This is a genomic window from Chelativorans sp. ZYF759 (assembly GCF_012911015.1).
Taxonomy (GTDB): Bacteria; Pseudomonadota; Alphaproteobacteria; order Rhizobiales; family Rhizobiaceae; genus ZYF759.
Map to the genome: position 1 here is coordinate 402,992 of NZ_WVVV01000001.1, position 55,202 is coordinate 458,193.

Annotated in this window: 60 protein-coding genes (2 of these 60 running past the window's edge); 28 read left to right on the forward strand and 32 right to left on the reverse strand. The window is 64.4% G+C overall.

Going from position 1 to position 55,202, the window contains the following annotated elements; translation table 11 throughout:
* From GRZ55_RS01650 to ptsN, 5 genes are all read left to right on the forward strand, one after another.
* A protein-coding gene (locus GRZ55_RS01650; RefSeq protein ID WP_169285135.1) for a GtrA family protein crosses the window boundary here: on the forward strand, nt 1-140 show its 3' portion. 1,669 nt of this gene lie to the left of the window's left edge; the window shows 140 of its 1,809 coding nt (coding positions 1,670-1,809); its start codon lies off the left edge, out of view; it ends in the stop codon at nt 138-140.
* Nucleotides 141-263: 123 nt separating this feature from the next.
* Nucleotides 264-1,610 carry a bifunctional diguanylate cyclase/phosphodiesterase gene (locus tag GRZ55_RS01655; RefSeq protein WP_169285136.1) on the forward strand — a complete coding sequence of 449 codons (1,347 nt, stop codon included), beginning with the start codon at nt 264-266 and terminating at the stop codon, nt 1,608-1,610.
* Between the two features lie 134 nt (nt 1,611-1,744).
* Entirely contained in the window at nt 1,745-3,265 is a 1,521-nt protein-coding gene (rpoN, locus tag GRZ55_RS01660) for an RNA polymerase factor sigma-54 (protein WP_169285137.1), read from the forward strand.
* 248 nt (nt 3,266-3,513) lie between these two features.
* Nucleotides 3,514-4,119, forward strand: coding sequence for a ribosome-associated translation inhibitor RaiA (gene raiA, locus GRZ55_RS01665; RefSeq protein ID WP_169285138.1), 606 nt, complete (start codon nt 3,514-3,516; stop codon nt 4,117-4,119).
* A gap of 61 nt (nt 4,120-4,180) precedes the next feature.
* Nucleotides 4,181-4,645, forward strand: coding sequence for a PTS IIA-like nitrogen regulatory protein PtsN (gene ptsN / locus GRZ55_RS01670; protein WP_169285139.1), 465 nt, complete (start codon nt 4,181-4,183; stop codon nt 4,643-4,645).
* A gap of 25 nt (nt 4,646-4,670) precedes the next feature.
* Here ptsN and GRZ55_RS01675 read toward each other — a convergent pair whose 3' ends face one another.
* Nucleotides 4,671-4,925, reverse strand: coding sequence for a DUF1150 family protein (locus GRZ55_RS01675; protein ID WP_169285140.1), 255 nt, complete (start codon nt 4,923-4,925; stop codon nt 4,671-4,673).
* A gap of 85 nt (nt 4,926-5,010) precedes the next feature.
* Nucleotides 5,011-5,436 carry an Hsp20 family protein gene (locus tag GRZ55_RS01680; RefSeq protein WP_169285141.1) on the reverse strand — a complete coding sequence of 142 codons (426 nt, stop codon included), beginning with the start codon at nt 5,434-5,436 and terminating at the stop codon, nt 5,011-5,013.
* 114 nt (nt 5,437-5,550) lie between these two features.
* On the opposite strand from GRZ55_RS01680, the gene GRZ55_RS01685 reads away from it, so the two are divergent.
* On the forward strand, nt 5,551-6,492 hold the full coding sequence (locus GRZ55_RS01685) for a nucleoside hydrolase (protein ID WP_169285142.1): 942 nt from the start codon (nt 5,551-5,553) through the stop codon (nt 6,490-6,492).
* On the opposite strand, the gene GRZ55_RS01690 is transcribed toward GRZ55_RS01685, so the two are convergent.
* The 3 genes from GRZ55_RS01690 to GRZ55_RS01700 are packed head-to-tail and all read right to left on the reverse strand — an operon-like array spanning nt 6,489 to nt 8,719.
* Entirely contained in the window at nt 6,489-6,872 is a 384-nt protein-coding gene (locus GRZ55_RS01690) for a DUF423 domain-containing protein (RefSeq protein WP_169285143.1), read from the reverse strand. The genes GRZ55_RS01685 and GRZ55_RS01690 overlap by 4 nt on opposite strands.
* Nucleotides 6,869-7,768 (reverse strand): ribokinase, encoded by a 900-nt coding sequence (locus tag GRZ55_RS01695; RefSeq protein ID WP_169285144.1) that lies wholly within the window; start codon nt 7,766-7,768, stop codon nt 6,869-6,871. The genes GRZ55_RS01690 and GRZ55_RS01695 overlap by 4 nt, the downstream gene beginning before the upstream one ends.
* Before the next feature lie 60 nt (nt 7,769-7,828).
* The gene (locus GRZ55_RS01700) at nt 7,829-8,719 is read right to left on the reverse strand and encodes a bifunctional helix-turn-helix domain-containing protein/methylated-DNA--[protein]-cysteine S-methyltransferase (protein ID WP_169285145.1); all 891 of its coding nucleotides are present in this window, start codon (nt 8,717-8,719) and stop codon (nt 7,829-7,831) included.
* Nucleotides 8,720-8,889: 170 nt separating this feature from the next.
* On the opposite strand from GRZ55_RS01700, the gene arfB reads away from it, so the two are divergent.
* Both arfB and GRZ55_RS01710 read left to right on the forward strand, forming a co-directional pair.
* The gene (arfB, locus tag GRZ55_RS01705; RefSeq protein WP_169285146.1) at nt 8,890-9,327 is read left to right on the forward strand and encodes an alternative ribosome rescue aminoacyl-tRNA hydrolase ArfB; all 438 of its coding nucleotides are present in this window, start codon (nt 8,890-8,892) and stop codon (nt 9,325-9,327) included.
* Between the two features lie 9 nt (nt 9,328-9,336).
* Nucleotides 9,337-9,948 (forward strand): alpha-ketoglutarate-dependent dioxygenase AlkB, encoded by a 612-nt coding sequence (locus GRZ55_RS01710; RefSeq protein WP_169285147.1) that lies wholly within the window; start codon nt 9,337-9,339, stop codon nt 9,946-9,948.
* A 19-nt stretch (nt 9,949-9,967) separates the two neighbouring features.
* On the opposite strand, the gene GRZ55_RS01715 is transcribed toward GRZ55_RS01710, so the two are convergent.
* From GRZ55_RS01715 to hisB, 10 genes are all read right to left on the reverse strand, one after another.
* Nucleotides 9,968-11,488, reverse strand: a complete 1,521-nt coding sequence (locus GRZ55_RS01715) for a hypothetical protein (protein WP_169285148.1) — start codon at nt 11,486-11,488, stop codon at nt 9,968-9,970.
* 97 nt (nt 11,489-11,585) lie between these two features.
* Nucleotides 11,586-12,545: a type I pantothenate kinase gene (coaA, locus tag GRZ55_RS01720; RefSeq protein WP_169285149.1), complete on the reverse strand. Its 960-nt coding sequence runs from the start codon at nt 12,543-12,545 to the stop codon at nt 11,586-11,588.
* 32 nt (nt 12,546-12,577) lie between these two features.
* Nucleotides 12,578-12,907 (reverse strand): phosphoribosyl-ATP diphosphatase, encoded by a 330-nt coding sequence (locus GRZ55_RS01725; RefSeq protein ID WP_169285150.1) that lies wholly within the window; start codon nt 12,905-12,907, stop codon nt 12,578-12,580.
* Nucleotides 12,904-13,701 (reverse strand): imidazole glycerol phosphate synthase subunit HisF, encoded by a 798-nt coding sequence (hisF, locus tag GRZ55_RS01730; RefSeq protein ID WP_169285151.1) that lies wholly within the window; start codon nt 13,699-13,701, stop codon nt 12,904-12,906. The genes GRZ55_RS01725 and hisF overlap by 4 nt, the downstream gene beginning before the upstream one ends.
* A 99-nt stretch (nt 13,702-13,800) precedes the next feature.
* A complete protein-coding gene (locus GRZ55_RS01735; RefSeq protein ID WP_169285152.1) occupies nt 13,801-14,295 on the reverse strand; it encodes a ClbS/DfsB family four-helix bundle protein in 495 nt (164 codons plus the stop codon).
* Between the two features lie 65 nt (nt 14,296-14,360).
* Nucleotides 14,361-15,098 (reverse strand): 1-(5-phosphoribosyl)-5-[(5-phosphoribosylamino)methylideneamino]imidazole-4-carboxamide isomerase, encoded by a 738-nt coding sequence (gene hisA, locus GRZ55_RS01740; RefSeq protein ID WP_169285153.1) that lies wholly within the window; start codon nt 15,096-15,098, stop codon nt 14,361-14,363.
* Between the two features lie 4 nt (nt 15,099-15,102).
* A complete protein-coding gene (locus tag GRZ55_RS01745) occupies nt 15,103-15,393 on the reverse strand; it encodes a DUF1330 domain-containing protein (protein WP_169285154.1) in 291 nt (96 codons plus the stop codon).
* A gap of 10 nt (nt 15,394-15,403) precedes the next feature.
* Entirely contained in the window at nt 15,404-16,054 is a 651-nt protein-coding gene (hisH, locus tag GRZ55_RS01750; RefSeq protein ID WP_169285155.1) for an imidazole glycerol phosphate synthase subunit HisH, read from the reverse strand.
* 2 nt (nt 16,055-16,056) lie between these two features.
* Entirely contained in the window at nt 16,057-16,542 is a 486-nt protein-coding gene (locus GRZ55_RS01755; RefSeq protein ID WP_169285156.1) for a DUF2628 domain-containing protein, read from the reverse strand.
* A gap of 8 nt (nt 16,543-16,550) precedes the next feature.
* Entirely contained in the window at nt 16,551-17,171 is a 621-nt protein-coding gene (hisB, locus tag GRZ55_RS01760; RefSeq protein ID WP_169285157.1) for an imidazoleglycerol-phosphate dehydratase HisB, read from the reverse strand.
* 182 nt (nt 17,172-17,353) lie between these two features.
* Here hisB and hslV point away from each other — a divergent pair, with 182 nt between their 5' ends.
* The 4 genes from hslV to hslU are packed head-to-tail and all read left to right on the forward strand — an operon-like array spanning nt 17,354 to nt 20,960.
* The gene (gene hslV, locus GRZ55_RS01765; protein ID WP_169285158.1) at nt 17,354-17,902 is read left to right on the forward strand and encodes an ATP-dependent protease subunit HslV; all 549 of its coding nucleotides are present in this window, start codon (nt 17,354-17,356) and stop codon (nt 17,900-17,902) included.
* On the forward strand, nt 17,892-18,443 hold the full coding sequence (locus GRZ55_RS01770) for a GNAT family N-acetyltransferase (RefSeq protein WP_169285159.1): 552 nt from the start codon (nt 17,892-17,894) through the stop codon (nt 18,441-18,443). The genes hslV and GRZ55_RS01770 overlap by 11 nt, the downstream gene beginning before the upstream one ends.
* A gap of 43 nt (nt 18,444-18,486) precedes the next feature.
* Nucleotides 18,487-19,653: a hypothetical protein gene (locus tag GRZ55_RS01775; protein WP_169285160.1), complete on the forward strand. Its 1,167-nt coding sequence runs from the start codon at nt 18,487-18,489 to the stop codon at nt 19,651-19,653.
* Entirely contained in the window at nt 19,650-20,960 is a 1,311-nt protein-coding gene (hslU, locus tag GRZ55_RS01780; RefSeq protein ID WP_169285161.1) for an ATP-dependent protease ATPase subunit HslU, read from the forward strand. The genes GRZ55_RS01775 and hslU overlap by 4 nt, the downstream gene beginning before the upstream one ends.
* A 159-nt stretch (nt 20,961-21,119) precedes the next feature.
* Here hslU and GRZ55_RS01785 read toward each other — a convergent pair whose 3' ends face one another.
* Genes GRZ55_RS01785 through GRZ55_RS01800 form a run of 4 tightly spaced genes read right to left on the reverse strand, consistent with a single transcriptional unit; the run spans nt 21,120 to nt 23,865 of the window.
* Entirely contained in the window at nt 21,120-21,488 is a 369-nt protein-coding gene (locus GRZ55_RS01785) for a helix-turn-helix domain-containing protein (protein WP_169285162.1), read from the reverse strand.
* Nucleotides 21,485-22,033 (reverse strand): Smr/MutS family protein, encoded by a 549-nt coding sequence (locus GRZ55_RS01790; protein ID WP_169285163.1) that lies wholly within the window; start codon nt 22,031-22,033, stop codon nt 21,485-21,487. The genes GRZ55_RS01785 and GRZ55_RS01790 overlap by 4 nt, the downstream gene beginning before the upstream one ends.
* Nucleotides 22,033-23,124 carry a murein transglycosylase A gene (locus GRZ55_RS01795; protein ID WP_169285164.1) on the reverse strand — a complete coding sequence of 364 codons (1,092 nt, stop codon included), beginning with the start codon at nt 23,122-23,124 and terminating at the stop codon, nt 22,033-22,035. Before GRZ55_RS01795 ends, GRZ55_RS01790 begins: the two co-directional genes overlap by 1 nt.
* Nucleotides 23,125-23,154: 30 nt before the next feature.
* A complete protein-coding gene (locus GRZ55_RS01800) occupies nt 23,155-23,865 on the reverse strand; it encodes a Tim44/TimA family putative adaptor protein (RefSeq protein WP_169285556.1) in 711 nt (236 codons plus the stop codon).
* Between the two features lie 198 nt (nt 23,866-24,063).
* Between GRZ55_RS01800 and GRZ55_RS01805 the strand changes: the two genes are divergently transcribed.
* A complete protein-coding gene (locus GRZ55_RS01805; RefSeq protein WP_169285165.1) occupies nt 24,064-24,552 on the forward strand; it encodes an FxsA family protein in 489 nt (162 codons plus the stop codon).
* Between the two features lie 102 nt (nt 24,553-24,654).
* The gene (secB, locus tag GRZ55_RS01810) at nt 24,655-25,182 is read left to right on the forward strand and encodes a protein-export chaperone SecB (protein WP_169285166.1); all 528 of its coding nucleotides are present in this window, start codon (nt 24,655-24,657) and stop codon (nt 25,180-25,182) included.
* 13 nt (nt 25,183-25,195) lie between these two features.
* On the opposite strand, the gene dnaQ is transcribed toward secB, so the two are convergent.
* Genes dnaQ through GRZ55_RS01835 form a run of 5 tightly spaced genes read right to left on the reverse strand, consistent with a single transcriptional unit; the run spans nt 25,196 to nt 28,841 of the window.
* Nucleotides 25,196-25,921: a DNA polymerase III subunit epsilon gene (gene dnaQ / locus GRZ55_RS01815; RefSeq protein ID WP_169285167.1), complete on the reverse strand. Its 726-nt coding sequence runs from the start codon at nt 25,919-25,921 to the stop codon at nt 25,196-25,198.
* Nucleotides 25,922-25,977: 56 nt separating this feature from the next.
* Nucleotides 25,978-26,571, reverse strand: coding sequence for a dephospho-CoA kinase (coaE, locus tag GRZ55_RS01820; protein WP_169285168.1), 594 nt, complete (start codon nt 26,569-26,571; stop codon nt 25,978-25,980).
* Nucleotides 26,568-27,410: a shikimate dehydrogenase gene (locus GRZ55_RS01825; protein ID WP_169285169.1), complete on the reverse strand. Its 843-nt coding sequence runs from the start codon at nt 27,408-27,410 to the stop codon at nt 26,568-26,570. The genes coaE and GRZ55_RS01825 overlap by 4 nt, the downstream gene beginning before the upstream one ends.
* Complete coding sequence (locus tag GRZ55_RS01830; protein WP_169285170.1) at nt 27,403-28,002, reverse strand: Maf-like protein; 600 nt, start codon at nt 28,000-28,002, stop codon at nt 27,403-27,405. Before GRZ55_RS01830 ends, GRZ55_RS01825 begins: the two co-directional genes overlap by 8 nt.
* A gap of 26 nt (nt 28,003-28,028) precedes the next feature.
* Nucleotides 28,029-28,841, reverse strand: a complete 813-nt coding sequence (locus tag GRZ55_RS01835) for a pyruvate, water dikinase regulatory protein (protein ID WP_169285171.1) — start codon at nt 28,839-28,841, stop codon at nt 28,029-28,031.
* Between the two features lie 401 nt (nt 28,842-29,242).
* Between GRZ55_RS01835 and hemE the strand changes: the two genes are divergently transcribed.
* The 9 genes from hemE to glmM all read left to right on the forward strand — a co-directional run bounded on the left by hemE (nt 29,243) and on the right by glmM (nt 39,483).
* Entirely contained in the window at nt 29,243-30,280 is a 1,038-nt protein-coding gene (gene hemE, locus GRZ55_RS01840; protein ID WP_169285172.1) for a uroporphyrinogen decarboxylase, read from the forward strand.
* 38 nt (nt 30,281-30,318) lie between these two features.
* Nucleotides 30,319-30,810, forward strand: coding sequence for a protoporphyrinogen oxidase HemJ (gene hemJ / locus GRZ55_RS01845; RefSeq protein ID WP_169285173.1), 492 nt, complete (start codon nt 30,319-30,321; stop codon nt 30,808-30,810).
* 157 nt (nt 30,811-30,967) lie between these two features.
* Nucleotides 30,968-32,233 (forward strand): transcription termination factor Rho, encoded by a 1,266-nt coding sequence (rho, locus tag GRZ55_RS01850; RefSeq protein WP_210257176.1) that lies wholly within the window; start codon nt 30,968-30,970, stop codon nt 32,231-32,233.
* A gap of 86 nt (nt 32,234-32,319) precedes the next feature.
* On the forward strand, nt 32,320-33,633 hold the full coding sequence (gene mnmE, locus GRZ55_RS01855) for a tRNA uridine-5-carboxymethylaminomethyl(34) synthesis GTPase MnmE (protein WP_169285174.1): 1,314 nt from the start codon (nt 32,320-32,322) through the stop codon (nt 33,631-33,633).
* Between the two features lie 73 nt (nt 33,634-33,706).
* Nucleotides 33,707-35,581 carry a tRNA uridine-5-carboxymethylaminomethyl(34) synthesis enzyme MnmG gene (mnmG, locus tag GRZ55_RS01860; protein ID WP_169285175.1) on the forward strand — a complete coding sequence of 625 codons (1,875 nt, stop codon included), beginning with the start codon at nt 33,707-33,709 and terminating at the stop codon, nt 35,579-35,581.
* Nucleotides 35,582-35,589: 8 nt separating this feature from the next.
* Entirely contained in the window at nt 35,590-36,207 is a 618-nt protein-coding gene (gene rsmG, locus GRZ55_RS01865) for a 16S rRNA (guanine(527)-N(7))-methyltransferase RsmG (RefSeq protein WP_169285176.1), read from the forward strand.
* A gap of 47 nt (nt 36,208-36,254) precedes the next feature.
* Nucleotides 36,255-37,046, forward strand: a complete 792-nt coding sequence (locus GRZ55_RS01870) for a ParA family protein (RefSeq protein WP_210257177.1) — start codon at nt 36,255-36,257, stop codon at nt 37,044-37,046.
* 32 nt (nt 37,047-37,078) lie between these two features.
* Nucleotides 37,079-37,963, forward strand: coding sequence for a ParB/RepB/Spo0J family partition protein (locus tag GRZ55_RS01875; protein ID WP_169285178.1), 885 nt, complete (start codon nt 37,079-37,081; stop codon nt 37,961-37,963).
* Between the two features lie 167 nt (nt 37,964-38,130).
* On the forward strand, nt 38,131-39,483 hold the full coding sequence (gene glmM, locus GRZ55_RS01880) for a phosphoglucosamine mutase (RefSeq protein WP_169285179.1): 1,353 nt from the start codon (nt 38,131-38,133) through the stop codon (nt 39,481-39,483).
* Nucleotides 39,484-39,569: 86 nt separating this feature from the next.
* On the opposite strand, the gene serA is transcribed toward glmM, so the two are convergent.
* From serA to GRZ55_RS01905, 5 genes are all read right to left on the reverse strand, one after another.
* Entirely contained in the window at nt 39,570-41,165 is a 1,596-nt protein-coding gene (serA, locus tag GRZ55_RS01885; protein WP_169285180.1) for a phosphoglycerate dehydrogenase, read from the reverse strand.
* A 92-nt stretch (nt 41,166-41,257) separates the two neighbouring features.
* On the reverse strand, nt 41,258-42,433 hold the full coding sequence (locus GRZ55_RS01890; RefSeq protein WP_169285181.1) for a phosphoserine transaminase: 1,176 nt from the start codon (nt 42,431-42,433) through the stop codon (nt 41,258-41,260).
* Between the two features lie 171 nt (nt 42,434-42,604).
* On the reverse strand, nt 42,605-43,273 hold the full coding sequence (locus GRZ55_RS01895; protein WP_169285182.1) for an outer membrane protein: 669 nt from the start codon (nt 43,271-43,273) through the stop codon (nt 42,605-42,607).
* A gap of 178 nt (nt 43,274-43,451) precedes the next feature.
* Nucleotides 43,452-44,261 (reverse strand): outer membrane protein, encoded by an 810-nt coding sequence (locus GRZ55_RS01900; RefSeq protein ID WP_169285183.1) that lies wholly within the window; start codon nt 44,259-44,261, stop codon nt 43,452-43,454.
* Between the two features lie 194 nt (nt 44,262-44,455).
* A complete protein-coding gene (locus GRZ55_RS01905) occupies nt 44,456-44,644 on the reverse strand; it encodes a DUF1674 domain-containing protein (protein ID WP_169285184.1) in 189 nt (62 codons plus the stop codon).
* Nucleotides 44,645-44,769: 125 nt separating this feature from the next.
* Here GRZ55_RS01905 and htpX point away from each other — a divergent pair, with 125 nt between their 5' ends.
* The 4 genes from htpX to purH all read left to right on the forward strand — a co-directional run bounded on the left by htpX (nt 44,770) and on the right by purH (nt 50,586).
* Nucleotides 44,770-45,678, forward strand: coding sequence for a zinc metalloprotease HtpX (htpX, locus tag GRZ55_RS01910; RefSeq protein ID WP_169285185.1), 909 nt, complete (start codon nt 44,770-44,772; stop codon nt 45,676-45,678).
* Complete coding sequence (locus tag GRZ55_RS01915) at nt 45,669-47,069, forward strand: RsmB/NOP family class I SAM-dependent RNA methyltransferase (protein WP_246734491.1); 1,401 nt, start codon at nt 45,669-45,671, stop codon at nt 47,067-47,069. Before htpX ends, GRZ55_RS01915 begins: the two co-directional genes overlap by 10 nt.
* Nucleotides 47,070-47,227: 158 nt before the next feature.
* Nucleotides 47,228-48,865: a heparinase II/III family protein gene (locus GRZ55_RS01920; protein WP_169285559.1), complete on the forward strand. Its 1,638-nt coding sequence runs from the start codon at nt 47,228-47,230 to the stop codon at nt 48,863-48,865.
* Between the two features lie 104 nt (nt 48,866-48,969).
* Nucleotides 48,970-50,586 (forward strand): bifunctional phosphoribosylaminoimidazolecarboxamide formyltransferase/IMP cyclohydrolase, encoded by a 1,617-nt coding sequence (purH, locus tag GRZ55_RS01925; RefSeq protein WP_169285186.1) that lies wholly within the window; start codon nt 48,970-48,972, stop codon nt 50,584-50,586.
* Nucleotides 50,587-50,592: 6 nt separating this feature from the next.
* Here the strand turns inward: purH and GRZ55_RS01930 are convergent, their stop codons facing one another.
* Nucleotides 50,593-51,861: a multidrug effflux MFS transporter gene (locus GRZ55_RS01930; RefSeq protein ID WP_169285187.1), complete on the reverse strand. Its 1,269-nt coding sequence runs from the start codon at nt 51,859-51,861 to the stop codon at nt 50,593-50,595.
* Complete coding sequence (locus tag GRZ55_RS01935) at nt 51,858-52,331, reverse strand: MarR family winged helix-turn-helix transcriptional regulator (RefSeq protein ID WP_169285188.1); 474 nt, start codon at nt 52,329-52,331, stop codon at nt 51,858-51,860. Before GRZ55_RS01935 ends, GRZ55_RS01930 begins: the two co-directional genes overlap by 4 nt.
* A gap of 141 nt (nt 52,332-52,472) precedes the next feature.
* Here GRZ55_RS01935 and GRZ55_RS01940 point away from each other — a divergent pair, with 141 nt between their 5' ends.
* The gene (locus GRZ55_RS01940) at nt 52,473-54,527 is read left to right on the forward strand and encodes a M3 family metallopeptidase (RefSeq protein ID WP_169285189.1); all 2,055 of its coding nucleotides are present in this window, start codon (nt 52,473-52,475) and stop codon (nt 54,525-54,527) included.
* Between the two features lie 18 nt (nt 54,528-54,545).
* On the opposite strand, the gene lpdA is transcribed toward GRZ55_RS01940, so the two are convergent.
* Nucleotides 54,546-55,202, reverse strand: the 3' portion of a protein-coding gene (gene lpdA, locus GRZ55_RS01945; RefSeq protein WP_169285190.1) for a dihydrolipoyl dehydrogenase. It continues 750 nt past the right edge of the window; only the last 657 of its 1,407 coding nucleotides appear in the window; its start codon lies beyond the right edge, outside the window; it ends in the stop codon at nt 54,546-54,548.

Consider the following 55,202-nt stretch of genomic DNA (forward strand, 5'->3'; position numbering starts at 1 on the left):
ACACCGAGACGGCGTTCCTCGCAGACCGTTCGCCCGACGGCCTCCTCGCCGGGCTCGCGGCCGGCCGGGTTCCCGACTGGCTCGCCCCCCTGTCCGGCGCGGCGGATGAATCCGCCCTCCTCGTCTTCGCCGTGAAGTAGCCGCGCCTCCTGGCGCCAAGGGCATTTTTGCCGGTGGGGTCACCAATCCTTAAACCGTTGAGCCCTATGGTCGCAGCCATTCTTTTTAGATTTTGAGATTGCCTTTCCATATCCGAGGGCTTCATGCCGGGACAATTCGCTCACATCGCCAGCCAGGACGGAACCGATCTTTCCTATACGGATGCGCTGACCGGGCTGGGCAACATCAAGCGCTTCTTCGACAAGGTCGACCGCCTCATCCAGGATCGGGCCGAGGACCCGGCGCCATTCACCGTCTGCATCGTCGACCTGGACGGTTTCAAACCCATCAACGATCTTTTCGGCCGCAAGGCGGGGGACGACATCCTCCAGCAGGTGGCGAGCCGCCTGAAGGCGGCCGTCGACAACAATGCGACCGTCGCCCGCATCGGGGCCGACGAGTTCGCGGTGCTGCTGCCCTTGACGTTCAGCGAGGACAGCGCTTTCGAGCGGGCGCGCATGCTGATCGAGGTCCTGTCGGCGCCCTATGACGTGGGCGAGCGCATGGCGCGCCTGTCGGCCTCGGTCGGCTGCTCGCTCTATGGCGCCGGCGACGATACGACCGAAGTCCTCCTCTCCAAGGCGGAATCGGCCCTCTACCACGCCAAGCATTCCGGACGTGGCGTCGTCATCGTCTACACGAGCGAGATGGAGGAGGCCGCCAAACGCGTCACCCGCATCGAACAGGCGCTGCGGCGTGCCGTGGCCGCCAGCGAAGTCGAGCCCTTCTTTCAGCCCATCGTCGATCTCGAAACGCGCAGGCTGATCGGTTTCGAGGCCCTGGCGCGCTGGACGGATCCCGATCTCGGCGCCATCTCGCCGGCGGTGTTCATCCCGATCGCCGAGGATCGCGGCATCATAGGCCAGCTCTCGCAGCTCCTGCTGCGCAAGGCCGCGGAGGCGGCACGCACCTGGCCCGACGAGCTGTTTCTTTCGTTCAACCTCTCGCCTTCGCAGCTTGTCGATCAGAACACCGGCTCGCAGATCCTCTCGACATTGGAAATGACCGGTCTCGACCCGCGTCGGCTGGAAGTCGAGATCACCGAAACCGGCCTGATGAGCGACCCCGCCTCGGCCGAAAAGATCATGAACCACCTGCGCGCCAACGGCATCCGGGTCGCCCTGGACGATTTCGGCACCGGCCAGTCTTCCCTCGGTCGGCTGCGCGAGTTTCATTTCGACAAGCTGAAGATCGACCGCGCCTTCGTGTCGTGCATTCTTACCGACCGGCCCTCCGAACACATCATCCGGGCCATTCTCGCCATGTGCGAGGGGCTCGGCATGGACGTGGTGGCCGAGGGGATCGAGGAAGAGGAACAGGCCAGCAAGCTGGTGCGTTTCGGCTGCCAGTCCGGACAGGGCTACCTGTTCGGCCGCCCGGCCGACGCGGAGCAAACGCTCGCTTTCGTGCGCCATTCCTATCAGATGTGGCATGCGGCGCGCATCGCCTGACGGTTTTCAGGCGGGTTTGGGCCGGCGCGAACCGCAATTGGCTTGACAAGCAATTCCCGGGCCAGTTTCATCCCTGTGGGAAGACTGACGGCACGACCTTTGCTGCCGTGTAACGAGTCCGCGTGGGGAGCATCATGGCGATTGGGCCGAAGCTGCAATTGCGACAGACGCAGTCGCTCGTCATGACGCCGCAATTGCTGCAATCGATCAGGCTCCTGCAGCTGCCGCATATGGAGCTGGAGCGTTTTGTCGAAAGCGAGATCGAGCGCAACCCGTTTCTCGAGCGGGCCGAGGAAGGCGACAGCCCTGCCGCCGATCCTCCACCGCCTGCGGCGACGGCTGCGCCGGGCGCGGAGGCCGACTGGTTCTCGCCGTCGCTCGATGGCAGCAAGGAAATGTCGGAGAAACTCGATTCCTCGCTCGAGAACCTGTACCCCGACGATCCCGGCCGGACCGACGGCATCGGCGGCGATCTGGCGCAACAATGGCGTTCCGGGCCAGCCCAGAATTCAGGCGGTTCAAGCGAAGGCTACAATCTCGAGGAATTTGTTGCCGTACGGCCGACATTGCGCGATCACATCGGCGAACAGATCGCCATGACCTTGAGAGACCCCGCCGACCGCCTCGTGGCGGCCGAACTCGCCGACGCGGTCGACGAATCGGGCTACATGCGGGCAGACCTTTGCGAAATCGCCCGGCGCCTGAGTGTCGGGGAACCCGACGTCGCCCTCGTGCTCTCGGCGTGCCAGGCATTCGACCCGCCCGGCCTCTTCGCGCGCGATCTCGCCGAATGCCTGGCCCTGCAATTGAAGGCGCGCGACCGGCTCGATCCCGCCATGGCGGCCATGGTCGACAATCTCGAATTGCTGGCGCGGCGCGATTTCGTCCAGCTCAGGCAAATCTGCGGCGTCGACCAGGACGATCTCGTCGCCATGCTGGCGGAAATCCGCGCGCTCGATCCGCGGCCGGGCCTTCTCTTCTCCGTCGGCGCGGCTGAGCCGATCGTCCCCGACATCATCGTCACCGCGGCGTCGGACGGGGGTTGGGCCGTCGAACTCAACCCCGCCACGCTGCCCAAAGTCCTTGTCGACCAGACCTACCATGCCCGCATCGTGCGCCAGGCACGCAATCCGTCCGACCGGGAATTCCTGACCGAATGCCTGCAGAGCGCCAACTGGCTGACCCGCAGCCTCGACCAGCGCGCGCGGTCCATCATCAAGGTAGCCGTCGAGATCGTGCGCCGGCAGGACGCCTTCCTGTGCCACGGCGCCCGGCATCTGAAGCCGCTCAACCTGCGCATGGTCGCCGAGGCCGTGGGCATGCACGAATCCACCGTCAGCCGTGTCTCGGCCAACAAATACATGATGACCCCGCGCGGCGTGTTCGAGCTGCGCTATTTCTTCTCCGGCTCCATCCCCGCGGCCGCGGGCGGCGAGGCCCATTCCTCGGAATCGGTCAGGCTCCAGATCCGCGACATGATCAAGGCCGAGAATCCCGATGGCGTGCTGTCGGACGACACGATCGTCGACCTCCTGAAGGAGCGCGGCGTGGAGATCGCCAGGCGCACGGTCGCAAAGTATCGCGAGGCGATGCACATCCCGTCCTCGGTGCAGAGACGGCGCGAAAAGAGGGCCATGGCCGAGGCCGCAGGCTGATGGCGGCCCTGGGCGCGCGGCGGCCCGCGTTGACATTCGCCATGGGACGGACTAGAAGCCCGCCCGCAACAGACCGAATACGGAACCAAGCCATTCCGGGCGTGTTTCCTCCTCGGTCTGCCTGGCGGCCATTCCGGCGGTCCACCGCTTGATCCACAGCCTGGCCAGGAGTCCTTGTGCCCGATGGCGACAGGTATAAACTCACCACATCAAAACTCAGTCCAAGTCAGATCGAGGCGTTTTTCGTCATGACCCTGCGCATATCCGGCAAGCAGATGGAAATCGGAGAGGCGTTCCGTGAACGCATCGATGACCGAATCAAAGGAGCCGTCGATAAATATTTCGATGGCGGGTTCTCGGGCCACGTCACCGTGGAGAAGTCCGGATCGCGGTTTTCGGCAGATTGTCTCGTGCGGCTCGATACGGGCATCGTGCTGCAGGCGACCGGCCAGGCGCAGGAACCCCAGGCGTCCTTCGAGGCGGCCGCGGAGCGGATCGAGAAACGCCTGCGCCGCTACAAGCGCCGGCTGAAGTCGCACGACAACGGCCCCGATCCGATGGAAAATCTCGGCGGCGCTTCGGAAACGCTGGATTATCGCGTCATGGCCGCCCTGGCCGATGACGAGGAAGACGTTCCGGAGGACTACGCGCCGGCCGTGGTGGCGGAGACGACCATGTCGTTGCGCACCATGTCGGTGGCAAATGCCGTGATCGAACTCGACATGCGGGACAATCCGGTGTTGGTCTTCCGCAATGCGGGCAATGCCCACGTCAACATCGTTTATCGCCGCGCGGACGGAAATATCGGATGGATCGATCCGTCCTCGATCGGCGGCGATCGTCAGGCATCCTGATCCCGGCAGCGGAGCCGCAAGGCGCCATGTCAGGCAGACAAGGTTTGGAAGGGATTCCGCTATGGATTTGAGCGACCTGATCGAGGTGCAGGCGATCATGCCGGCCTTGAAGGCAAACTCGAAGAAGCAGCTCCTGCAACTGCTCGCCGAGAAGGCGGCTTCCGTCACCGGTCTGCCCGAACGCGAGATCTTCGATACGATTCTCCAGCGCGAGCGGCTGGGATCGACCGGCGTCGGCAACGGCATCGCGATCCCCCACGGCAAGCTGTCGGGCGTCGACCGCATTCGTGGTGTCTTCGCGCGCCTCGACCATCCCGTCGATTTCGAGGCGCTGGATGACCAGCCAGTCGATCTGGTGTTTCTGCTGTTGGCACCCGAAGGCGCGGGGGCCGACCATCTCAAGGCCCTGTCGCGCATTGCGAGAGTGCTGCGTGACGGCGAGGCCGTCTCCAAGATTCGCGGCACGAGCGACGCCGCCGCGATTCATTCCTTCCTTTCGGAAACGCCGGCCTCTCACGCCGCCTGAGGGGCGGCGTGACGGCCTGTGACGCCTAGTGCAGGCTGACGGGGGTCAGCTGTTGCTCAAGAGCGCCCGCGATCGCGCTGGAGCGCTCGTCGGTCAGAAGGATGGGGCGTCCATCGGCGGCAAAAACCGCCCAGAGCCGCGTGCCTGTCGCAATCTCCGGCATGCCGGGGAACTTGACCAGCAATTCGTCACTGTCGATCTCGCGCAGATAGGCAACGACGCCTTCCCCGATATGGGCAAGGTCTGCCTGGGTCACGCTTTGCTTTTCGTGTTCGTTCATTTCAGCCTCCTGAGATGGCGGGCCGTCCTTGGACCAACCCCCATCGGTGCCATTTAGTTGCGTCGGCTTGCGAATCGGTCCTGACTCAGTCTCGCGCGGAAATGTTGATTTTCTTTACCAACCGTTCCGGCTTGGGCCGATCCAGGTCAATGGAAAGCAGGCCGTTCTTCAGATCCGCCGCCGTCACGCGCATGCCGTCGGCCAGCACGAAGATGCGCTGGAACTGCCTGGCGGCGATGCCACGATGCAGGAAATGGCGTTCGCTTTCCTCGGCTTGGCGGCCGCGCACGACAAGCTGGTTCTCTTCGACCGAAACGTCGAGATCGGCCTCGGTGAATCCGGCCACCGCCAGGGTGATGCGCAGCCGGTCGGAGGTTTCTCCGGCGCCGGCCAGCCTCTCGATATTGTAGGGCGGGTAGCTGTCTCCAGCCTTCGCGACGCGCTCAAGCGTCTTTTCCATGGTGTCGAACCCAAGCAGCAGCGGGTTCGAAAACGGCGTCATGCGCGTCATTCATGTCCTCCTGGGAGCGACGTGGATAGGCGAGAACCCGTGTGGCGTTCACGCCCGTGGCCCTGATATGGTCTGCCCAAACGGTTAAATCAAGAATTGGGAATCCGCAGCCGCATGAGCCAACCCCGCAAGATCATCATCGACACCGATCCGGGCCAGGACGACGCGCTGGCCATCCTGCTGGCGCTTGCCAGCCCCGAGCTCGATGTGGTCGGGATCACGGCGGTTGCCGGCAACGTCCCACTGGCGCTGACGCAGAAGAACGCCCGTATCGTCTGCGAACTGGCCGGTCGGCCGGAGGTGAAGGTCTTTGCCGGTGCGTCCCGCCCGCTGGTCAGGCCCCTCGTCACCGCCGAGCATGTGCATGGCAAGACCGGTCTCGACGGTCCGGTGCTGCCAGATCCCGTGATGCCGCTTCAGGACATGAACGCGGTCGATTTCATCGTCGAAACGGTGATGAACGAACCGGAAGGCGCTGTCACGCTCTGCCCGATCGGCCCGCTCACCAACATCGCGCTGGCGCTGGTGCGCGAGCCGCGCATCGGCGGTCGCATCCGAGAGATCGTGCTGATGGGCGGCGGCTATTTCGAACAGGGCAACGTGACCCCCTCGGCCGAGTTCAACATCTATGTCGATCCGCACGCGGCCGCGACGGTGTTTTCCGCCGGCATCCCGATCGTCATGATGCCGCTCGACGTGACCCACAAGGCGTTGACGACGCGGGCGCGCGTCGAGACTTTCCGTGCCATGGGAACCCGCGTCGGGACGGCGGCGGCCGAACTGCTCGACTTCTTCGAGCGGTTCGACGAGGAAAAATACGGTTCCGATGGCGGCCCGCTGCACGACCCTTGCGTCATCGCCTGGCTCCTGAAGCCGGAGCTTTTTTCGGGACGCCACTGCAACGTCGAGATCGAAACGGCTTCGGAACTGACGCTCGGTTCAACCGTGGTCGACTGGTGGGGTGTCACCGAACGTCCGAAAAATGCGCTCGTGATGCGCGACATCGATGCCGACGGTTTCTTCGCGCTTTTGACCGAAAGGCTCGCGCGGCTCTAGTCGTTCAGGGCCGGTGGCGCATTTGCGCGCGCGAGAAGCAGCATGACGGCAAGGCCAACCCAGCCTGCGATCATCAGGAAGCCGCCAATCGGCGCCGCCATGGGAAAGAGACGGTCGCCCATATAGTGGCGGGCCAGCAGGTCGCCCGAGAAGAGGACCAGCCCGACCAGCAGGCCCCAGCCCGCCAGATTGACGCCGCCCGGCGATCGGGTCAGCGACAGCGCCACGAAAAGCGGCGCGTGAAACAGCAGGAACTGCGCGGCCGTTGCCAGCCCATCGCCGCCCGCATGGGCGGCGACCGCCGAGAAGGCAACGCCGGCGGCACCGCACAGCGCGCCGATCGCCCCCAGCCAGATCCGGGAAAGCGACAGGCTCCTCATCCGGCCATCGCCTCGTCGACCTCGGTCGCGTGGGGGATGGAAGGCTGGGCACCGGATTTGAGGCAGGCAAGCGACCCCGCCACCGTCGCCCGGCACATCGCCTCCTCCAGTTCGAGCCCCGAATCCAGTGCGGCGGCGAGATATCCGCAAAATGTGTCGCCGGCGCCGACGGTGTCGACCGGTGTGATCTCCGGTGCCGACACGCGCAGTAACTCGCCATCGACGGTGGCGATCGCGCCATCCTTGCCCAGCGTCACGATCAGCGTGCTGGTGAAGCGCTTCGCGAAGGCCAGCATCTTGTCGCCGCGGCTGGCCCCTTCAAGCGCAAGCGCCTCGGCATAGAGGTCGAATTCGGTCTCGTTGGCGATCACGTAATCGGCCAGACCGAGCGTGTCCGCGCTCTCGGGCAGGAAGGGCGCCGTGTTGAGCAGGCTGACCGCCCCACGCTCACGGGCGGCGGCAAGCGCGGCGCGCACGGTCTTGGCGGGTATCTCGTGCTGGAGAAGCACATGTTCGCCGGGCTGGAGGTCGGCAGCGGCGACGTCGCCGGGCAGGACGGTGGCATTCGCGCCCGGGATCACCGCGATGACATTCTCGCCGCTGGCGGCGACGAGAATGAGCGCCGTCCCTGTCGTGGCGTGCGAATCGCGCACGCTCGCGAGGTCGATGCCCGCCTGGCGCAGCAGGTTCAGGGCCTGGTCGGCGAAACTGTCCTGGCCGACGGCGCCGATCATGCGCACATCGCCGCCGGCGCGGGAAGCGGCCAGCGCCTGGTTGGCGCCCTTGCCGCCGGGCGCACTGGAAAAGGTCGAGCCGGCCACGGTTTCGCCGGGCTCCGGCAGCCTGGCGACATTCGCGATCAGGTCGAGATTGATGGAACCGATGACGGTGATCACGATGGTCTCCCGGGAAATTTCCCGGAAGCTAGCGGATTTGGGGGCCGGCTCCAAGCGGCATCAGGCCGCATCTCCGGCGCCAAGCTGGCCAGCCTCCCAGCCGAGCATCGCGCGCTTGCGCGTCAGACCCCAATGATAGCCCGTGAGCGCGCCCGATTTGCCGAGCGCGCGATGGCAGGGCACCACGAAGGAGAGCGGATTGGCGCCGATGGCGGCACCCACCGCGCGGCTCGCCTGGGGCCGACCGATTTCGGCGGCAAGCCTGGAATAGCTGCGCGCCCGCCCGAGCGGGATTTTCAGCAAGGCCTCCCACACGCGGATCTGGAAATCGGAGCCGATCATGACGACGCGCAAGGGCTCTTCCGGACGCCAACGCGCGGGATCGAAGATCCGCTGCGCGTAAGGATGGGTGGCGATCGGGTCCTCGACGTAATGCGCGTTCGGCCAGCGTCCCGCCATATCGGCCAGGGCCACGGCTTCCTCGCCCGTATCGGCGAAGGCGAGCCCTGCCAGGCCCCGGTCGGTGGCCATGATCAGCGCCTGTCCGAAAGGCGACCTGTGCCAGCCGTAGCGGATCGTCAGGCCCTTGCCGCGGCTCTTGTAGTCTCCCGGCGACATCGCCTCGTGGGTGACGAAGAGGTCGTGCAGCCGACCGGGACCCGACATGCCGAGCTCGAAGGCGGCATCGAGAAGCGGCATGCCGTCATCGAGGAGGCGGCGCGCATTGTCGAGCGTGATCGCCTGCAGGAAAGCCTTGGGCGACAGCCCCGCCCAGCGGGTGAACGTCTTCTGCAGAAGCGTCGGCGAGGTGCCGACCTCCTGCGCCAGTTCCTCCAGGGTCGGCTGGTCGCGATAGTCGAGGCTGATGCGCTCGATGACGCTGCGCACGATCTCGTAATCCGCGCCGAGCGGCGTCACGTCCTTCTGCAGGATGGCTGTGGGAGCATTCATGGGACTGCCTCGCACCTTTCGATCATCCCCCACTATCGCCCGCCACCCGCCCCGCGACCACCCGATTCTTGACGCACGTCTCGAGGCCGGCATTTGCTCTTGTCCGCGGCCAGTCTCGACATAGCTGTGACGGACAGGCACAACTGGCCGATTCCTAACAGGAGCGATCTGTGAGCGACGGCGCGAAGCTGGACATCAGGGGCAATGAATTCATCCTCGAATCCGAGCTCGAGGAGCAGTTTATCCGTTCGTCGGGGCCCGGCGGGCAGAACGTCAACAAGGTGGCCACCGCCGTCCAGCTGCGTATCGACGTGCTCAATGCGGCCGGTCTCAGCGCGCGCACCCGCGAACGGGCGCTGAAGCTGGCCGGGCAGAGGGCCACCAAGGAGGGCGAGATCCTCATCGAAGCGGGCCGCTTCCGCACCCAGGAGATGAACCGTGCCGATGCGCGCGAACGCCTCGTCGAGCTGCTCGTGCGGGCAGCAGAGCCACCGCCCAAACCCCGCAAGAAGACGCGGCCCTCGAAAGGCGCCGTGGAACGGCGGCTGAAGGCGAAATCCGGCCGGTCGCAGATCAAGAAGATGCGCGGCAAGGTCGGCTCGGAGTAGGAAGGCGGCATGAAGGAACTCCCCGAAGGCGTGCGGCATCTGCCGGGCCATTTCGACCCCGCGGCCCAGGAGGCGCTGCTCGCCGAAATCCGCGGCATCGTGGCCGAAGCCCCGCTCTATGTGCCCGCCATGCCCCGCACCGGCAAGGAGATGAGCGTGCGTATGACCAATTGCGGCGCGCTCGGCTGGGTCACCGACAAGGAACGCGGCTATCGCTACCAGGACACCCACCCCGTGACCGGAAGGCCCTGGCCGCCGATCCCCGCTCCTCTGCTGTCCCTTTGGGAAGAGCTTTCCGGCTGGCCGCAGCCACCCGAGGCATGCCTGGTCAATTTCTACGAGATTTCGGCCCGCATGGGGCTGCATCAGGACCGCGACGAGGCCAATCTGGTAGCCCCCGTGCTGTCGGTCTCGCTGGGCGACGCGTGCCTCTTCCGCGTCGGCGGGACCTCGCGTGGCGGCCCGACCATGTCGTTCCGGCTGGAAAGCGGCGACGTGATGCTGCTCGAAGGTCCCGGCCGCCTGCGCTTCCACGGCGTCGACCGCATCCATGCGGGTACGTCGGGTCTCCTGAAGAATGGCGGGCGCATCAATCTGACGCTCAGGCGGGTGACGGTCTAGCGACCGGCGCATGATCGGGTTACGGCCTTCTTCTGTAGACCTCCACGGTGTCGTCTTCCGCCAGGAGCTGGTAGTTGCCGAATATGGACTCGAAATCGAACGCGCTTCGAAGGTAATCCGTCCAAACGGGATTGGACTTCTGGACCAGGATTATGTCGGGCACCTCGCGGTCGATCTCCTCGGCTTTTGCCGCCATGAAGTCGTGCAGCATCATGTCGTAATGCTCGAAACGGGCAGCGTCCTCAGCCGCCCGTGCACGCTCGCGCAGCAACAATGCGTAACCGCCGAGCCAGTCACCATGATGCGGCGAAATCCAGCGCCCGTTCACCATGGGGGTGAAGGGGTGACCGATGGCGATGTCGCTGGCCACCACGGCCACCGAGGGCGCGTCGTAGGTGGCCCGCACGGAAGCCAGCGTTGCCGAATCTGGTTTCTGCGACGTGGTGAAGGGCAGGAAACAGGCCAGCATCACGGCCCCGGCCAGCACCGCCCACGCGCGTTCCTTTCGATCACCGAGCCCCGGCCCGCGCGCCAGCCGTTCGGCGAGCGCCACGCCAGCAGCCATGAAGGCGAAGAACAGGCTCGCGAAGAAATGATATGGCCAGCCCTTCGCCTGGATGGCGGCCACCGCGAGGCTGGCCAAGGATGCCGACAACGCAGCCACCACCAAAGGGGATGGCGGGCGCCCTGCGCCCATGCGCCAGACGAGCACCAGCGGCAGGAGGCAGATAGGCAGGAACCGCAGCACACGGTCGTGGCTGCTGACCTGGAGATAGGTATCGACCAGCAGCGGATAGAGGTCGAGGACGAATTCGGGGTGAAAGGCCACGATGGCGGCCAGATAGCCGACAAAAATCACCCCGAGGACCCAGAACTCGACCAGCCTCAACAGCTGCCGAACACCGATACGGGCCCACAGAAGCACCGCCAGCGCGGCCACGACCAGGCCGTAATGGGGCTTCACCAACACCAGAACGCTGCCCGCCACGCCCACCGCCGCCGACAGGGCAAGTCCGGGGCGGCCTCTGGCCCCCTCCTCGGCACGCCAGGCCGTCAAGACGAGAAACGGCAGGAAGAGCGCGACGGCAATGTGGTCACGCTCGCTGAAGGCATTGCCAGGAAAGAGAACGAGCAGCGCCAGCATCAGGGGCGAAAGCCTGACCAGCCAGGGGTTCGCCAGGTAGCCTCCGCGCCGCGCGACGAGGCCGGCGCCGAACAAACCTGCAAGGACCGCCGCGAGAGTAAGGCCGTGGACGGCGCTCTCAGGCGAAAAGCCCACCTGTCTCGCCAACCACACGAACGGAAGATAGAGCCAGACGCTGAAGGGCGGGTTGGTCTCGATCACGTCAACATAGAGCCGCTCGCCCTCGAGCATGCGCACGCCCACATGGATGAGCCAGCTCGTATCGGGGATCGTGCCCCAACGCTGCTGCCACCAGAGGGAAATGGCGAGCACCGCCAGCCAGGCCGCGCCGACCAGCCGAATCTCTGCGGCGGCTGGTCGTGGCCCAGCCGCGCTAACGGGTACAGAAATGCTCATCTCGTCATCGGTCCGACCTAGGTCGGAGGACGATATAGACGGAACGTAAAGCTGCCGTAAAAGCGGAATGGCCGGGTAGGCCGACGCAGCGCCGCTCCTAGAGCTTCCTCAGCGCCACCGTCTCCACCAGATGGTCCGCGCCCTTGCGCAGGATCAGGTCGGCACGGGGACGGGTCGGCAGGATGTTTTCGCGCAGGTTCTTGAGGTTGATGTTGTGCCACAGGCCTTCGGCGATCGCGCGCGCGGAATCCTCCGACAGCTCCGAGTAGCGATGAAAGAAGGATTTCGGGTCCTTGAAGGCCGTTTCGCGCAGCCGCATGAACCGGTCGATGTACCAGGCCCGGATCAGCTCTTCCTGGGCATCGATATAGACCGAGAAGTCGAAGAAATCCGAGACGACCGGCACCGCCTTGCCATCCTTGGGCAATTCGCGCGTCTGAAGCACGTTGATGCCCTCGAAGATGAGGATGTCCGGCCGGTCGATGGTCACATATTCGCCCGGGCGCACGTCATAGGTCATGTGCGAATAGAGCGGCGCGGGCACGTTGGGCTGGCCCGATTTGATGGCCGAGAGGAAACGCAGCAACTGGCCGACGTCGTAGCTTTCGGGAAAACCCTTGCGATCCATCAGGTTTTCGCGCCGCAGCACCTCGTTGGGCAGGAGGAACCCGTCGGTCGTTACCAGATCGACCTTCGGGCTGGAGGGCCAGCGCGCGAGCAGTTCCTGCAGGACGCGGGCCGTTGTCGACTTGCCGACCGCAACCGAGCCCGCCACGCCGATCACGAAGGGGCTCTTTACGGCATCGTCCGAATTGAAGAAGACCTTTCGCTGCTCGAAGAGCAGCTGCGTGGCCTCGACATGGGCCGAAAGCAGACGCGAGACCGACAGATAGATGCGCCGCACCTCGTCGAGATCGATGGGGTCGTTCAGCGAACGCAGCCGCCGCACCTCGTCTTCGGTCAGGGTCAGCGGCGTGTCGGCGCGGAACTTGGCCCACTGCTCCGCGGAAAAGATGCGATAGGGTGAATATTTCTCGGTGGGGACGAGCTGATCCATCGACCATTCCTCCGCGGGCTGCCGCGATACGCTCAATCCTTGCCCTCCCCGCGAGACGCCTTCTCGGCCACGCCCGACTGAGCCGTGCGCCGCTCGAGTTCGGCCAGCACCTCGTCCAATGGCACCTTGGCCAGCGCCAGCACGACCAGCCAATGATAGATCAGATCGGCGCTTTCGGAAACGAGCGCCTTGCGATCCTTTCCGACCGCCGCGATCACCGTCTCAACGGCCTCCTCGCCCAGCTTCTTGGCGGCCTTTTCCGGGCCGGCCGCGAACAGCTTCGCCGTCCAGGAACTTGCGTCTCCCGACGCAGCCCTGCCGGCCACGATGCGCTCCAGATCGTGTAGGGAGAACTGGGTCATGCTTCTGCCCCGTCAATGCCGTCGAGTCGCATCGAAAGGCCAGCCTGCGCCATGTGGCGCTTGGCTTCGCCAATCGAATAGGTGCCGAAATGGAAGATCGATGCCGCCAGCACGGCCGTTGCATGGCCATCGCGGATGCCCTCGACCAAATGGTCCAGATTGCCGACGCCGCCGGACGCGATCACCGGCGCGCGCACCGCGTCGGCCACCGCCCGGGTCAGCGCGATGTCATAGCCGACCTTGGTCCCGTCGCGGTCCATGGACGTGAGCAGAATCTCGCCCGCCCCCAAATCCACCACCTTCCGTGCGAACGCCACCGCCTCGATGCCGGTCGGCATGCGACCGCCATGGGTGAAGATCTCCCAGCGATCGGCCTCGCCCGGCTGCGAGACGCGCTTGGCGTCGATGGCGACCACGATGCACTGGTTGCCGAACTTGTCGGCGGCCTCGGCCACGAAATCGGGATTGGCGACGGCCGCCGTGTTGATCGACACCTTGTCGGCGCCCGCCAGAAGCAGTTTGCGGATATCAGCCACCTGCCGTACGCCGCCGCCGACCGTCAGCGGCATGAAGCACTGTTCCGCCGTGCGGGCAACGACGTCGAAGATCGTCTCGCGATTGTCCGAGCTTGCCGTGATGTCCAGGAAGCAGAGCTCGTCGGCGCCGGCGGCGTCATAGGCCTTGGCCGCCTCGACCGGATCGCCGGCGTCCACCAGATCGACGAAATTGACGCCCTTGACGACGCGGCCGTCCTTGACGTCCAGGCAGGGAATGACACGGGCTTTGAGGGTCATCCGTTCTTGTCCATCTGATCGCGCCTTCCCATCAGTATCGCGGCGCGTCCATAGCAGGAAGCGGGAGAACGGCAAAGCTTCCCGTATTGCGCGCGGTCCTCACTCCCGTGCCTTCAGACGCGAACGGACATATTTGCTCGCCGACCGATAGTGGCTCGGGCCGGCGGCCTCTGCCCAGCGTCCCGGCGTCCAGTCATTTTTGGCGCCTTTCATCGGACCGCCATAAAGCTCTTCCTGGCTGCGGTCGCTCATCCAATCGACCAGTCGGAGGTGCTGGTCCCGCAGCATCGCCAATGCCGCTGGCCAGTCCAGATCCGCCTGGCGTTTCCCAAGATCGGTATTGTAGCGCTTGAGCTCGTTCCATTTGTAGCCCGGCGCGGGAAATGCGACTTCCTTGCCTGCCATGCCGTCCGCATACCAGCCCAGGAAAAGCTCGATCCAGTGGGCGCGGTGACCGACGACGTCCTTGATCGACGTATGGTCTACATCCTTCTCCATCGCGGCATTGGCATCGATCGGCTGAAGCAGCATGTAAAGTCTCTCGAACTCTTTAGCCGTCAGCGCTTCCAGCTGTGCCTTCTGGGTGGCGGCCATTGCTGCAGTCCCCCCTTTTCTGCCTATCTGCCGTGTGAAAGAAGTACCGTCTCAGCCGCGCGGCGTCACTGGCCTTCTGCTGCCCGCAAAACCGCAAGCGCCTCGTCCGGGTCGATCCGCCCGTCATAGAGCGCGCGGCCCGAGATGGCGCCCTCAAGCTTGGCGGCGTCGGGCATGGTCATGCGCAGGATGTCGGCCATCGACGCCAGGCCGCCCGACGCAATGACGGGGATCGAGACCCCGTCCGCCAGGTCGATGGTGGCTTCCCAGTTGATGCCCGTCAGCACACCGTCGCGGTCAATGTCGGTGTAGATGATGGCGGCAACGCCAGCGCCCTCGAAACGCTGTGCCAGTTCGATCGCGCCGAGTTCGGAGGCCTCGGCCCAGCCCTCGACCGCCACCTTGCCGCCCCGCGCGTCGATGCCGACGGCGATCTTGCCGGGAAACCGCTTGCAGGCTTCCTTCACCAGTTCCGGATCGCGCACGGCAACCGTGCCGAGGATGACGCGGGCCAATCCCTTGTCGAGCCAGTCCTCGATATGCTCCAGCGAGCGGATGCCGCCGCCGAGCTGGACCGGGTTCTTCGTCGCCTTCAGGATCGCCTCGACCGCTTCGCCGTTGACCGAATGGCCGGCAAAGGCGCCGTTCAGATCCACCACATGCAGCCACTCGAAGCCCTGGTCCTCAAAACTCTTGGCCTGCGCGGCCGGGTCGGCATTATAGACGGTGGCGCTGTCCATCTCGCCCAGCTTGAGGCGAACGCACTGGCCGTCCTTGAGGTCGATGGCAGGAAAAAGGATCACGGGTTCACACGCCTTCCACGATGGCGAAATGGGCATTCGAATATTGCTGCCGCAGCTTAAGCGCCGCCTGATATTCGGGCGAGTGGTAGCAGTCGAGCGCGGTCTGATAGCTGTCGAACTCGATGACCACGAGGCGAGAGGCCGCCGGGCCCTCGAAGATCTCGCGCTGCCCGCCGCGCACAAGGAACTTGGCGCCGTATTTCTCGAAGGCCGCCGCATTGGCCGCGATGTATTTCGGGTAGTTGTCTGGATCGGTCACCTCGACCATGCCCATCCAGTAGCCCTTCTTGCTCACGACGCTCTCCTCACGGCTTCCACTTGAGAAAATTCGCGATCAGGGCCAGGCCGAGCGCCTGGCTCTTTTCGGGATGGAACTGGGTTCCCGCCACATTGTCCCGGGCAACGATGGCCGTGACCGGCCCGCCATAATCGGTGACCGCGATCACCTCCGCGTCCTGCTCGGCATCCAGCTGGTAGGAGTGGACGAAATAGGCGTGCAACCCGCCCTCTCCCGTCTCGATCCCTTCAAGCAGTTTGTGCGAGTGTTTCACGTGAATCGTGTTCCAGCCGATCTGCGGGATCTTGAGGGTGGGGTCGGACGGTGTCATCTCGCGCACGTCGCCGGGGATCCAGCCCAGACCCTCGGTCACGACCTTTTCGAGCCCGCGGCTGGCCAGCAGCTGCATGCCGACGCAGATGCCCAGAAACGGCCGGCCCTTGCTCCGCACCGTGTCCTCAAGCGCTTCGACCATGCCCGGTACGACATTCAATCCCGCACGGCAGTCGGCAAAAGCCCCCACACCCGGCAGCACGATGCGGTCGGCGCCGGCCACCTCCTCCGCCCTGTCGGTCAGGAGAATTTCGGCTGCGATGGCGTGGTCGCGCGCGGCGCGCTCGAAAGCCTTGACCGCCGAGCGCAGATTGCCCGATCCGTAATCGATGATGGCGACCCGCATCGTCAGCGCCCTCCCGAATAGCCCAGCATGCCGAGCGCGGTCGTGTCCGACCCGCTTTCGGGACGCGGTGACGGCGATCCGCCCCATGGCTTGAGTGGTGGCGGCGGAGTGTCGTTCTCAGCTTCCGCAACAGCCGCCATGTAGCGCAGTTCAGCGTCGGCCGGATTGTCGGCTTCAAGCACGCCCCATTCGCGCCAGCCGCGACGGCGCATGGCGGCCAGCCGCATGGCGCTGCCCTCCAGCCCCACATAGATCGAAACGAGAATCGACAGGAATGCCCCCGCATTGCTGGCAAACAGCGTCGAGGAGGCGATGCCGATCAGCATCGCCAGCAGGAGAACCGCCAGGCCTTCCAGCCACAGGCGGTGGAAAAACAGCCAGATGAACGGAAACACGAAGGCGAGGAAGTGGAAGCCGTCGCGCACCAGCACGGCATCCCTGCCTCTGGCATCGCCCGCCGGCGGTTCCATCACGACATAGCTGGCCATCGCCCGCCCTATCCCTTCAACGAACCCTTGGTCGAGGGCACGGCGCCCTCCTGGCGCGGATCGAGTGCGATCGCCGCGCCCAGAACCCGGGCCACGGCCTTGAAGCAGGTCTCCGCGATGTGGTGTGAATTGGCGCCATAGAGATTGCTCACATGGAGCGTGATGCCGGCATTCTGGGCCAGCGCCTGGAAAAATTCGCGCACCAGCTCCGTGTCGAAGCCGCCGATCCGGGAAGACGGGAATTCCACCTGCCAGACCAGGAAAGGCCGGCCCGAGACGTCGATCGCGGCGCGTGTCAGCGCCTCGTCCATGGCAAGGTCCAGCGAGGCGTAGCGCACGATGCCGGCGCGATCGCCCAGGGCCTCGCCCAGCGCCCTACCGAGCGCGATGCCGACATCCTCCACCGTGTGGTGGTCGTCGATGTGCAGGTCGCCCTTGGCCTTGATCTTCATGTCGATCAGCGAATGGCGCGCCAGCTGGTCGAGCATGTGGTCGAAGAAGCCGATCCCGGTCGACATCTCGGCCTTGCCCTTGCCGTCGAGATCGACGGCGAGGCTGATCTCGGTCTCGTTCGTCTTGCGCGCGACGCTCGCCTTGCGCCCGGAAGCCCCGGAACCCTTGCCGGCCATGACCGCATTCCTTCGCCTGAATTCGTGACCGCGCCTCATAACAGCATGATGCGGCGAATGCCAGCGAAGGGGATACGCCTTGGTGAACCGGTTTGCATTCATGGCGGTCGCGCATACATATGCCCTCACGCGTCGGGCGCCTCGGTTCTCGCGGGTCCGCCGCAGACAGTATCGGAGTTGATATGTCTGATGAATTGATCATGCACGGCACGACCATCGTCACCGTGCGCAAGGGTGGCAAGGTGGTGATGGCCGGCGATGGCCAGGTGAGCCTGGGCCAGACCGTCATGAAGGGTAATGCCCGCAAGGTGCGGCTCATCGGCAAGGACAACGTCATCGCCGGTTTCGCGGGCGCCACGGCCGATGCCTTCACTCTTCTGGAGCGGCTGGAAGCACGGCTCGAACAATATCCCGACCAGCTGATGCGGGCCTGCGTGGAACTCGCCAAGGACTGGCGCACCGACCGCTACCTGCGCCGCCTGGAAGCGATGATGCTGGTCGCCGACAAACGGGTGACGCTGGCACTCACCGGCACCGGCGACGTGCTTGAGCCCGAGCATGGCGTGATGGCCATCGGTTCCGGCGGCAATTACGCGCTCGCCGCCGCGCGCGCGCTGGCCGAGACGGACATGGATGCCGAGGAGGTGGCGCGCCGCGCCATGAAGATCGCCGCCGAGATCTGCGTCTACACCAATCCCAACGTCACGCTCGAATCACTCGATGCCGAGTAAGGCACCCGCCATCTCCTTCCGGCCGGTCGAGGCTTCCGATCTCGACCTGCTGGGGCGGTGGATGGAAAGGCCCCACTGGCGCGAATGGTGGGGCGAGCCCCAGACCGAGCTCGGCCACATCCGCGACATGGTGGAAGGCCGCGACACCACGCGTCCCTTCCTCTTCCTCGTCGACGGAAAGCCCGCCGGCTACATCCAGTACTGGTTCATCGGCCATCACCAGAACGAGATCTGGGTGAAGGACAATCCCTGGCTGATGGAACTGCCATCCGATGCGATCGGCGTCGATCTTTCCATCGGCGACGCCGGGGACCTGTCGAAGGGTCTCGGTTCGGCTGCGCTGAAATCCTTCGTCTCCATGCTGCGCGAAGAGGGTTTTCAAACCATCATCATCGACCCCGACCCGGCCAATGGCCGCGCCGTCCGGGCCTATCAAAAGGCCGGCTTTCGGCCGATACGCGAACTCGAAGGCAAGACAGGCGACGTGCTGTTGATGCGCTTTGCCCCGGACGCGGCTTCTCATGGGAGCGCGGACGCCTGATGGTGCCTTTGCCCCCGGGGAGACAGGAGAGGACGGCGATCGGATGATCAGTCCCGAAACGATCGACAGGGCCGTCGCCGCGGGCATCATCTCGACGGAGCAGCGCGACCGGCTGGTTTCGCTGGAAACCGGCGCTGCCATCACCAACACCGACACAGACACGCCCGACGAGAATTTGCGGCTGATCGGCGGCGGCAACGACCTTTTCGTGACCGTGGGCGTGGTTCTCCTGACGGCCGGCTTCACCTTCGCGCTCTCGACGCTGATCGCGGGCGAGACAATGTGGATCGCCGTCCTGGTCGCCGCCTTCGCCTGGCTGGTGGCCGAATTCGTGACCCGCCAGCACCGCATGAAACTGGCGTCGACGGTGCTTGCGCTGATCTTCGCGGCGGCGGCGCTGGGGGCGCTGGCCCAACTGTCGGACCGCTACTACACGATCCGACCGCCCGACTCGTTCTGGCAGCTTCTGGCGTTGCGCGGCATCGTGGCGCCGGCGGGCTATCTCGTCCTGGGGGGAACGGTCGTGGCGGCGGCGATCCATCTCTGGCGCTTCAGGGTGCCGGTCCTGGCCGGGGTCATCGCCGTTGCGCTCACCCTGCTCGCCTTTCTCCAGACGGCGATTTTCCTCTACGACGGCGTGACCGCCGGCACAGTGACGCCGCCGGCGGTGGAAGACATGCCGGAACTGCTGCGCGCCGCGCTCTACATGCCGCTGATCTGCGGCCTCATCGTCTTCGCCACCGCCGTCGCGCTCGATCTTCACGACCGCGAGCGGCGCACGGTGTGGTCCGACTGCGCTTTCTGGCTGCACGTCGTTTCCGCGCCGATGCTGGTGCATCCGCTGTTCATCATGGCGACCGGCCAGGATGCCTTCTTCGGCAGCGTCGAGCCAGGCAGCGACGCGATCGTGATGCTGACGCTGCTGATCCTGGGTTTTGTCTATGTGGCGCTTGCGATCGACAGGCGCTCGCTCCTGGTGCCGACGCTTGCCTATTTCGGGTCGCTCGGCATCTATTTCCTGTTCGACACCGCCACCGAGACGACCGGCGTCCCGCCCTTCGCCCTGCTTCTGGTGGTGGTCGGCGTGCTGATCATCCTGTTCGGCGCCGGCTGGCAACGCATCCGAAGCTTGATCGTCGGGCACACCCTTCCCACATCGGTTCTCAACCGCCTCCCTCCCCTCAAGGCACGAGTTTTATCCCGACCATGACCACCTTCTTTCCCCGCGAGATCGTTTCCGAGCTCGACCGCTACATCATCGGCCAGAAGGACGCCAAGCGCGCCGTGGCCATCGCGCTGCGCAACCGCTGGCGCCGCCAGCAGCTCACCGGCCAGATGCGCGAGGAGGTGATGCCGAAGAACATCCTGATGATCGGACCCACCGGCGTCGGCAAGACCGAGATCTCGCGCCGCCTGGCCAGGCTCGCCGGCGCGCCCTTCATCAAGGTCGAGGCCACCAAATTCACCGAAGTCGGCTATGTGGGCCGCGACGTCGAGCAGATCATCCGCGATCTGGTCGAGGTCGCCATCGGGCTGACCCGCGAGGCCATGCGCGAGGACGTGAAGGCCCGCGCCCACATCAATGCCGAGGAGCGCGTGCTTGAAGCCCTTGTCGGCAAGACGGCCAGCCCCGCCACGCGCGATTCCTTCCGCAAGAAGCTGCGCAGCGGGGAGATGGACGACAAGGAGATCGAGGTCGAGATCACCGATTCGGGGTCCGGCATGCCGGGCTTCGAGATTCCGGGCATGCCAGGCGCCAATATCGGCGTGCTCAACATCAACGAGATGCTGTCCAAGGCGATGGGTGGCCAGAAGTCGAAGACCATCAAGACGACGGTCAAGGAGTCCTACAAGCACCTGATCGACGACGAATCCGACAAGCTGCTCGACCAGGACGAGGTCACGCGGCGCGCGCTGTCCTCGACCGAGAATGACGGCATCGTCTTCCTCGACGAGATCGACAAGATCGCGGCGCGCGACGGGGGCATGGGCGCCGGGGTCAGCCGCGAGGGCGTGCAGCGCGACCTCCTGCCGCTGGTGGAGGGCACCACGGTCGCGACCAAATACGGGCCGATCAAGACCGATCACATCCTCTTCATCGCGTCCGGCGCCTTCCACGTCTCGAAGCCGTCGGATCTCCTGCCCGAACTCCAGGGCCGCCTGCCGATACGGGTCGAGCTTCGGGCGCTCGACAAGGAGGATTTCCGCCGCATCCTGACGGAGACCGAGGCCAGCCTCATCAAGCAATATATCGCTCTGATGGAGACCGAGGGCGTGACGCTGGAATTCACCGACGACGCCATCGACCGGCTGGCCGGCATCGCGGTGGACCTCAATTCCACCGTCGAGAATATCGGTGCCAGGCGCCTGCAGACCGTCATGGAGCGCGTGCTGGACGACATCTCCTTCAACGCTCCCGACAAGGGCGGAGAGACACTCAAGATCGACGCCGAATTCGTCGACCGCAATGTCGGCGACCTGGCCAAGAACACGGATCTGTCGCGGTTTATTCTGTAGGGGAAGCCATTGGCTGCTTCGGAGGCGGCAACCCCTCACCTGTCTCGGCGCCACGCGAAGTTGGCGCCCCCTCCACCGTGCGTCGCATGGTGGAGGGGGCGCCTGGAAAGCCCGAAGGAAGCCGACAAGCAGCTCGGTGCTGCGGGCAACAAAACGCCCTCAGGCGGCCGTGTCGCTCATCTCCCGCAACCGTCCCAGAAGCACCGTGATCTCGTCCTGGCCCAGACGACCAATGTGGACGGCGAGCAGATTGGCGAGTTCGGTAGCGTGTGGCGACAATCCCGCCGTATCGATGACGACGCGGGGATGGGACGCGGCCGCCATCCTCTGCAGCTCTTCCGCCTCGTCCCAGATGACGTTGAAATAGCCGATGACCGCCTGCACCGTTGCCCAGCTTGGCGCGCCGCGGCGGCCGTGCTCGAGAGCCGACAGATAGGCCGCGCTGACCCCGATCGCCTCGGCCATCTCCTTCTGCGAGACGCCCCGTGCCCGCCGCATCTCGCGCAGCCTTGCGCCGAAGGGTGTCATTCGGCCTCCCGAATGCGCCGCAGGCGAACGTAGAGTGCGCCGCTGCCGCCATGGCCCCGGCTCGCATCCTCGTAGCCGGACACCAGTCCGCGAAAGGCAGCGGTTGCGAACCATTGTGGAACCGCGCGCCGCAAGATGCCCTCGCTGCCCATCGAGGCGCCCTTGCCAGTGACGATCAGGACATGCCGCCTGCCGGCGGCGCGCGCCTGGCTGAGGAAGGAAAGCAGAAGCCCGTGCGCCTCGCGCTGGGTCAGGCCGTGCAGATCGACCTTGCCGTCGATCGGAACCCTGCCCTTGGCAAGCTTGCGCCGCGTGACGCGATCGAGCCCGGCGGGGTGGGGGGTGGCGGCCGGCTTGGGCGGTGCCGGCACAGTGGCGGGCGCGGTCTGGCGTTTCGGGGCCTGTTCGGCTGCTTCCTCCTCCTGGGAAAAATGGGCCGACATGGTCGGCAGCGTCCGGCCGGGCAGCGGCTTGACGGAGCCCGCCACCTTGCTCCACAGGATGCGGTCGTCGAGATTGAGGGCGCGGCCGCGATCCTTGCTCATCACCCGCTCCCCGCCATCAGCGTCTTCGGGACCAGGAGAAAGAAATCGGCCGGGTGCTTCACCTTGCCGGCCACGTCTCCGGCCGCATCGCCCGAGCCGAAGAAGATGTCGCCGCGGGCCGGCCCGACGATCGCCGATCCGGTGTCCTGAGCGATCATCAGCCGCTCGAAGGGCCGGTCCTCATGGTCCAAGCCTGAGGCCGCGACGAAAATCGGGCTGCCGAATGTGTGCAGCAGCCGGTCGACGGCCAGCGAGCGCCCCGGTTGCAGGGGTACCTTGGCAGCGGCGATCGGTCCAAGATCCGGATCCGCTACCGGCGCCTCTCGGAAGAAGATGAAGGAGCGGTTCCGGTGAAGAATCTCGTCGACGCGACCGGGGTTTTGCCTGAACCAGGCGCGGATCGACTGCATGGTCACCGCCTCGCGGGGAATCTCGCCGAGATCGGCCAGCACCCGGCCCGGCCCCGTGAAGGGATGCCCGGACTTCGCGGCGTAGGTGACGCGCATCTCGGTGCCATCCTCGAAGAGGAGGCGGGCGCATCCCTGGACATGAATGAAGAACGCATCCACCGGGTCAGCCAGCCAGGCCAGTTCCAGACCCCGGCCTTCGAGAAGCCCACCTTCAATCGCCCCACGATCGGCATATTCCCGGAGACCACCGGGGCCGGCCAGCGCGAACGCCAGGTTCACATCCATTCCAGCGGGCCGATTCTCGTCGCCGACCTTCACCAGATCGTGAGGCTGACGATAAAGCGGCACGCGGAAACGGGCCGTCGGCCTGCGCGTGGCTTCGACTACAGGTTCGTAATAGCCGGTCACGAATCCGCGGGCGCCGGTCTCCGGCCTGATGCGGTGGGGCACGAAACATGTCTCGAAGAAGCGGCGGGCTTCAGTTTCGTGGAATTGCGAGGCTGCCTTGAGCGTGCCTGCCAGTGCCGGAAAATCGACCCCGAGGGCGCCTGATCTGTATATCCGGTGCCGCGCCTCTTCGGCCGACCGCCGCAAAGCGACAAGCGCGGATCCATGGTCGTCCTGCGCCCAACCCGGCAGGGAGGCAAAAGTGGAGGGCTCGAGAAGTGGGGAAAGCGCCATCGGTCCGGCATCCCGCCGGCGGCGGCCGGCTCAGTCCTCGGCTTCGGTCGCCACCAGCTTCCAGTTCGGATCGCTGGAGCGGGTGTCGCGCGCGAAAGTCCACACGTCCTTGACCTCGGCCACGGTCTCGGGATCGCCGTCGATCACCTCGCCGGCCGAATTGCGCGTGGCGGAAATGAGCTCGCTGACGATGCGCAGCGTCAGATGTGCCTCGGAACCCTTCATCTCCGCGCCGATGAGGTCGATCTTGTCGATGCCGATGAAGGAAGATTCGATCTTCTCATGCTGCTTCTCGCGATCATCGATCGCGGCGACGAACCCCTCATAAACGTCCTTGGAGAGCAGGTTGCGCAAGGTCTCGCGATCGCCATCGGCATAGGCCATGACGATCATCTCGTAAGCCATCTTCGCGCCCTCGACGAAACCACGCGGTTCGAAGGACGGGTCGGCGTCCTGAATCGCGCGAAGTCCGGCATTCAACTCGCCACCGGCCGGCGCAAAGGAATCGATTGCCGAATAGTCCTGGGGCAGGGGTCCGGCATCGCGGCGCTTGGGCAGCGGCACGACATTGTCACTGGCGGCTTCGCTCGCCGCTTCCTTCTCGCCGGTGCGCCCGGCCGTATAGGGATCGAACGGCGGACGTTCGTGACCCGTGCGGCGGCCCAGCACGTTGCGCAGCTGGTAAAAGATCACCACCGCCGCTACCAGAAAGAAGATTGTGCCAAGATCGAAAAATTCCATATCGTCCGCCAACAGGTCATTCATCGCGCCCGCCGACAAAGACATTCGGAGGCTGCGGAACGGGAGATGCGCCATTTACGCTCGGGACGCATATAGAACGCATCCACTCATCATTCAAATCAAGCCGGATAATTCCTATGTCAAGGATCAACCGGCCGAACTTTGGTCCCACTCCCCTTTCCATATGGTCAATCCAGCGTGAGATTCACTTTCATTCCCTTCCTGCTCCTGGCCGTACCCATGGCCGAGATCGCCGTCTTCGTCATGGTGGGCAGCCAGATCGGCGTGCTTGCCACGTTGGGTCTGGTGGTGGTCACTGCCGTGGCCGGGGCAATTCTCCTGCGTGTCCAGGGCTTCGGCGTGCTGGAGCGTATCCGCCGGACGCTCGAGGCGGACCAGATCCCGGGCCGCGAACTGGTGCATGGCGTGATGATCATGATCGCCGGCATTTTGCTGCTTACGCCGGGTTTCGTGACCGACACCTGCGGTTTCCTGCTCTTCGTCCCCGCGATCCGCGACATCGGCTGGCGTTTCGTGCGCGAGCGCATCGTCGTCCAGACGGTGGGCGCGCGTCATCCCGGTCAGGGGCCGGGACCCAAAACAGGGCCGACGATCGATCTTGACGAGGACGACTATTCCACCAGCCGCAAGGATCCCAACTCCCCCTGGATCGGCAGGAACGACTGAGCCCAGCACGCGTGGCCAAGCTTGTCATGCCCGGCCCACCATGATAGCCAACGCCCCGATCGAACAGGGCCGAACGGCCACACGGAACGAGGAAATCGCCTGATGGCCAAGGAACCAACCGACAGCAACGCCCCCAATGCAGCAGCACCCAATGGCGGTCAGCCCAACCAGGCCCAGCCGACGCTCAACGTGCTCGCGCAGTATGTCAAGGATCTCTCCTTCGAGAATCCCGGCGCACCGAATTCACTCAAGACCCGGGACAAGTCGCCAAACATCAACATCAACGTGAACGTCAACGCCAACCCCATGGTGGACAAGGAATACGACGTCACGCTGGCGCTTAACGCCAAGGCGGAAGTCGACGGCACGGTGCTGTTCAATGTCGAGCTCGTCTATGGCGGTGTGTTCCGGATCGACGGCTTCCCGCAGGAGCACATGCTCCCGATCCTCTTCATCGAGTGCCCGCGCCTGCTCTTCCCCTTCGCGCGCCAGATCGTCGGAGAGGCCACACGCCAGGGCGGCTTCCCGCCGCTGATGATCGATCCGATCGATTTTGCCCAGATGTTCCAGCAGCGCATGGCGCAGGAACAGGCCAAGGCGAAGAGCGGCCCGCAGGTCCAGACCAGCTGATTCGGGCTTCGGCCTACAGGCCCGGTTCGACGACGGACCGGGCCTCTATTTCGCGCCAGAGCGCCTTTTCCCCGAGCTTTGCCACAAGGGCGGCATGCGCCGCCAGTTCCGCCTCGCTCACGCGTGGCTGCAGCGGACGCGTGCGCCTGTAGTCCGCGTGGACCATGACGACCTCGTGGTCGCGATCTCCCGCATCCATGTCCTGCACGTCGAGAACCAGCGCGGCCTGCTTCCCGCCGATCAGCTCGATATAGACTTCCGCGAGCAGTTCGGAATCCAGCAATGCGCCGTGCTTGGTGCGCCGCGAATTGTCGATGCCATAGCGCCGGCACAGCGCGTCGAGGGAATTGGGGCCCATGGGATGCTTGCGTTTGGCGATGGCCAGCGTGTCCACAACGCGATCCGCCGCGATCAAGGGCAGGCCGATGCGCTTCAACTCGGCATTCATGAAGCCCATGTCGAAGGTGGCGTTGTGGGCGACGAGCACCGCGTCGTCGAGAAAAGCCATAAGCTGCGCCACCGTGTCGGCGAAGGCGGGTTTGTCGGCCAGGAACGCGTCGCTCAGTCCGTGAACCGCCAGAGCTTCGGGATGAACAGGGTAGCCCTGCGGATTGAAATAGGCGTGGAAGGTGCGCCCGGTGGGAAACCGGTTCACCAGTTCCACGCCGCCGAACTCGATGATCCGATCGCGGCCGTTATCCAGGCCCGTGGTCTCGGTATCGAAAATGATCTCGCGCATCGAATCGCCTCCTGCGGCGGCCATCCTGTCCCTTTCGGCCTGGTCGGCTCAAGGGGTCAGTGGGCCGATCCCCCGCGCAATTCGGCCAGGATCTCCCGGACACGCTTTCGCGCGGCCTCGATTCCGAGACTCGTGTCGACGAGAAAATCCGCCCGTGCGCGCTTTTGCGCATCCGGAACCTGGCGCGCCAGGATCGCCTCGAACTTTTCCGCCGTCATGCCCGGCCGCGCCAGCACGCGTTCGCGCTGAACATCGGCCGGCGCCGTCACGACGACGATGCGGTCGACGCGGTCGGTGCCGCCCGTCTCGAACAGAAGCGGGATGTCGAGGAGCACGATCTGCTCGCCCCTTTTGCGCGCCGCGTCCAGGAATGCGTCGGCATCCTCGCGCACCAGCGGATGGATGATGGCTTCGAGCCGCCGCAGTTTCTCGGGATGGCCGAGAACCTTCTGAGCGAGGAGAGGCCGGTCCACCGCGCCATCGACAAGGGTGCCGGGAAAGGCGGCCTCGATCAGCGGCGCTGCCGGCCCTGCATAGATCCGGTGCACCGCCTCATCGGAATCGTGAACCGGAACACCCTCCTCGCTGAACATGGCCGCGGTGGTGCTCTTGCCCATGCCGATCGACCCGGTCAGACCCAGAATGATCATGCCGCCGCTCCGAGATCGTCGACGATGATCCGGCGAAGTTCGGCGGTGACGCTCGGCCGGACGCCGAACAGGCGTTCAAACGTGGGAACGGCCTGGTGCAGCAGCATCCCCAGCCCGTCCACGGTGGCAAAGCCCCGTTGCGCGGCGGCGCGCAGAAGCGGTGTCCTGAGCGGGGCGTAGACGATGTCGGCAACCACGGCATTCCGGTCAAGCAGGTCGAATTGGATCTCCGGAAACGCGCTTGCCCCCATGCCGAGAGAGGTGGTGTTTACCAGGAGATCGGTGCCTTCCAGGCATTCTTCCAGACGGTCCCACGTCGCGGGCTGGATGGCGGAACCGAAGCGCTGGGCCAGAGTTTCAGCCCGCGCAAGCGTTCGGTTGACCAGCGCTATCCGGCCGTAGCCGGCGTCGATCAAGGCATGCAGGATCGCGCGGGCGCCGCCGCCGGCTCCCAGCACGCAGGCCTGTTTTCCCGCACGCCAGCCGGCGGCCTGGTCATCGAGATTGGCAGCAAATCCATAGGCGTCTGTATTCGTGGCAAGGAGTTCGCCATTTGCGATCCAGACCATGTTGACGGCCCCGATCGCCTCGGCGGCCGCGTCGCGGTTCCGGATCGCCGCGAAAGCCGCCTCCTTGTGAGGCAGCGTGACATTGCCGCCCGCAAATCCGTTGTCGGCGAGACTGGCCAGGAAGCTTGAGAAGGCGTCGGGCGCCACATCGATGCGCTCATAGCTGCCAGCGATACCGTATTGCTTCAGCCAGTGGCCGTGGATCAGCGGCGAGCGGGAATGGGCGATAGGATGGCCCACGACGAAGGCTCTCGGTCCCGAATCAGCCATCAATCACGCCTTCCTGGCGCAGGAAGGCCAGCAGCGGCAGCAGCGGCAAACCCACGATGGTGAAATGACTGCCTTCGATGCGGTCGAACAGCTGAACGCCTTCTCCCTCCACCTGATAGGCGCCGACCGATGAAAGCGCCCTCGCGCCCACTTTCGCAAGATGCCGGCCCACGAAGGCGGGATCGAGCTTTCTCACCGTCATGCGGGCGGTCGAAACATGGCGCCAGACAGCTGCGCCGTCGCGCGCCGCGACCACGGCGCTGTGAAGTTCGTGCGTCTTGCCAGATAGCGCCAGAAGTCGCCTGCGCGCCGCTTCCATGTCCTCAGGCTTGTGAAGTACCTCGCCATCCAGCGAAAGCGTCTGGTCGCAGCCAATGACGAGCCGGCCCGGATGACGTTCGGACACCTCGATCGCCTTCGCCTCCGCCAGGATCGTCGCAATATCCTCCAGCGCCAGACCGCTGCCCTCGATACCAGCCTCGACTGCGCGTTCATCGATCTCGGGTTTCGCTGTCGCGAACTGGAGTCCGGCACTTTCGAGCATGTCGCGTCGAAACGGACTGGTCGAAGCGAGTATGAACGTTTCCGGCATCTGGCTGTCTCTGTCTTGGTCTCTTGTCAGAATTTCTTGCCGCGCAGGGCGAGGATCGCTGCCGCCGTCTCTTCGATCGAGCGGCGACTCACATCGATGGTGGGCCAGCCGTGCCGCTTGCACAAGGTTCGCGCATAGGTGAGCTCCTGAAGGATCGTCGCGCGATCGACATAGGAACCCCCGTCATAGCCCGCGCCGAGTACCCTGTTCTCACGCACCTGGGAGATGCGCTCCGCCGAAGCGACCAGGCACACGATCAGCGGCTTCTTCGCCGAAAGCAGTGCTTCGGGCAAGGGCACGTCCAGCACGAGCGGGATGTTGGCGGTCTTTATGCCGCGATTGGCCAGATAGATGCTCGTCGGCGTCTTCGAGGTTCTGGAGATGCCGATAAGCACGATGTCGGCCTGGTCGGCGTCGTCGGCGAGTTGCCCGTCATCGTGCTCCATCGTGAAATTCAGCGCCTCGATGCGCCGGAAATACTCCGCGTCGAGTGCGTGCTGGGCCCCGACACGGCGGCCCGCCGGTGTGCCCAGATAGGACTGGAAGACGGCAAGCACCGGCTCGATCACCGACACATAGGGCAGGCCAAGGGCGGCGCAGCGTTCATCGATCTTCTGGGCAAGGTCCTGGTCCACGATCGTGTAGAGAACGATGCCCGGAGCCTCCTCGATATCCTCGAATACCTTCATCAATTGCCGTTCGGTACGGATGAGCGGGTAGATGTGTTCGATGGCCCGTGCGTCCTTGTACTGGGCCGCGGCCGCACGCCCGGCCGCCAATAGGGTCTCGCCCGTCGCGTCCGAAATAAGATGCAGATGGAAGAAGCTTGGGCTGTTCACACGATAATCCCGGGGGGTGTGGGTGACGGTGGATAACTCGGCCTTCGGGTAAGCGCCATTCGCAAGCCAATGTATCAGATGGCGATTCGTCCACAATTCGCGCTGCGGGGAGATGGATTGTGCCCTGTGAAGAATTGTGGGGTCTGGGGTGGTTGACGCCACCGCCCGGGTTTGCGGCGGGAAATGATGTGTTCTCCAGAACTCTGATTCATAAATGTTTTTTGGCTTAATCCCCGCAATTCAGCTTTTCCTTTGCACAGCAGGTCTCAAGCAATATGTTGGCCCGAATGTCAGGCGCTGTTGGGGAGAAAGGGCAACCATCGATTCCAACAGACTCATAGAATCAGAATAAGATTCAATAGGCTCTCTTTTAGTATTTAAGAACGGGATAGAGGTGAGGGATGGCCCCGGAACGGATCATGCTCGATGTGCTCAGGGGCGCCAAGCGAACCCCTCCTCCGATATGGCTGATGCGCCAGGCGGGGCGTTATCTTCCCGAGTATCGCGAGATGCGGAAGACGGCAGGGAGCTTTCTCGACCTTTGCTACAATCCCGATTTTGCGGTGGAGGTGACGCTACAGCCCATCCGACGTTTCGGCTTTGACGCGTCGATTCTCTTTTCCGACATACTGGTCGTACCCCATGCGCTGGGGCGCAAGCTGGAATTCCACGAGGGGCGGGGCCCGATCATGGAGCCAATCGACCTTTCGCAGGTCGACCGGCTCGACGGTGAAGGTTTCCACGAACATCTGGAGCCCGTTTACGAGACCGTCAGGCGGCTGCGTGCCGAACTGCCGGCGGAAACCACGCTACTCGGCTTCTGCGGTGCTCCGTGGACCGTCGCAACCTACATGATAGCGGGTCACGGAACGCCCGATCAGGCACCGGCGCGGCTTGCGACCTTTCGCCAGCCCGCGGAGATGACCCGGCTCCTCGATCTGGTGGCCGAACAATCTGCCGAGTATCTGATCCGCCAGATCGATGCCGGCGCGGATGCGGTCCAGATTTTCGACTCTTGGTCCGGCGTGCTCGATGAAGCGGCTTTTGAAACTTGCTGCATCGAGCCGGTGCGCAAAATTGTCGAACGCGTGCGAGCGGTGCATCCCGACACGCCGATCATCGGCTTTCCCAAGGGGGCGGGAAGCCTCTACGACAGCTATCGCGCGAAGACCGGGGTTACCGCCCTCGGGCTCGACTGGTCGGTTCCGCTGAGCCAGGCGCGCAAGCTCCAGGCCCAGGGTGCGGTGCAGGGCAATCTCGATCCATTGCGGCTGGTTGCCGGCGGCAGGGCGCTTGAGGAAGGTATCGACCGGATTCTGGAAGGTCTCGGCGATGGTCCCTTGATCTTCAATCTCGGTCACGGCATTACGCCTCAGGCGCCGATCGCCCATGTGGAGGCGATGATCGCGCGCGTCCGCAACGCCTCGGGACGCGGCTAGCGCGTCAGGCCGTTATCCGCGAGAAGGTGAGACCGACAATGCGCATCGCGATCCTGGCCGCTTTCGCTGTTTTGGCTGCCGTGGTGTTCGCCATCCTGCCCGATGGCTTCTACCTGTGGGCCAAGGTGATGCACATCGTCTCGGTGATCGCATGGATGGCCGCGATGCTCTATCTGCCGCGGCTCTTCGTCTATCATTCGGAGGCCGGTCCGGGATCACCCCAGGGCGAGACGTTCAAGATCATGGAAAGGCGGCTTTTGCGGGCCATCATGACACCGGCCATGCTCTCGACCTGGTATTTCGGGCTCTGGCTGGCCTGGTCGGGTTTCGGCTTCATGGGCGGCTGGCTGCATGCCAAGATCGCCGCAGTCCTTGTGCTGTCGGGCATGCATGGCTATTTCGCAGGGGCGGTTCGACGGTTCGCCGAGGATCGCGAGACGCGGTCGTCACGGCACTGGCGCGTGCTCAACGAGCTTCCGGCGGTTCTCATGGTCGTCATCGTGATCCTGGTGGTGATCAAACCCTGGTGAGCAGCTGGCGCGCCAAATCATCTTGCGCTGCGCCGAACCTGACGCTAAAAGGCGTCTTTCCCTTCCCGACCGGTGACGCTTTCCTTCCTGGCCGCAGCCGACAGCGCCCGCCACCGCCGATCCTTCACATACCAATCACGCGCCCCGAGGGCAGACCATGCAGGAAATGAAACTCCAGGACCTCAAGAGCAAGAGTCCGACCGACTTGATCGGATTCGCCGAATCGCTCGAGGTCGAGAATGCGAGCATCATGCGCAAGCAGGAGCTCATGTTCGCCATCCTCAAGAAACTCTCGATGCAGGACATCGAGATCATCGGGGAAGGCGTGGTCGAAGTCTTGCAGGACGGGTTCGGCTTCCTTCGCTCGGCGAGCGCCAATTATCTGCCGGGGCCGGACGACATCTACATCTCGCCCTCGCAGATACGCCGATTCTCGCTGAAGACCGGCGATACCGTCGAAGGGCCGATCCGCAGCCCCAAGGATGGCGAGCGCTATTTTGCCCTTCTGAAGGTCAACACGATCAATTTCGACGATCCGGACAAGATCCGGCACAAGATCCATTTCGACAATCTGACGCCGCTCTATCCAGACTCGCGGCTCAAGATGGAGACGGAAAACCCGACCGGCAAGGACCTTTCGGCACGTGTCATCGACCTCGTCGCGCCCCTGGGCAAGGGACAGCGCGGGTTGATCGTGGCGCCGCCCCGCACCGGTAAGACCGTTCTACTGCAGAACATCGCTCATTCTGTCGCGACGAATCACCCGGAAGCCTATCTGATCGTGCTCCTTATCGACGAGCGGCCGGAAGAGGTCACCGACATGCAGCGCTCGGTGAAGGGCGAGGTTGTGTCCTCGACCTTCGACGAACCGGCCGTGCGCCACGTGCAGGTTGCCGAGATGGTTATCGAGAAGGCCAAGCGCCTGGTCGAGCATGGACGCGACGTGGTGATACTGCTCGATTCCATCACCCGTCTCGGGCGCGCCTACAACACGGTCGTGCCGTCCTCGGGCAAGGTGCTCACCGGTGGTGTCGACGCCAACGCGCTGCAGCGGCCCAAGCGCTTCTTCGGTGCGGCCCGCAACATCGAGGAAGGCGGTTCGCTGACCATCATCGCAACCGCGCTGATCGACACAGGCAGCCGCATGGACGAGGTCATCTTCGAGGAGTTCAAGGGTACGGGCAATTCCGAGATCGTGCTCGACCGCAAGGTGGCCGACAAGCGCATCTTCCCTTCGATGGACATCCTGAAATCGGGCACCCGCAAGGAAGACCTGCTGGTTCAGCGCCAGGATCTCCAGAAGATTTTCGTTCTGCGGCGCATCCTGGCCCCCATGGGCACCACGGACGCGATCGAATTCCTCATCGACAAGCTGCGTCAGACGAAGACCAATTCAGACTTCTTCGATTCGATGAACACATAGGCCTGAGCCTTCCGATTCGCAGGCGTAATGAATTCGCCTCGATTCGGATGTGAAACGATGTCGGGCTCACCGAGGGCCCAACAGCCATGACGTCTCGCGACACCATCTTTGCGCTTTCCAGCGGCAGCCTCCCTTCGGGCGTGGCGGTAATCCGCCTGTCGGGTCCGGGGACCGAGGCCGCCTTGAAAGCGCTGGCGGGATCGCTGCCGCCCCCGCGGCAGCTCGCCCTGAGAACCCTGACCGCTCCCGACGGTGATTTTCTGGACCGTGGCCTCGTTGTCTGCTTCCCCGGCCCGTTGAGCTTTACCGGTGAGGATTGTGGCGAAGTTCACGTCCACGGCGGACGCGCCGTCGTCGCCGCTATTCTCAAAACCCTGGTTGACATGCACGGCCTGAGGCCGGCGGAGGCGGGCGAGTTCACCCGACGCGCGTTCCTCCACGGGAAGCTCGATCTCACGCGTGCGGAAGGCCTTGCCGATCTTATCGAGGCGGAAACGGAAACCGAAAGACGGCTTGCCGCGGCCACCAGCGGCGGCGTGCTCGAGGGCCTCTACTCGCAATGGCGCCGCCAATTGATCGAAGCCCGCGCCATGCTCGAGGCCGACCTCGACTTCTCGGACGAATCGGATGTTCCGGGCAGCGTCGCTGACCAGGCTGGGCCACGGATTTCGGCGATGCTGCAGGATATTCGCCGGCATATCTCCGGCTTTCGGGCGGCGGAAATGATCCGTGACGGGTATCGCGTCGTGATTCTTGGGGCGCCGAACGCGGGCAAGTCTTCTCTGCTCAACAAGCTGGCAGGACGGGAGGCGGCGATCGTCACCGACATACCGGGCACGACCCGCGATGTCATTCAGGTTACGCTGGATCTGGGCGGCTATCGTGTCCATCTGAGCGACACGGCCGGTATCCGGCACAGCGAAGACGCAGTCGAACAACTCGGTGTGGCCAAGGCAAGAGAGCGCGCGGGCCAGGCCGATCTGCTCCTTCTGCTCAGCGACGGGCTGACACCGATGCCCGAGGTGACCTCCGCGGCGCCTGCCATCTCGGTACGCACAAAGATCGATGCCCGCCCGCAGATAGGCGGCAGCGCGTTCGACCACGCGATTTCCGTGGTTAACGGGCGAGGTATTGAAGCCCTGGTGGAGGAGATCAGCAAAAGGGCTGCCCTGACGATGGATGTCGGCGACCGTGCCGTTCCTACCCGCCAGAGACATGTCGATCTGCTCAACCGCTGTGCCGGCGCACTGGAACGCGCGTTGAGACTCGAATCAGATCAGACGGAACTGGTCGCCGAGGAACTGCGGCACGCTGCGGACGCGCTGGGGCGGATCACGGGCGCGATCGATGTGGAGGACGTCCTGAGCTCGATCTTCTCGAGCTTCTGCATCGGAAAATGATTCACGTGAAACATGGATCAGTGTAGGAGAAGTCGCCAGACCGGTTTCACGTGAAACCATGAGACAAAGAGAAATGCCTTACAGCTACGACGTCATAGTCATCGGAGGCGGACATGCGGGTTGCGAAGCCGCCTCCGCTGCTGCGCGCATGGGCGCCCGCACCGCCCTGATCACGCTTTCCGTCGAGACCATCGGGGCCATGTCGTGTAATCCCGCCATTGGCGGGCTCGGCAAGGGCCATCTCGTTCGCGAGATCGACGCCCTCGACGGCCTGATGGGCCGCGTGGCGGACGCCGCTGGCATCCAGTTCCGGCTCCTCAATCGCCGGAAAGGACCGGCAGTGCGCGGTCCCCGTACGCAGGCCGATCGAAAGCTCTACAAGAAGGCCATGCAGGATGCACTTTCCGCCCAAAAGGGGCTGGCTATCCTCGAAGGCGAGGTGTCAGATCTGCGGGTGGTTGGGGGATCGATCGCGGGCGTTCTTCTTGCCGATGGACGAGAACTTTCGTGCGGGGCCGTCGTGCTGACCACCGGTACGTTTCTCCGGGGTCTCATTCACATCGGCGATCGCACGATCGTCGCGGGCCGGATGAACGAACCCGCGAGTACAGGTCTGTCGAGGACGCTCGCCAGCCTCGGACTCGAAATGGGGCGACTGAAGACCGGCACGCCGCCACGGCTGGACGGCAGGTCCATCAATTGGGCGTCGCTCGAGATGCAGTCCGCCGACGAGGACCCGAGCCCCTTCTCCCTCCTGACGGATCGCATCACCAACCCGCAGATCCAGTGCGGTATTACCCGCACCACCGCGGCCACACATGCGGTGATCGAAGAAAATCTCGGCCGCTCCGCCATGTATTCCGGCGCCATAGAGGGCATAGGCCCACGTTACTGTCCGTCGATCGAGGACAAGATCGTCAGGTTCAAGGATCGTGACAGCCATCAGATCTTTCTCGAACCGGAGGGGCTGGATGACGATACTGTTTATCCCAATGGCATATCCACGTCGCTTCCTGAAGATGTCCAGGCCGCATTCATCGCCACCATGCCCGGGCTGGAGCGGGCGCGCATCCTCCAGCCGGGCTATGCGATCGAATATGATCATGTCGATCCGCGCGAGCTGACGCAGGGACTGGAGGTCAAGCGGCTGCAGGGCCTGTTCCTGGCCGGCCAGATCAACGGGACCACGGGCTATGAGGAGGCTGCTGCGCAGGGCCTGATGGCGGGATTGAATGCCGGCCGCCGTGCCGCCGGTATGGATGCGGTCGTGCTCGGGCGCGCCGATGCCTATATCGGCGTGATGATCGACGACCTCACCACCCGTGGCGTTGCCGAGCCTTATCGGATGTTCACATCAAGGGCCGAGTTCCGGCTGTCGTTGCGCGCGGATAATGCGGACCTTCGGCTAACCCCGAAAGCTGCGGAGTGGGGCCTTGCGTCCGCCGTAAGATGCGCGGCATTCACCCGACTGGCCGATCAACTCCAGGAAGCCCGCGTTCTGGCCGAAGAATACTCGTTGACACCCAGCCAGGCCGCGCGTCACGGCATCATGCTCGCGATGGACGGCAATCGCCGCACGGCGTTCCAGCTTTTGTCTGACCCGGCAATGGATGTGGCACGACTTGCGGGAATCTGGCCCGAGTTTTCACGAATCGGCGGACGGACCGCCGAATTGCTCGAGACGGAGGCACGCTACGCGGTCTATATGGATCGGCAAGCTTCGGATATTGCAGTGCTGCGAAAGGAAGCACAGCTCTCAATCCCGTCAGATTTCGAATATGAGGGTATTCCCGGGCTCTCGCGCGAGTTGACGGATAAGCTCCGGCGGGTTCGGCCCGCGTCGATCGCGGTGGCGCAGCGCATAGACGGGATGACCCCGGCGGCGTTGGCGATCATTATCGCGCGCATTCAGAACGCTGGCTCGCTTTCTCAGCGAGGTGCCGTGTGAAATCGGACATGACGGGGCTTCACGCGCTGGTCGGCCCCGTTTCACGTGAAACAGAATCCAGACTCATCCGCTACGGCGAGTTGCTGGAGCGATGGACGCGCTCGTCGAACCTGATCGCACCCTCCACGATCGAGGATCTCTGGAACCGGCATATACTCGACAGTGCACAGCTCGTCGCCATCAAGCCGGACGCGAGGCGCTGGCTTGATTTGGGCTCAGGGGGCGGACTGCCAGGACTCGTAATTGCCATCCTTCTGGCCGACCAAGCCCATGCCCATGTCGACCTCGTCGAAAGCAACTCGAAAAAGGCGGCTTTTCTCACCACTACTGCCGCGGAACTCGATCTGCCGGTCGCGGTCCACCGTATGCGCATCGAGGAGGCGCCAGCCCACGTCCATGGGCCCGAAATCGTCACCGCCCGCGCCCTGACCGCCCTGACCGCGCTTCTCGGGCTCTCCCGGCCCTGGCTTGATCAAGGCGCTGTCGGTCTCTTTCACAAAGGCAGAGACTTCGTTGGAGAACTTGCCAAAAGCCGTGACGCGTGGGCATTTCAGCTGATAGAACATCAAAGTGCAGTCGATCGGGATTCGCGGATTCTGGAAATTTTCGAGCTGCGACCCAGGTGAACAACCAGGCTGATGCGATGCAGGAAACACTCCGAAGAGTACCCGACATGACAGGCGCGCCCCGGATCATCACCGTTGCCAACCAGAAGGGCGGCGTCGGCAAGACCACCACCGCCATCAATCTTGCGACCGCGCTCGCGGCGATCGGCGAAAAAGTCCTGATCATCGATCTTGACCCGCAGGGCAATGCGAGCACCGGCCTGGGTATCGACCGTCACGCGCGCGAGACATCCTCCTACGACCTTCTGACCGGCGCGGCCGGCCTGGAGGCTGCAGCCGTCAAGACTGCCGTTCCGGGCCTGTCCATCGTCCCTTCCACGCTCGATCTCCTCGGTCTCGAGATGGAGATTGCCTCCGCGCCGGATCGCGTGCTGCGGCTGCGCAAGTCGCTGGGCGGTGACGAGGGCGCCCAATATGGATATGTTCTGATCGATTGCCCGCCATCGCTCAACCTGCTCACCCTCAATGCCATGGCCGCGGCGGATTCGGTCCTGGTGCCGCTTCAGTGCGAGTTCTTCGCGCTCGAAGGTCTCAGCCAGCTTCTCCAGACGGTCGAGCAGATACGGGCAACGATCAATCCCGAGCTGACCATCCAGGGTATCGTGCTGACGATGTTCGACGGCCGCAACAATCTGGCCAACCAGGTCGTGGAGGATGTTCGCGCCCATATGGGCGAGGCGGTCTACGAGACCGTCATCCCCCGCAACGTCCGTGTTTCGGAGGCGCCTTCCTACGGCAAGCCGGCGATTCTCTATGATCTAAAATGCAGCGGCAGCCAGGCCTACCTCCAGCTTGCCTCTGAAGTGATTCGGCGCGAGCGTCGGCTGCGCGCGGCCTGATTCGCCAGATCGGCGCCGTACAAGGAGTGAGTATGAACCAGGATCCATCCCGCAAGCGTCTGGGGCGCGGTTTGGCCGCGTTGATCGGTGAAATGGACAAGCCCGTCGAGCAGGCCAAAGAGCCGGCAGTCGGTGCCGACGGTCGTCTTCCCGTGGAGCTGATCGATCCCAATCCGCGCAATCCCCGCCGCGCCTTCGCCGAAGAAGATCTGACCGATCTCACCCAATCGATCCGAGAGCACGGTATCGTCCAACCCGTGGTGGTTCGCCCGTCCAGCAAGGGCGATGGCCGGCATGAGATCATCGCCGGTGAGCGGCGCTGGCGTGCGGCCCAACGCGCCGGTCTGGCGGAAGTCCCGGTCATCATCCGCGACGTCAGCGATCGGGTCGCTCTTGAGCTTGCAATCGTGGAGAATGTCCAGCGCGCGGACCTCAATCCGATCGAGGAAGCCGCTGGCTATCAGCAGCTCATCGACGAGCACAGCTATACGCAATCCGATCTCGGCCAAGTTATCGGCAAGAGCCGTAGCCATGTGGCCAATACGCTTCGGCTGTTGAAGCTTCCGGACGGCATCAAGGACATGCTTGTCGACGGCGCGCTCTCGGCCGGCCATGCCCGCGCGCTGGTCACCGCCAAGGATCCCACGTCGCTTGCCCAGCGGATCGTTGACGGCAGTCTTTCGGTGCGACAGGCCGAGGCCCTGGCTCAGCAGCCGGATACCGGTGAGCGAAGCGGCGGCGCTGCCTCGCCGCGACCCGACAAGGATGCCGATACGCTGGCGCTCGAGAAGATGCTGTCCGATGCGACCGGCGTCCACGTGGCAATCAACCACAAGAGCCGCGGCGGCGAGATCAGGATTGCCTATAAATCGCTGGAGCAGCTCGATGAGCTCTGTCGCCGGCTACAACGCGGCTGACGCTGCGCTGGCAAGCGGGAAGAAGCTTCTGTAAACCATAATCCAAACCGTGAGCCCGCCGGAGACCGGCTGTAACGGCTTTTTGCCGGTATTTGAGTCTAATACTCGGGTTCATGAGCGACAGAGGATGCGGACAGACACCGCCCGCCCGCCTTGGGGATGATGACATGACACGACGCTATTTCGGCACCGATGGCATTCGGGGCCAAGCCAACGCTTTCCCGATGACCGCCGACATCGCCATGAAGGTCGGCATGGCCGCCGGCATGTCCTTTCAGCGTGGCAGCCACCGCCACCGGGTCGTTCTCGGCAAGGATACGCGGCTTTCGGGCTATATGATCGAAAATGCGATGGTGGCCGGGTTCTGCGCCTCGGGCATGGACGTGTTCCTGCTGGGGCCGATCCCCACGCCGGCCGTGGCCATGCTCGTGCGCTCGTTGCGGGCCGATATCGGCGTCATGATCTCGGCCTCGCATAACCCGTTTTACGATAATGGAATCAAGCTCTTCGGTCCTGATGGCTACAAGCTTTCGGATCAGATCGAGCGGCGCATCGAGGCCATCATCGATGGCGGGGTGGACATCAAGCTGGCGGATTCGTCCTCGCTCGGGCGCGCCAAGCGTGTTGATGGCGTGCATGACCGCTACATCGAATTCGCCAAGCGCACCTTGCCGCGCGCCCTGTCATTCTCCGGCCTGCGCATTGTGATCGATTGCGCCAATGGCGCCGCCTACAAGGTCGCGCCGGCCGCCCTATGGGAGCTTGGCGCCGAGGTCATCACCATCGGCGACGAACCCAACGGCCTCAACATCAACGATGGCTGCGGATCGACCAATGTCGACGCCCTCAAGCGCAAGGTGCTGGAGGTGCGCGCCGACATCGGCATCGCGCTCGATGGCGACGCCGATCGCGTGGTGCTGGTCGATGAAAAGGGCCGTACGATCGACGGCGACCAGGTGATGGCGGTGATCGGCGAAGCCTGGCATCGCGCCGGCCGCCTTGCCGGAGACGGCATCGTGGCCACCGTGATGTCCAATCTCGGGCTGGAACGCTTCATCAAGGGGCTGGGCCTGGAGCTTCATCGCACCAAGGTCGGCGACCGATACGTGGTGGAGCACATGCGCGCCCACGGGCTCAATGTCGGCGGCGAGCAGTCGGGCCATGTCGTCCTGTCGGACTACTCGACCACGGGCGACGGCCTGGTCTCGGCGCTGCAGGTACTCGCCTGCATCAAGCGCGCCAACCGCCCGGCAAGCGAGGTCTTGAGCTGCTTCGAAGCCGTGCCCCAGCTGCTGCGCAACGTGAAGTTCACGGGCCCCTCCCCGCTGGAAGACCAGCACGTCAAGCAGGCGATAGAGGATGCCAAATCCATGCTTGGCCACTCGGGACGACTGGTCATCCGTCCGTCCGGCACGGAGCCGCTGATCCGTGTGATGGCCGAAGCCGACGATGAGGCGACCGTGAAGAAGGTGGTCGACGGCATCGTGACGGTGATCTCGAACGCGCGCACGGCTGCCTGATCGCGGCTTTACCTGGATACGAACGAAAACGGCCGGTCAGCGAACTGACCGGCCGCATCGTGTTCTGCAGCTAGCGAAATCGGTCCTCAGTTCCCGATGTCGAAACGCAGCGGCTTGGCCGAGTCGATCTTCGGATTGGCACGCAGCTCCTCGAGCACATCGGGGGGGAACGGCGCATCGAGATACAGCAAGGCAATCGCATCGCCGCCGGGCCGATTGCGGCCAAGCTGGAAATTCGCGATGTTGACGTCGTTCTTGCCGCAGATGCTGCCGAGCAGGCCGATGATGCCGGGCGCATCGGGATTGGTGGTGTAAAGCATGTGCTCACCCACTTCCGCATCCAGATTGATGCCCTTGATCTGGATGAAGCGCGGTTTGCCGTCCGAAAAGCAGGTGCCTGCAATCGTCCGGGTGCGGTTGGCAGTCTTCACCGTCAGCCGGATATACCCGTCGAAGACGCCGGACTTGTCCCGCTTGACCTCCGAGAGGATGATGCCGCGTTCCTTGGCCATGATCGGGGCCGACACCATGTTGACATCCGCCACCTGAGGCCGGATCAGCCCGGCAAGCGTGGCGCTAACCAGCGCGCGCGTATTCATGGCCGCCGTCGCGCCGTCGAAGAGGATCTCGACCTCCTGCATGGCTTCTTCGGTGACCTGGCCCACAAAGGTGCCGAGAACTTCGGCCAGCTTGATGAAGGGCTTGAGACGGGGCGCTTCTTCCGCCGTGATGGACGGCATGTTGATGGCGTTGCTGACCGCGCCTTTCACCAGATAATCCGACATCTGTTCGGCGATCTGAATGGCGACGTTCTCCTGCGCCTCGGAGGTCGAAGCGCCCAGATGCGGCGTGCAAACCACGTTGGGCATGTCGAAGAGTTCGTTCTCGGTCGCCGGCTCCACCTCGAAGACGTCGATGCCAGCACCGGCCACCTTGCCGGACTTCAGCCCCGCAACCAGTGCCTTCTCGTCAATCAGCCCGCCCCGCGCGCAATTGATGATGCGCACGCCGTCCTTCATGGTGGCGATCGCTTCGGCACTGATGATGTTGCGCGTGCGGTCGGTCAGCGGCGTGTGGAGAGAGATGAAATCCGCGCGGGCGAAGAGTTCCTCCAGCTCGACTTTCTCGACGCCCAACTCAGAGGCGCGCGCTTCCGAGAGGAAAGGATCGAAGGCCACGACATGCATCTTGAGGCCGACGCCGCGCATGGCAACGATCGATCCGATATTGCCGCAACCGATCACCCCGAGCGTCTTGCCGGTGATCTCGACGCCCATGAAGCGGTTCTTCTCCCATTTTCCGGCATGGGTAGAGGCGTTGGCCTCCGGGATCTGGCGCGCAACCGCAAACATCAGAGCCACCGCATGTTCGGCGGTCGTGATCGAATTGCCGAAGGGCGTGTTCATCACGATGATACCGCGGCGCGAGGCGGCCGGAATGTCGACATTGTCGACGCCGATACCGGCGCGACCGACGACCTTGAGATTGTCGGCGGCGGCAATCAGCTTCTCGGTGACCTTGGTCGCCGAGCGGATGGCAAGACCGTCATACTGGCCGATGGCGGCCAGGAGAGCCTCCTTGTCCTTGCCGAGTTCGGGCAGATAATCGACCTCGACGCCACGATCCTTGAAAATCTGGACGGCGGTGGGCGAAAGCTTGTCGGAAACGAGTACGCGGGGCATGGTGATCCCTCGATTGAATGTGAGATTGGATGGTTCGATTCGGGTCCGGACCGAACCCGACCGGAAGTGGCCGGCCGGGGTCGCGGAAATCGTCAGGCGGCTTGCTGCAGCGCCGCCTTACGGGTGGCGAAAGCCCAATCCAGCCAGGGCATCAGCGCTGCCAGATCGGACGTATCGACCGTCCCGCCTGTCCAGATGCGAAGACCGGGGGGCGCGTCGCGATAGGCCCCGATGTCGAGCGCGACGCCCTCCTTGTCGAGCAGCGAGACCAGCCCCTTTGCAAAGGCGGCCTGGGCCTCGGCATCGAGAGCCGCAATATCCGGATCGACGAAGGAAAGGCACACCGACGTGTTCGAACGGGTCTCCGGCGCCCTGGCGAGATGCCCCAGCCAGGGGCTGTTGGCGACGAATTCGTCAATCACCGCGAAATTGGCGTCCGCGCGTGCGATCAACGCGTCCAGGCCGCCAATGGAGTCGGCCCAGCGAAGCGCATCGAGATAGTCCTCGACCGCGAGCATGGACGGCGTGTTGATCGTTTCGCCGGAAAAGATGCCCTCGATCAGCTTGCCGCCCTTGGTCATCCGAAAGATTTTCGGCAGGGGCCAACCAGGCACATGGTTTTCGAGCCGTTCCACGGCGCGCGGCGACAGGATGATCATGCCGTGTGCGGCCTCGCCACCCAGCACTTTCTGCCAGGAAAAGGTCACGACATCCAGCTTGTCGAAATCGAGACGCTGGGCAAAGGCGGCCGAGGTGGCGTCGCAGATGGTCAGGCCGGCCCGGTCGGCGGCGATGAAATCGGCATTCGGCACGCGCACGCCCGAAGTGGTGCCATTCCAGGTGAACACCACGTCGCGGTCGCAGTCGACCTGGGCCAGATCCGGCAATTCGCCGTAGTCAGCCTCGATGCGCCGCACGTCGGTCAGCTTCAGCTGCTTGAGAACGTCGGTCACCCAGCCGGCACCGAACGATTCCCAGGCCAGCATGTCGACGCCGCGCGCGCCAAGCATGGACCACATGGCCATTTCGACCGCGCCGGTGTCGGAGGCCGGGACGATACCAATTCGGTGGGTGTCGGGTACTTGGAGGACCTTGCGTGTAAGCTCGATCGCCTCGGCAAGTTTCGCCTTGCCGGGCTTGGCCCGGTGCGAGCGACCGAGAGAGGCATCGCCGAGCGCTTCGAGCGACCAGCCGGGGCGCTTGACGCAAGGTCCAGATGAAAAGCGGGGATCGGCCGGGCGCATTGCCGGCATGGGGAGAGTCGTCATCGTGGTCTATCCTTCCAGATAGTAAGCCCCTCGTTGGGGAGGGGTGTCCCACGGACGGCGATATCCCAACTTGTCGCGGCGCGCAAGCGGGCACGTTGGGCGAGCAGCTGGGGTGATACAAAAAGGGCGAGGCCGAAGCCCCGCCCTTAAAAGCGATGCTCGAAGGGATGCCTACCAGAGTTCGTAACGCAGGCCCGCGCGGATCTGGTGATGCGCGATACCGCGGCGTTCCTGGCCTGCCGCGTAGTCGAAGCGGCGCAGATTGGGCGCGCTCAGATATTGGTAGCCAAGGTCAAGCGAGGCGTTATCCGTCATGCGGTAGGCGACGCCGGCATTCAGCGTGTAGGCAAGACCGGTCTGGTTGTAGCCGAAGCCCGGCTCGCCGTTGATGCCTGCGTCAAAGCGGGTGCGCGCGTGCGCCACGCCCACGCCGGCACCCACATAGGGCGTGATTCCCACCACGGTGCCGAGATCGACATAGGCATTTGCCATGCCGGTCCATAGCGCGTGATCGCCCGAGAGGCCGGCATTTCTGTAGCGGTCATATCCGGCATAATTGATGGTGGTATCGAGACGCAGGAAGTCGGTGAACTGATAACCGAAGCCCAGACCGCCGCCGAAACGATTGTGACCCGTTCCGGGAGCAACCTGATAGGTTGGGCGGCTCAGATTGTAGGTTACGTCGCCGCGCAGGTACCAGCCGGTGCCGACCTCGACGGGAACGTAGTCCGGCATCTTCTCCACGAAGATGGGGGGATCGTAGTTGAAGTCAGCCGACAGGGCGGGGAAAGCCGTGGCCAGAAAGGCGGCCGTCGCCGCGATTGCGATGTTGGATTTCATGTTTCGAGCTCCGCAGCAGGCAACGACACTCTCGCCGCCCTTTCGAAGCCATTGTTAACCATAGTGGTTAAGTGCTCGTTAAGCCTAACGGTTTCTCTCCCATCAAGGTCTGGAGGGCCAAGAAAAAAGCCCGGCCTGGGGCCGGGCTTCCTGCTCGCGCGTCAATCTCGAAAGAAGATCAGTTGAACCGGTAGCGCAGGCCGACCTTGATGTCGTGCGAGTAGAGGTTCCGGAAGACGAAGGGATCGTTCGGGAAGTCCGGATCCGCCGGCGTGACCGCGCCGGTTCTGCCATTGCCCAGATGGGTGAAGCTGTAGCCGATGTCGAGCGTGGCCTGGTCGGTCAGGTCCACGCCAAGGCCTGCATGCAACGCCCAGGCGAGCTGCCACTGAGAATGGTTGGCCGCCGTATTCACGATGTCGTCGTTCGGGGCATAGTCGCGAAAGCCCGAGATCGTGTTGCGGCTGGTACCGATACCGGCGCCGACATAGGGCGTCATGCCATAATAGGTGCCGAGATCGGCATAGGCATTCGCCAGGAACAGCAGCTCCGACTTGCGGGCCGTGTAGTGATTGGTCACCGGATCGGCCGGATCGCCACCCCGGTTCCAGCGGTCGAGCGCCGAAAAGCGCGAATCGTGCCGGTACTCGACCGTCACGTCGCCGCGCAACCACTGGTTGATCTCGTAACCGACACCACCGCCGATAAGACCCGAAGAACCGAACCGGCCACGATCGACCCAGGTGAAGTCGGAGCCAGGAAAATTGACGACGTCCTGTATGGAGTTCGAATCGAGCCCGCGATAGCGCTGGTTCGTCAGTCCGACATAGCCGCGCAGGTACCAACCACCATGGCTGACCGGCACCGGTACCGGGGGCTCGTATTTGTAGACCGGCGGATCGTAGATGATATCGGCCGCGTTGGCCGGCATCGCGGCCACCGAGAGAAGTACGGCACCCGCAAGTGCCGGTATGAAATTGCTGTGCATGACCCATTCCTTCGAGACAGGCGTGTGGCCTTTCATGTCCGAACCGCCGGACAACCCTCGTGCAGAATGGATCAAAAAAGTTAAGTCCTGCTTAACCTTGAATCTTAACCACGGCGACTTCGCTTTGCTTAAGACAAAGTAACCACACGCCGTACCGGGCGCGGGCGATCACCTTGGCGGCGTCACGGCGAGCTTCAGAAGTCGGTCGCGATGCCTTTGACTTCCCAATCCCCGAATCGCGCCGGATCGGGCCCGTTCCTGCCCCCGATTTCCGGCGGTTTCTGCTCCCCCGTGCTTTCGGCTTGCGCGCGTCGCGCCTCGGCTTCGGCAAGCGCTCTGCGGGCAGCGGGGGCAAGTTCCTTCTTCGCTGTGGGTTCGTTCATCTTTCCTCACTTATCCATGGCCGCCGGGAGCCGCCTGGAGATATTGAAACCGCAAGGGCTGGTGCCCATCATATAGAACGATCAAGCAGGGTGCGAACCCCTGAGCCGAACCGGAAAGAACCACCATGAACCTCGTCCGCACCGCAATGCTGCTTGCCTTCATGACCGCGCTCTTCATGGGCGTGGGCTACCTCATCGGCGGCGAGAGCGGCATGCTTATCGCGCTGGTGATCGCGGCCGGCATGAACCTGTTCAGCTATTGGAATTCCGACAAGATGGTGCTGCGCATGCACAACGCGCGTGAAGTCGATGAACGTTCCGCGCCCGAATTCTACCGCATGGTGCGCGATCTGGCGGCCCGCGCACAACTGCCCATGCCCAAGGTCTACATCATTGAAGAGGCGCAGCCCAACGCCTTCGCGACCGGGCGCAACCCGCAGAACGCCGCGGTGGCGGCGACCACGGGCCTGTTGCGCAGCCTGACCCCGGAAGAAGTCGCCGCCGTCATGGCCCATGAACTGGCCCATGTGCAGAACCGCGATACGCTGATCATGACCATTACCGCGACGCTCGCGGGCGCCATCGCCATGCTCGGCAATTTCGCGCTGTTCTTCCGCGGCGGCAACAACAACAATCCCCTGGGCATGATCGGCGTGCTGGTCGCGATGATTGTCGCCCCCTTCGCCGCGATGCTCGTGCAGATGGCAATCAGCCGCACCCGCGAATATTCGGCCGACCGGCGCGGCGCCGAGATCTGCGGCAATCCGCTGTGGCTTGCTTCGGCCCTGCGCAAGATCGCCAGCTCCGCAGGTCGTATCCGCAACGCCCGTGCCGAGGACAACCCGGCCACGGCGCACATGTTCATCATCAACCCTCTGTCGGGCGAGCGCATGGACGGTCTGTTCTCGACCCACCCGAACACCGAGAACCGGATCGCCGCGCTCGAGGGCATGGCGGGTGCCACCGCGCGCGGGGCCGGGTCTTCCGCCGGTCCCTGGGGTAGCGCGTCAAGCTCGAGGGGACCCTGGTCGTGAGGCCCGCCCGCCAGGGCAAGCCCGCACGATCGCGTCCGCCTGCCGATCGCCACGGGGCGGCCCTCGGCGAGGAGAAGGCTGGACTTCCCGCCCGGATGGCGGCAGCGAAGCTTCTTGCCGCCGTCGTCGACAAACATGCGCCGCTCGATGGCCTGACCGACGCGCAGGGCGGCAACCCCAGCTATCTCGCTCTCGATGATCGCGATCGGCTTCTGGTGCGGGCGATCCTCAATTCCGCCCTGCGTCACCGTCGCACGATCGAGGCCCTGATCTCTGCCCGGCTCCAGCGGCCGCTGCCGGCCGGGGCGCAGTCGCTCGGCCATCTCCTCCATGTCGGGGCGGCGCAGATACTCTTTCTCGACGTGCCCGACAGCGCGGCGGTGGATCTTGCCGTGAGCCACGCCCATGCGGATCCCCGCACGGCGCGCTTCGCGGGTCTCGTGAATGGCGTGCTGCGTGAAATCGTGCGGCGCAAGGAACGCGCCCTGCCGGCGGCGTTGGCGGCGAGCCGGGACGCACCCGACTGGCTGATCGCGCGGCTGGAAGAGACCTATGGCGAAGCCGAGACCATAGCCATCCTGGCGGCGCACCGCCACGAGCCAGCGATCGACTTCACCGTGCGCGCCGACGCGGCCGGCTGGGCCGAAAAGCTTGGCGGGGTAGTACTTCCGACCGGGTCCGTACGGGTGGCGCGCCTGGCGGCGCCGGTTCCAGCTCTTCCCGGTTATGATGAAGGCGCCTGGTGGGTCCAGGACGTGGCCGCCAGCCTGCCGGCACGACTGTTCGGCGATATCGCGGGGCTCCGCGTCGCGGATCTCTGTGCCGCGCCGGGGGGAAAGACCGCGCAGCTCGCCGTCGCGGGTGCAAGGGTCATTGCGGTGGAGAAATCCGCCTCGCGCGCGCGCCGCCTCGAGACCAATCTCCAGAGGATCGGCGTGGATGTCGAGATCAGGATCACCGATCTTTTCGACATGGATCCCGCCGAAGCCTTCGACGCGGTGTTGCTCGATGCACCCTGCTCCTCTACCGGAACGATCCGGCGCCATCCCGACGTGGCGTGGACCAAGACGCCGGAAGACATCGTCAAGCTCGCCGAGCTGCAGTACCGGATGGCCGTTTTCGCCATGCGCCTGGTGCGGCCAGGTGGCCTGATGGTCTTCTCCAACTGCTCGCTCGATCCTCTTGAGGGCGAGACAGTCGCAAGGCGGTTGATCGCTGAGGTCGAAGACTGCTTGCCGGCGCCGCTTTCGGCCGGTGAACTGCCCGAGCTGGAGCCTTTCATAAGCCCGGAGGGCCACCTGCGCACCACACCCGCAGGGCTTGCGCTGGACGATCCCCGCCTGTCGGGCATGGATGGTTTTTTTGCCGCCCGCTTCCGGCGCCGGGCATGAGTCGCAGTTTGCGCCTTCGCACAACCTCTTGAATCGTCTAGACTCTGTGAACAGGGACGGCATCGCTCGGGACGGTGCGGAGGGAAGTCGGCTTGGCGCTGATCGGGACGGATATCGGCAATAAATCGGCATTGGTCGCCACCGAGCTGTGGCGACGGATGCGTCGACGCCTGCGCGCAGGCCCGATCTATCGCTGGCGCTTCAGTGGACGCACGCCCGACCGCGTCCTGATCGCGCCGCCCGATCTGCGGCTTGCGGATGCGCAGATCGCCATCGAGATCTATCACGCGCGCTACCCGCTCGAGGGCCATGTCGTCGACACGGGCGGCCATTCGCCCTTCCTGTTCGAGACGCCTAACGTCAAGTGGCAGGCAGCGCTGCACGGCTTTCGCTGGCTGCGTCACATGCGGGCCTCCGGCACCGAACTCGCGGCGGCCAATGCGCGGGCCCTCGTCGCCGACTGGATGAACGTGAACGGGCGGCGCATTTCGGGCCTCGCCTGGGACCCGGATGTCACGGCGCGGCGCATCATCTCCTGGCTGCAACATTCAGCCGTCGTTCTGCAGGGCGCCGACTATTCCTTCTATCGCGCCTTTCTCAAGTCGCTGGCGCTGCAGATCCGCTATCTGAGGACCATGGCGCCGGAAATGCCGGATGGCGAGGCCCGGCTGAGGGCCAGGATAGCTCTATGCTTTGCAGCCCTCTCCCTGCCCGTCGCCCAGACCACGCTCAAGGGGGCGACGCGCAATCTGGCGGCCGAGCTCGACCGCCAGATATTGCCCGATGGCGGCCATATCTCGCGCAATCCCGGCACCCTGATGGAACTGCTCGCCGATCTCGTGCCGTTGCGCTACACCTATTCGAACCAGGCCGAGAACCCGCCTGAGGCGCTCATCGGCGCGGTGGAGCGCATGCTTCCCGCGCTTCGTTTCTTTCGCCACAGCGAGGGAACGCTCGCCCGTTTCAACGGCATGGGCCCGACCATCCACGACCGGGTGGCGGCCATTCTCCACCACGACGACACCGCCGGCGAACCGCTGCTCCATGCGCCCTATTCCGGCTACGAGCGCATGACGATGGCCAAGACCATCATCGTGGCCGATACCGGCACCGCGCCGCCGCGCGAGGTCTCGCACGACGCGCAGGCGGGCTGCCTCTCCTTCGAGATGTCCTCCGGCCGCCATCAGTTCATCGTGAATTGCGGCCTCGACAAGCGCGGGGCCGACGACTACCGCCCGCTCGCACGCGCCACCGCCGGCCATTCGACGGCGACCATCAACGATTCGTCCTCGGCCCGATTCCAGGTTTCGGCGCGATTGTCGCGCATCATCGGCTCGCCGATCGTGGCCGGACCGTCTCAGGTGAAATGCGAACGTACCGACACGCGACAATCGCAGGGTTTCTTGGCCAGCCATGACGGCTACGTTTCCCGTTTCGGGTTGATCCACGAACGCGAATTATCGCTTGGCGGCGACGGTTCGGTCCTGCAGGGCGCCGACCGTTTCCTGCGGCCGGGCGGCGGCCCGGTCAGGTCAGGCTTGCGGGTGGATCTCAGGTTCCACATCCATCCCGATATCGGCATCTTCCGCGACCGCGCAGAAAAGCTCGTCATGGCCGCGCGTGACGGCGAGGCCTGGACCTTCGAATGCCGGGATGTGGCGGCGGAGGTCGAGGAATCGATCTTTTTCGCCGGGCTGGGCGGGCCAAAGCGTTCCTGCCAGATCGTGCTGAGCTTCGATCCGGTAGAGCTCCAGGAGGTCGAATGGCGGCTCGTGCGCAGCAGCGACCGCCGCTGACCTTCGCGCCACATCCCCATGGGTCATCCCGCGTTCCCAAGCCCCACCGTCTGTGCTAGTGCGCGGCCCAATCCCCCGCGCGCGGAAATCTCCCGGAGACCCCTATGGCCATCGCCTCCAAGAACCATGCCGTTCCAGATCGTGTGGAAGTGCGCCGCGCGCTGCTTTCCGTCTCGGACAAATCGGGGTTGATCGAGCTGGCGCAGGGCCTCGCCGGCGCTGGCGTGGAGCTGGTCTCGACCGGGGGAACGGCCCGCGCCATCGCGGAGGCCGGGCTTGAGGTGCGCGACGTGTCTGACCTGACCGGCTTTCCCGAGATCATGGACGGGCGCGTCAAGACGCTGCACCCGGCGGTCCATGGCGGGCTGCTGGCCATCCGCGAGGATGCCGAACACCGGGACGCGATGGCCGCACATGGCATCGGGGCCATCGATCTCGCGGTCATCAATCTCTATCCGTTCGAGGAAGTGCGTGCCGCCGGTCGCGATTACGCGACCACCGTCGAGAATATCGACATCGGGGGCCCGGCCATGATCCGCGCGGCGGCGAAGAACCACGCCTATGTCGGCGTGGTGGTCGATCCGGCGGATTACGGTGCGATCCTCGAGGCGCTGGCGGCGCATCAGGGCGCCCTGCCTTATGCCATGCGCCAGCAGCTTGCCGCCAAGGCCTATGCCCGCACGGCGGCTTACGATGCCGCGATATCGGCCTGGTTCGCCGGCCATCTCGGCATCGAGTCCCCGCAGTGGCGCAGCTTCGCCGGCGAATTGCGGGAGAGCCTGCGCTATGGCGAGAACCCCCATCAGCGCGCGGGCTTCTACCTCACGGGCGAGGCGCGCGAGGGTGTCGCGACGGCCAGGCAGCTTCAAGGCAAACAACTTTCCTATAACAACATCAATGACACGGATGCGGCCTTCGAGCTGGTTTCGGAATTCGATCCTTCCCGCACCGCTGCGGTGGCGATCATCAAGCACGCCAATCCTTGCGGCGTGGCCGAAGCCTCCACGCTCGTCGAGGCCTATCGCAAGGCGCTCGCCTGTGATCCGGTGTCGGCCTTTGGCGGCATCATCGCCCTCAACCGGCCGCTCGACGCCGAGGCGGCCCGCGAGATCGTCGAACTGTTCACGGAGATCATCATCGCGCCCGGGGCCACGCGGGAAGCGGTCGAGATCGTCGCGGGCAAGAAGAACCTCCGCCTGCTCGTCACCGAGGGTCTTGCCGATCCCCGGTCGGGCGGCGCGCTGGTCAAGTCGGTCGCCGGTGGATTGCTGGTGCAGGACCGCGACTGCGCGGTGGTGGAGGATCTCGATCTCAAGGTGGTGACCAGGCGTGCGCCGAGCGAGGCGGAGATGGCGGATCTCACCTTTGCGTTCCGCGTGGCCAAGCACGTCAAGTCCAACGCCATCGTCTATGCGCGCGAAGGCGCTACGGTCGGTGTCGGCGCCGGGCAGATGAGCCGCGTGGATTCCGCGCGCATCGCGGCACGCAAGGCCGAGGATGCCGCGCTCGCCAGCGCGACGCGCGAACCGCTCACCAGGGGCTCGGTCGTGGCGTCCGATGCGTTCTTTCCGTTCGCCGATGGCCTGCTGTCAGCGATCGAAGCCGGGGCGACGGCTGTGATCCAACCTGGCGGTTCGATGCGCGACGAGGAGGTGATCGCGGCTGCCGACGAACATGGCATCGCCATGGTCTTCACCGGGACGCGCCATTTCCGGCACTAGCGGCGGTCAGGGCACCGGCGGCAGATCATCGGCCTGGCGGGCCGTGAGGCGGACGGCTGCCGGTTCGGGCAGGCGTCGCCAGATCACCCATGACGCTATCGTCGCCAGCCCCATCAGCGGGATGATGGTGGCATATGCCAGCAGAGGATCGCCCATCAGCCCGGCGATCAGCCCGCCCAGGAGACCGGTGACCATTTGCAGGAAGCCGCCGAGCGAGGCCGCAGCCCCGGCCATGGTCGGGAACGGCCCGAGCGCGGCCGTCGAAAGCGTGGGCAGGAAGAACGCCACGCCGACGCAATAGATCGCCACGGGGCCCATGATCGACAGAACGCTCGGCTCTTCCTGAAGGAAGAAGGGCAGCGGCATCAGGAAGAGCGACGCCAGCACGACAGCCAGGCCGACCGGGATCAGCCGGTGCGAATGAAAACGCGACATGGCAAAGCGCATCATCAGATTGCCGGCTAGGAACGACATCGACTGGAACAGCATGGTGAAGCCGAAGGTGACCGGAGACAGGCCGAGCCGGTTCATCAGGATGAAGGGCAGGATCGTGGCCAGCGCGTAGATAGCGCCGATGGAGAAGGCCGGAATCATGCTGGCGGACATGAAGTAGAGATCGCCCAACAGCATCCGGTACGAAGAGATCAGCGCCTTCGGCCGGATCCGCGACAGATCGCGCCCGACGGTCTCCACCATCGCGAAACGTGTCACCAGCAGGATGATGACGGCCATGGCCAGCATCAGCAGGAAGATGGCCTGCCAACCCGCCAGTTCCATCACCACACCGCCCAGCACGGGCGAGAGCGAGGGACCCAGGCTCAGCATCATGATGATGAGGTTCATGATGCGGACGGCCTTTTCGGTCGTGTAGAGATCGCGCACGATGGCCCGCGCCATGGCCAGGCCGACACCCGCGCCCACGCCCTGCAGGAAGCGTGCCGCGATCACGCCCTCGATGGTCGGCGCGAACAGACCGAGCAGCGTAGCCACCAGGTAGATGCCCATGAAGCCGTAGACGGCCGGCTTGCGCCCGAACCCGTCGGAAAGGGGTCCGCAGACCAGCTGCGAGATGGCAAAACCCGCGAAGTAGAAGGACAGGGTCAGCTTGACCATCGCTTCGGTCGTGGCGAAGGCGCGCACCATTTCGGGCATGGCCGGGGTGAAGAGCATCATCGACACGGGGCCGACCATGGTCAGAATGGCGCCCACGGCGGCGACGCGACGCTCGCTCATGACGGGGGAGGCCAGGCGCGGCGCGGATTGGCGCAGGTTCATGCTGCCGACCTCGCGCGCGTCGTCTCCTGGCGCTTCTCCCAGAGATTGGCTCTCAATCGTTTGAGCGTGGTCAGGAAATTGGCCCAGTCAGCTGGCGGAATGTCGGCTTCGACCTCCTTGCGCACGGCCTCGCCGACAGACCTGATGCGCAGAAGCACCTCGTCGGCTGCCTCCGTCATGGTCACGAGCTTGGCCCGGCGATCTGTCGGGTCCGGCTCGCGCACGACCAGGCCTTGCTCCTCGAGGCGATCGAGATAGGAGGACAGCGTCATCGCCTCGACTCCCATGCGCTCGGCAAGGACCGCCTGGCGCACCGGCCACGCGCGTGCCACGTGGGAGAGTGCACGCGCTTCGCCCGGCGTGATGCCGAGACTCTCGGCCGCGATGACGCGATCGAACTCAGCACGCAACAGACGCGCGGCGTCGGTGATCAGAAAGCCGAGGGCTTCGTCGTCGGGGCGGTAAGCCATTTGATAAGGACCACTTAATATAAGCTCTACTTAGCTTATGCGCGACGGATGTCAATGCTGCCCTCGTCCCGTTGATCCCGCCGCCCCTCTTGCCTAACTGAGGCCGGTAGTCCGCCTCCTCCCTTGAGCGAAAGAACCCACATGACCAACCATTCCGAAGTCGATTTTGACGCGAACCCGTTGACGAGCTGGGGCGGACCGCATGGCTTGCCGGCCTTCGAGCAGCTTTCGGAAGATGATTTCGCCGCGACCATCGAGGCCGCGCTGGAGGCTCACGCAGAAGAGATCGATCGGATCGCGCAAAATCCCGCGGCCCCGGACATCGACAACACGCTGGCCGCACTCGAACTGGCGGGCAAGCCGCTGGGCCGCGCCTCCGCCATCTTCTGGGTTCGGGCAGGCGCGCATACGAGCGACACGATCCAGGCGCTCGAGCGCAAGCTCTCGCCGCTGATGGCCCGTCACTTCTCCGCCATCCACATGAACGAGGCGCTGTTTGCGCGCATCGATGCGCTCTACGACAATCGCGAGGCCCTCGGCCTCGATGCCGAGACCGACCGCGTGCTGGAGAAGACCTGGAAGCGCTTCGTGAAGGCCGGCGCAAGGCTCGGTGCGGAGGCCAAGAATCGGCTGGCCGCGATCAACGAGGAACTGGCGGGGCTGGGCACGCAGTTTGGCCAGAACGTGCTTGCCGATGAAAAGAACTGGGCCGTCTTCATCGACGAAGCCGATCTTGATGGTCTGCCGGAATTCGTGCGCGATTCGATGGCCGAGGCAGCTGCCTCGCGCGGTCAGGAGGGGCGTTTCGCGATCACGCTGTCACGCTCGATCTATGAGCCTTTCATGGCGTTCTCGACCCGGTCGGACCTGCGCGAGCAGGCTTTTCGGGGCTTCACCGGCCGCGGCCGCATGGGGGGAGAAAGCGACAATGCCGAGATCGTGGCGAGAACGCTGAAGCTCCGCGCCGAGAAGGCGCGGCTGCTGGGCTACGACACCTATGCGGATCTCAAGCTCGAAGACACGATGGCCAAGACCCCCGATGCCGTGATGGGCCTGCTCGAGCCGGTTTGGGAGAAAGCCGTTGCCCGGGCCGAAGCCGACGCTGCCGAAATGCGTTCCATCGCCGCCGGAGACGGCCACAACCGCCAGATCGAAGCCTGGGACTGGCGCCATTTCGCCGAAAAGCTCCGGCTCCGGAAGCATGATTTCGACGAAGGCCAGCTGAAGCCATATCTGAAGCTCGACAACGTCATCGCGGCCAGCTTCGATGTGGCAGGCCGTCTCTTCGGATTGAGCTTCGAAGAGAAGAGTGGAATTCCGGCCTGGCATGAGGACGTCCGCGTCTTCGAAGTGCGCAACGCCGATGGCAGTCACCGCGCCATGTTCCTGGCCGACTATTTCAACCGGCCGACCAAGCGCTCCGGCGCCTGGATGACCGGACTGCAGTCGGGCCACCGTCTGGGCGACGGGCAGTCCCCGATCATCGTCAACGTCATGAACTTCGCCAAGCCCGCCAAAGGGCAAGCCGCCCTACTCTCCATGGACGAGGCACGTACCCTGTTCCACGAATTCGGCCATGCGCTGCACGGCATGCTGTCGGACGTCACCTGGCCGTCGATCTCGGGCACGTCCGTCGCGCGGGACTTCGTTGAACTCCCCTCGCAGCTCTACGAGCACTGGCTGACCGTGCCCGACATCATCCGCACGCATGCGGTTCATCATCGCACCGGCGAGCCGATGCCGCAGGCTCTGCTCGACAAGATGCTGGCCGCGCGCAATTCGGATGCCGGCTTCGCCACGGTGGAATTTGCCGCGTCGGCGCTGGTGGACATGGCCTATCACGCGGCCGCCGAGCCGCCCGCCGATCCGCTGGCCTTCGAAGCGGAGACGCTGGAAAGGCTGGGCATGCCGGCAGCGATCGCCATGCGCCACGCCACGCCGCACTTCCTGCACGTCTTTTCCGGCGAGGGATATTCAGCCGGCTACTATTCCTACATGTGGTCGGAAGTGCTGGATGCCGATGCTTTTGCGGCCTTCGAGGAGACCGGCGATCATTTCGATGCGCAACTGGCGGAGAAGCTGCGCCGCCACATCTATTCGGCCGGGGGATCGCGGGATCCCGAAGAGCTTTACATCGCCTTTCGCGGGCGCTTGCCGAGCCCCGAGGCGATGATGGAAAAGCGCGGGCTCGCCTGAGCCCGCGCCTTTCGATTCCTACATGTGCAGCGGCTTGAAGAAGGTCGCCAGCGCGGCTTCCTTGACCGTTTCCGACAGTGTCGGATGCGCGTGGCAGGTCCGCGCCAGATCCTCGGACGAACCGCCGAACTCCATCAGAACGGCCGCCTCGTGAATCATTTCGCCGGCGCCGAAGCCGACGATGTGGACGCCCAGCACCCGGTCGGTCTTCTTGTCGGCGAGCACCTTCACGAAACCATCGGTCTGAAGCATCGCGCGGGCGCGGCCATTGGCCGAGAAGGGAAACTTGCCGGCCGCGTATTCGATGCCTTCGGCCTTGAGCTCTTCTTCGGTCTTGCCGACCGAGGCCACTTCCGGGCTCGTGTAGACGACGCTGGGAATGACGCCGTAATTCACGTGGCCCTGCTGGCCGGCGATGATCTCGGCCACCGCGACGCCCTCGTCCTCGGCCTTGTGCGCCAGCATGGGACCGGCGATCACGTCGCCGATCGCATAGATGCCGGGGATCGAGGTGCGGTAGTGGTTGTCGGTGCGCACGCGGCCGCGCTCGTCGAGCACCACGCCCGCCTTGTCGAGGCCGAGGCTCTCGATGAACGGCTTGCGCCCGGTGGCAACAAGCACGACGTCGGCGTCGATCGTCTCCGCCTCGCCGCCCTTGACGGGTTCGAAGGTCAC

Coding starts and splice junctions, on each gene's coding strand:
- GRZ55_RS01655 (WP_169285136.1), top strand. CDS start 264: ATGCCGGGACAATTCGCTCACATCGCCAGCCAGGACGGAACCGATCTT.
- rpoN (WP_169285137.1), top strand. CDS start 1,745: ATGGCGATTGGGCCGAAGCTGCAATTGCGACAGACGCAGTCGCTCGTC.
- raiA (WP_169285138.1), top strand. CDS start 3,514: ATGACCCTGCGCATATCCGGCAAGCAGATGGAAATCGGAGAGGCGTTC.
- ptsN (WP_169285139.1), top strand. CDS start 4,181: ATGGATTTGAGCGACCTGATCGAGGTGCAGGCGATCATGCCGGCCTTG.
- GRZ55_RS01675 (WP_169285140.1), bottom strand. CDS start 4,925: ATGAACGAACACGAAAAGCAAAGCGTGACCCAGGCAGACCTTGCCCAT.
- GRZ55_RS01680 (WP_169285141.1), bottom strand. CDS start 5,436: ATGACGCGCATGACGCCGTTTTCGAACCCGCTGCTGCTTGGGTTCGAC.
- GRZ55_RS01685 (WP_169285142.1), top strand. CDS start 5,551: ATGAGCCAACCCCGCAAGATCATCATCGACACCGATCCGGGCCAGGAC.
- GRZ55_RS01690 (WP_169285143.1), bottom strand. CDS start 6,872: ATGAGGAGCCTGTCGCTTTCCCGGATCTGGCTGGGGGCGATCGGCGCG.
- GRZ55_RS01700 (WP_169285145.1), bottom strand. CDS start 8,719: ATGAATGCTCCCACAGCCATCCTGCAGAAGGACGTGACGCCGCTCGGC.
- GRZ55_RS01710 (WP_169285147.1), top strand. CDS start 9,337: ATGAAGGAACTCCCCGAAGGCGTGCGGCATCTGCCGGGCCATTTCGAC.
- GRZ55_RS01715 (WP_169285148.1), bottom strand. CDS start 11,488: ATGAGCATTTCTGTACCCGTTAGCGCGGCTGGGCCACGACCAGCCGCC.
- coaA (WP_169285149.1), bottom strand. CDS start 12,545: ATGGATCAGCTCGTCCCCACCGAGAAATATTCACCCTATCGCATCTTT.
- GRZ55_RS01725 (WP_169285150.1), bottom strand. CDS start 12,907: ATGACCCAGTTCTCCCTACACGATCTGGAGCGCATCGTGGCCGGCAGG.
- hisF (WP_169285151.1), bottom strand. CDS start 13,701: ATGACCCTCAAAGCCCGTGTCATTCCCTGCCTGGACGTCAAGGACGGC.
- GRZ55_RS01735 (WP_169285152.1), bottom strand. CDS start 14,295: ATGGCCGCCACCCAGAAGGCACAGCTGGAAGCGCTGACGGCTAAAGAG.
- hisH (WP_169285155.1), bottom strand. CDS start 16,054: ATGCGGGTCGCCATCATCGATTACGGATCGGGCAATCTGCGCTCGGCG.
- GRZ55_RS01755 (WP_169285156.1), bottom strand. CDS start 16,542: ATGGCCAGCTATGTCGTGATGGAACCGCCGGCGGGCGATGCCAGAGGC.
- hisB (WP_169285157.1), bottom strand. CDS start 17,171: ATGGCCGGCAAGGGTTCCGGGGCTTCCGGGCGCAAGGCGAGCGTCGCG.
- hslV (WP_169285158.1), top strand. CDS start 17,354: ATGTCTGATGAATTGATCATGCACGGCACGACCATCGTCACCGTGCGC.
- GRZ55_RS01770 (WP_169285159.1), top strand. CDS start 17,892: ATGCCGAGTAAGGCACCCGCCATCTCCTTCCGGCCGGTCGAGGCTTCC.
- GRZ55_RS01775 (WP_169285160.1), top strand. CDS start 18,487: ATGATCAGTCCCGAAACGATCGACAGGGCCGTCGCCGCGGGCATCATC.
- hslU (WP_169285161.1), top strand. CDS start 19,650: ATGACCACCTTCTTTCCCCGCGAGATCGTTTCCGAGCTCGACCGCTAC.
- GRZ55_RS01785 (WP_169285162.1), bottom strand. CDS start 21,488: ATGACACCCTTCGGCGCAAGGCTGCGCGAGATGCGGCGGGCACGGGGC.
- GRZ55_RS01790 (WP_169285163.1), bottom strand. CDS start 22,033: ATGAGCAAGGATCGCGGCCGCGCCCTCAATCTCGACGACCGCATCCTG.
- GRZ55_RS01795 (WP_169285164.1), bottom strand. CDS start 23,124: ATGGCGCTTTCCCCACTTCTCGAGCCCTCCACTTTTGCCTCCCTGCCG.
- GRZ55_RS01800 (WP_169285556.1), bottom strand. CDS start 23,865: ATGGAATTTTTCGATCTTGGCACAATCTTCTTTCTGGTAGCGGCGGTG.
- secB (WP_169285166.1), top strand. CDS start 24,655: ATGGCCAAGGAACCAACCGACAGCAACGCCCCCAATGCAGCAGCACCC.
- dnaQ (WP_169285167.1), bottom strand. CDS start 25,921: ATGCGCGAGATCATTTTCGATACCGAGACCACGGGCCTGGATAACGGC.
- coaE (WP_169285168.1), bottom strand. CDS start 26,571: ATGATCATTCTGGGTCTGACCGGGTCGATCGGCATGGGCAAGAGCACC.
- GRZ55_RS01825 (WP_169285169.1), bottom strand. CDS start 27,410: ATGGCTGATTCGGGACCGAGAGCCTTCGTCGTGGGCCATCCTATCGCC.
- GRZ55_RS01830 (WP_169285170.1), bottom strand. CDS start 28,002: ATGCCGGAAACGTTCATACTCGCTTCGACCAGTCCGTTTCGACGCGAC.
- hemE (WP_169285172.1), top strand. CDS start 29,243: ATGGCCCCGGAACGGATCATGCTCGATGTGCTCAGGGGCGCCAAGCGA.
- hemJ (WP_169285173.1), top strand. CDS start 30,319: ATGCGCATCGCGATCCTGGCCGCTTTCGCTGTTTTGGCTGCCGTGGTG.
- rho (WP_210257176.1), top strand. CDS start 30,968: ATGCAGGAAATGAAACTCCAGGACCTCAAGAGCAAGAGTCCGACCGAC.
- mnmE (WP_169285174.1), top strand. CDS start 32,320: ATGACGTCTCGCGACACCATCTTTGCGCTTTCCAGCGGCAGCCTCCCT.
- mnmG (WP_169285175.1), top strand. CDS start 33,707: ATGCCTTACAGCTACGACGTCATAGTCATCGGAGGCGGACATGCGGGT.
- rsmG (WP_169285176.1), top strand. CDS start 35,590: ATGACGGGGCTTCACGCGCTGGTCGGCCCCGTTTCACGTGAAACAGAA.
- GRZ55_RS01870 (WP_210257177.1), top strand. CDS start 36,255: ATGACAGGCGCGCCCCGGATCATCACCGTTGCCAACCAGAAGGGCGGC.
- GRZ55_RS01875 (WP_169285178.1), top strand. CDS start 37,079: ATGAACCAGGATCCATCCCGCAAGCGTCTGGGGCGCGGTTTGGCCGCG.
- glmM (WP_169285179.1), top strand. CDS start 38,131: ATGACACGACGCTATTTCGGCACCGATGGCATTCGGGGCCAAGCCAAC.
- serA (WP_169285180.1), bottom strand. CDS start 41,165: ATGCCCCGCGTACTCGTTTCCGACAAGCTTTCGCCCACCGCCGTCCAG.
- GRZ55_RS01890 (WP_169285181.1), bottom strand. CDS start 42,433: ATGACGACTCTCCCCATGCCGGCAATGCGCCCGGCCGATCCCCGCTTT.
- GRZ55_RS01895 (WP_169285182.1), bottom strand. CDS start 43,273: ATGAAATCCAACATCGCAATCGCGGCGACGGCCGCCTTTCTGGCCACG.
- GRZ55_RS01900 (WP_169285183.1), bottom strand. CDS start 44,261: ATGCACAGCAATTTCATACCGGCACTTGCGGGTGCCGTACTTCTCTCG.
- GRZ55_RS01905 (WP_169285184.1), bottom strand. CDS start 44,644: ATGAACGAACCCACAGCGAAGAAGGAACTTGCCCCCGCTGCCCGCAGA.
- htpX (WP_169285185.1), top strand. CDS start 44,770: ATGAACCTCGTCCGCACCGCAATGCTGCTTGCCTTCATGACCGCGCTC.
- GRZ55_RS01920 (WP_169285559.1), top strand. CDS start 47,228: ATGCGTCGACGCCTGCGCGCAGGCCCGATCTATCGCTGGCGCTTCAGT.
- purH (WP_169285186.1), top strand. CDS start 48,970: ATGGCCATCGCCTCCAAGAACCATGCCGTTCCAGATCGTGTGGAAGTG.
- GRZ55_RS01930 (WP_169285187.1), bottom strand. CDS start 51,861: ATGAACCTGCGCCAATCCGCGCCGCGCCTGGCCTCCCCCGTCATGAGC.
- GRZ55_RS01935 (WP_169285188.1), bottom strand. CDS start 52,331: ATGGCTTACCGCCCCGACGACGAAGCCCTCGGCTTTCTGATCACCGAC.
- GRZ55_RS01940 (WP_169285189.1), top strand. CDS start 52,473: ATGACCAACCATTCCGAAGTCGATTTTGACGCGAACCCGTTGACGAGC.